A 56,105-nucleotide genomic window follows, 5' to 3' on the forward strand; every position below is an offset into this window, starting at 1 on the left:
AATAAGAGGCAGCGCAAGAGCCAATGAAGCCGCGGGCGCGGATGCCATCCTGATCCATTCCAGGCAGAGCACGCCCGACGAGATCCTGTCGTTCGTGGCCGCATGGCAAGGCCGCGCGCCGCTGGTGTTGGTGCCTACCGCCTATCCCCAGTTGCGCGAATCCGATATCCAGGCGCTGGGCAAGGTGGGCCTGGTGATCTATGGCAACCACGCCATTCGCGCCGCGGTGGGGGCGATGCGGGACGTATTCGCCCGCATCCGCCGCGATGGCGGCATCCACCAGGTGGACGCCAGCCTGCCGACGGTCAAGGAAATCATCGCGTTGCAGGGCGATGCCCGCATGCGGGAACTCGAAAGCCGCTACCTGAGGTAGCCGGGACGCGTTGCGCGCGGGGGGCGCTAGCGTTTACGCTAGACGACCCGCCGCAGGCTCTGTGCGCCGCAGGCGGGCCGATCAGAAAGCAGATGCCAAGGGATAGGAAAGAATGATGCAGGGGGGGATGAGCGTCGCGCGCCGGTTGTTCGGCTCGTGGGTGGACGAGGTCAATGCGCGGACCTTGCGCGCGGATGCGACGGCGGGGCTGCTGGGCGCGTTGCTGGTGCTGCCGCAGGGCGTGGCGTTCGCCATGCTGGCGGGCCTGCCGCCCGAGTACGGCCTGTATTCCGCCATCGTGCCCTGTATCGTCGCGGCGCTTTTCGGGTCCAGCCGCCACGTCATGTCAGGTCCGACCAACGCCAACTCGCTGGCGCTCTATGCGGTGCTGACGCCGCTGGCGGTCGCCGGCAGCCAGGGCTACATCCAGTTGGCGCTGGCCGTGACCGTGCTGGTCGGCTTGATGCAATGGCTGGTGGGCACGCTCAGGCTGGGATCGCTGGCGCATTTCATTTCGCCTTCGGCGCTGTTCGGCTTCACCAGCGGCGCGGCCCTGCTGATTGCCGTGCATGCGCTGAAGGACGCGCTGGGCATGCCCGCGCCGGACGTGCACGGCGCGGGAGCCTTGCTGGCAAGCCTGGCCACGAACATCGCGCAGGTGCACTGGGGCGCCTTGCTGGTGACGCTCACGACGCTGGCGGTGGCATTGCTGCTGCGGCGCTTGGACAAGCGCAAGCCCTATATGCTGGCGGGACTGGCGGCAGGGGCGTTGGCGGCCGCCGGGTTCAATGCGATGACCGCAGGCGCGCCGGTGTCCGTGCTGGGAGCGCTGGCGCAACCCTGGCCGCCTTTCCATATTCCCAGCGTGGACTGGCGCGCGCTGCCCGAATTGCTGAGCGTGGCCTTCGCGCTGACCATCGTGGCGCTGGCGCAGTCCATTTCCATTGCCAAGGCCGTGGCCACGCGTTCAGGCCAGCGCATCGACGCCAACCGCGAATTCGTGGGGCAGGGGCTGTCCAATATCGTGGGCGGCTTTTTCTCCTGCTATCTGTCCTGCGGGTCGCTCAACCGTTCCATTCCCAATTACGAGGCCGGCGCCAAGACGCCGCTGGCGTCCGTGTTTTCGGCTTTGCTGCTGGTGGCACTGGTGGCCCTGTCGGCGCCGCTGCTGGCCATGATTCCGCATGCCGCGATCTCCGGGCTGCTGCTGCTGGTGGCCTGGACCCTGTTCGACATTCCGCGCTGGCGCCAGCTTATCCGCACCCAGCGCGGCGAAGCCATCATCGCCGCCGCCACCCTGGCCGCCACCATCACCATACGCATGGAAGTGGCGATCCTGCTGGGCACGGTGCTATCGCTGATGGTCTATCTGCACCGCACCTCGCGGCCCGCGATGCGCACCATGGGTTTCGATTCGCGTGGACTGGAGCGGCGCTTCGTGGTGCTGGAGCATCAGCCGGACGCCCTGCCTGAATGCCCGCAACTGAAGCTGCTGCGCATGGAAGGTTCGGTCTATTTCGGCGCCGCCACGCACGTGGCGCAGCGGCTGCATGAACTGCGCGCCGGGCCCGGCGCGCCGCGCCACCTGCTGGTCATGGCCAAGAGCATGAATTTCATCGACATGGCCGGCGCGCAGGTCTGGGAAGACGAACTGGCCGCCCGACGGGCCATGGGCGGCGACCTGTATTTCCACCGCCCCCGGCCGGAAGTGCTGGACATGTGGCGCCGCACCGGATTCCTGCAGCGCCTGGGCGAAGATCACATCTTTCCCGACAAGGCGACGGCGCTGCACACGATCTATGCCAAGCTGGACCGCGGTATCTGCGAGGGGTGCCAGGCCAAGATCTTCTGGGAATGCCAGCCCAACGGGCTGAGGGATGACTGAGGCCGGGCGCGCCGGGATTCAGGCCGGCTGTGGCGTTTCCGTGCCCAGGTAGGCGGCGCGGACCCGCTCGTCGGCCGCAATCTGCGCCGGTTCGCCCTCGGCCAGCAGACTGCCGCGCACCAGCACCGCGATGCGGTCGGCGTGTTTGAAGACCACGTCCAGACTGTGCTCGGTGAAGAGGACCGCGATGCGCTGCGTGTCGGCCAGCGTGCGCGTCAACCGCATCAGCGCATGGCGTTCATTGGTGGCCATGCCCGCGGTGGGCTCGTCCATCAGCAATAGCCGCGGCTGGTGCGCCAGCGCCATGGCCAGTTCGACCCGCTTGACGTCGCCATAGGCCAGCGTGCCGCAATGATCCTCCGACTTGTCGGCCATCTGCACCTGCGACAGCAGCGACATGGCTTCCTCTGCCGCGTAGCGGGTGGCCCGGCGCCACGGGTTCAGCAGCAGCCGGTCGCGCGACAGCAGCGCCGTCTGCACGTTCTCGCGCACCGTCATGGAGCGGAAGGTGGCGGCGGTCTGGAAGGTGCGTCCCACGCCCAGCCGGCAGATCTTGCCGGCCGACAGGCCCACCAGCTCGCGGCCGTCCAGCAGGACCGAGCCGGAGTCGGGCCGCAATTGGCCGCCCAGCGCATTGAAGCAGGTGGATTTGCCGGCGCCGTTGGGGCCGATCAGTGCCAGCATCCGGCCCGCTTCCAGCGTGAACGACACGCCGGCCAGCGCGTCGATGCCGCCGAACGATTTGCGCAGTTCGCGGACTTGCAGCAGCGGGGCGGCGGTCATGCGCGCCTCCTGTTCCAGCTTGCGGCGATGCGCGCGGCGGCGCCGGCCAAGCCCTCGGGAAAGGCCATGACCAAGGCCAGGATGGCCAGCCCCAGCACGGCGTGCCAGTACTCGGTGCTGCGCGCGGCCGCATCCTGCAGCCAGGTGTAGGATGCCGCGCCGACCAGCGGGCCGGCCAGGGTCTGCAAACCGCCCAGCAACACCATGACCAGCCCGTCCACGGACCGGCTCACGGCCAGCGTGTCGGGCGCGATGCTGCCTTTGGAGAACGCGTAGAGCGACCCGGCCAGGCCCGCGGCAAAGGAGGCGGCCACGAAGCCCGCCCATTGCACGCGCCGCGTGTCCATGCCCAGGGCTTCGGCGCGCAAGGACGAGTCGCGCACGCCGCGCAGGGCGTAGCCCAGCGGCGAGAACGCCAGGCGGCGCAGCCAGGCGATGCCGGCCACGCACAGCGCCAGCGTGAGGTAATAGAACCAGGGTCCCTGGGTGAGCCAGGCCGACGGCCACAGTCCGATCAGGCCGTTGCTGCCGCCGGTCACGTCGTCCCACTGATAGGCCAGCGCCCAGAGGATCTGCGCCACCGCCAGGGTCAGCATCGCCAGGTACACGCCCGACAAGCGCACGCAGAACCAGCCGAACAGCAGCGCGCCCAGCGCCGCGGCAAAGGGGCCCAGCAACAGCGCCGCTTCCATCGGCACGGCCGCCAGTTTCAAGAGCAGCGCGGCGCCGTAGGCGCCCAGGCCGAACCAGGCGGCGTGGCCGAACGAGGTCATGCCGGCCAGTCCGGTCAGGAAATGCAGGCTGGCGGCAAACAGCGCGGCGATCAGGATTTCAGTCAGCAGGATGCCCAGATAGGGACTGTGCGCGGCTGCCACGGGCGCCAGCGCCAGCAGCGCCAGCAGCAGGCCGTAGGCCAGCCGCAGGCGGCGGCCCGCGGGGGCGATGGGACGCTCGGGTGCGGCGGCGTGGGAGGCGGGCTCTGGCGGCTTGCCCAGCAGGCCCCAGGGCCGCACCACCAGCACCACGGCCATCACGGCGAACTCGGCCAGCAGCGTGAGCTTGGACAGGTTGAAGAGCCAGGGGCCGATCTGCACCTGTCCCAGGAACACGAACAAAGCCTTGACGGAGCAGATCAGCAAGGCGGCCAGGAAGGCGCCGGGAATCGAGCCCAGGCCGCCCACCACCACCACCACGAAGGCGCTGGCGATGATTTCCAGGTCCAGCCCGAGCGTGGCGGGCACGCGCGGCGCCGCCAGCGCGCCGCCCAGGCCGGCCAGGAAGGCGCCCAGGGTGAATGCGGAGGTGAACAGCCAGGCCTGGTTCACGCCCAGCGCGGCCAGCATCTTGCGGTTTTCAGCTGCTGCGCGCAGCAGGCGGCCCCAGCGGGTGCGCATCAGCAGCAGCCACAGCAGGCCCAGTACCACGGGGCCGGCGGCGATCAGCAGCAGGTCGTATTCGGGATAGCGGCGGCCCAGGATCTGCACGGCGCCGGACAGGCCGGGGGCGCGCGCCGCGAACAGGTCTTCCGGCCCCCAGATGGCCAGCGCAGCGTCGCCGATGATGAGCACCAGCGCAAAGGTGGCCAGCAGCTGGAACAGTTCGGGGGCCTGGTACAGGCGTCGCAGCACCAGCCATTCGGCGGCCGCGCCGATGAGGCCGGTGGCCAGCGCCGCCAGCAGCAGCCCGGCCCAATAGCCCGCGCCGTCGCCGAAATAGCCGGTGAAGGTCCAAGCCAGGTAGATGCCCAGCATGTAGAACGAACCGTGCGCGAAGTTGACCACGCGCGTGACGCCGAAGATCAGCGACAGGCCGGCGGCCACCAGGAACAGCGCGCTGGCGTCCGCCAGCCCATTGAGCAGCTGCAGCAGCAGCCCGGACAGGCTCATCAGTGCGCCGGACGCATCTTGCGCACTTGCTCGTCAGGCGGCTGCAGGCGGGCGCCGTCGATGTAGGCGAAATCCTTCATCACGCCCTTGCCGTCTTCCACCGCGGTCACGCCCACGTACACGCCCATGGTCGACTGGTGGTCGATCTTGCGGTACTGGATCGGGCCGTAAGGCGTGTCGACCTTCAGGCCGGCAAAAGCGTCGACCAGTTTTTCGGTGTCCACCTCGCCCGCGGCCTTCAGGCCCTGGGCGATGGACATGAGGGACGCGTAGCCCACGACTGAGCCGACCTTGGGCGTTTCGTTGTAGCGCTTCTTGTAGGCTGCGACGAAGTCGTTGTTGGCCGGCGTGTCGATGGCGTACCAGGGGTAGCCCGTGACGATCCAGCCGGTGGGCGTATCGGCGCCCAGCGGCTCCAGGTATTCGGGTTCGCCGGACAGCACCGACACCACGGCGCGGTTCTCGAACAGGCCGCGGGTATTGCCCTCGCGCACGAAGCGGGTCAGGTCGGCGGCGAACAGCACGTTGAAGATCGCGTCGGGCTTGGCGTCCGCCAGCGCCTGCACCACGGCGCCCGCATCGACCTTGCCCAGCGGCACGGCCTGCTCGGCGACGAATTCCACGTCGGACTGGAACGAGGTCATCATGGCCTTGAAGGTGGCCACGGCGGACTGGCCGTATTCATAGTTGGGGTAGACGATGGCCCAACGCTTCTTGCGCAAGGCCAGCGCCTTGGGGGCCAGCGCCGCCACGTGCATCCAGGTGGACGGGCGCAGGCGGTAGGTATAGCGGTTGCCGTCCTGCCAGGTGATCTTGTCGGTGAGCGGCTCGGCCGCCAGGAAGAACACCTGCTGCTGCTTGGCGAAGTCCGTCAGCGCCAGGCCGGTATTGGACAGGAAGCCGCCGAACAACAGCTCGACCTTTTCGCGGGCCAGCAATTCCTGGGCCGCGCGCACCGAATCGCCGGGGTTGCCGTTGTCGTCGCGCGAAATTACCTCCAGCTTCCTGCCCAGCACGCCGCCGCCGGCGTTGACCTCTTCCAGCGCCAACTGCCAGCCCTTCTTGTACGGGCCGAGGAAGGCGGGGATCGCCTTGTAGCTGTTGATCTCGCCAATGCGGATGGGCGGCTCCTTGTCCTTGGCCGAGGCGGCGGGAGTCAGCGCCAGGGCCAGGAGTGCCGGCGCCACGGCGCGGCGCAACAGGGTAAGGCAGGGACGGAACATGTCAGGTATCGCGTGGAGAGGGAATCTGGCGCCAGCAGGCGCGGTGGATGACAGCGGCCCAATTGGAACATGGGCTTTCGTCCCGGGGCAATAGACAGGCGCTCCACGCGCCGTCCGCGCGGAAATGAAAAAGGCCCTGCGATGCAGGGCCTCTTCGTCTTGCGGGAAAACCGGCTGAATTACTTCAGCTTGGTTTCCTTGTAGTCAACGTGCTTGCGAGCGACCGGATCAAATTTCTTGATCAGCATCTTCTCGGGCATGTTGCGCTTGTTCTTGGTGGTCGTGTAGAAATGACCCGTGCCGGCAGTCGACTCGAGCTTGATCTTTTCGCGGATACCTTTGGCCATGTCGTGCTCCTAGTATGTAGATTGGCGGGGAGGCCGATTAGGCCATTTCGCCGCGGGCACGCATTTCGGCCAGCACGGCGTCGATGCCGTTCTTGTCGATCGTGCGGATGGCCTTGGCCGAAACACGCAGGCGGACCCAGCGGTTTTCGCTTTCAACCCAGAACCGGCGCGATTGCAGGTTGGGCAGGAAGCGACGCTTGGTCTTGTTGTTTGCGTGCGAAACATTGTTGCCCACCATCGGGCCTTTGCCGGTCACTTGGCATACGCGTGCCATGGATGCACCTCTTTAGGTCATTCTTTTGTCGCGCATCGCTTGGGGGGTAGACAGGGTTTCAGCCGCCGGGCTGTACAGGCGCTTGCGCTGCCTTTGCCGGCCACCCAGTCTTAGTGGATGAGGGGGGGTCGGAATGGCCATCAAAGCCCAGTCTGGTCCGCCCCAGTGCTTATACCCGCTGCCTGCCACCCGCAAAATTCTTGGAAGAATCTCTGGGAATTCCTGGGGAATCGCCAGACGTTGCGCGGTTGGGGTCAGAGTGCTGAACTACAAAGCATAGTAGTCCGGCACGGGAAACTTCATGTGAAGACTTAGATTCTAATACGAAAAGCGTAATTAAATCAAGCGACCAGGCTAGCTGGCGTGCGATTGCGCCACGCGGCCCGAGATCCAGGACAGGCAGGCGCACGCCGCCAGCGTGGTCGTCAGGGGCAGGGCGCTGTCGGTTTGCCAGGCGCTGACGGCGAAACCGGCCAGCGCGCCGCAGGACAGTTGAAGCGTCCCCAGAAGCGCGGACGCCGCGCCCAGGCGCTTGCCCTGGTCCGATAGCGCCAGCGCGGCCGAGTTGGGGTTCACGAAGCCCTGGCTGCCCATGTAGCAGATCAGGCACAGCATCAGCAGCGGCAGCGTCATCCAGCCGGCCAGCGTCAGCGCGACCGCGGCCAGGCTGGCGCAGGCCAGCGAAGTCAGGGCGCGGCGCTGCAATTGGCGCGGCGTGTAGGTGCGCAGCAGGCGGGCGCTGATCTGCGAACAGATGATGAGCGACAGCGCGTTGGTGCCGAACAGCAGGCCGTAGTACTGGGGAGCCACGCCGTAGAGTTCGATGAAGACGCGCGGCGAGCCGATGATGTAGGCGAACATGCCAGCCTGGCCGAAGCCGCCGGCCAGGCTGTGCGCCATGAAGCCGCGATGGGCGAACAGGTCGCGGTAATTCCGCAGTATGGTTTCCCAACGCAGCGGCACCACGCGTTCGGGCGCCAGCGATTCCTTCATGATGAGTATGACGGCGGCCATCAGCATCGCGCCGCCGGCCAGCATCACCCAGAACAGGCTGCGCCACGAGGTGATGGTCAGCAATTGGCCGCCTGCCAGGGGCGCGAGAATGGGGGCCAGGCCCATGATGAGCATCAGCAGCGACATGGCGCGCGCGGCTTCGTGGGTTTCGTAGTGGTCGCGGATGACGGCGCGCGGGATCACGATGCCGGCGGCGCCGCCCATGGCCTGCACCACGCGCCAGCCGGTCAGCGCTTCGACCGATCCTGAAAGCGCGCAGCCCAGGGAGGCGATCATGAACAGCGTCAGGCCCACCAGCAGCGGCGGTTTGCGGCCGTAGCGGTCGGCCATCGGGCCGTAGAACACCTGCGCCATCGCCAGCCCGATCAGGTAGGCGGCCAGCGTGCGTTCGACATCGCCGCGGGACACGCCCAGGTTTGCCGCGATCGTGGGGAACGCGGGCAGGTACATGTCGATGGCGAACGGACCGATTGCGGTCAGCGCGCCCATGAGTATCAGCCAGCCGGGCAGGCCGCTGCGAAAAGACTGTGATGGGGGCATGTGGATTGCGGGGTAGCGCAGTGACAGGGCCCGGATGCGGTTTGTTGCACGTTTTGGGCCAAGTGAACGACTGTATCACGGGCAACCTTACAAGCAAATTGCAGGTTTTTTCCGATAAAGTCATTGAGGTCCGTACGTATTCCAGAGGAGTAGCCGTGAATCCTTTGTTGTCTGTTGTGGAACGCAAACTTCAGGCCCTGCCGGTCCCGGTCCAGCTGGTTCTGCCCGACGGCGCCGTGCTGGGGCCGCCCGAGCCCCGCGTCCGTTTCGTCACGCATGACAAGACCGCCTTGGCGCACCTGGCCGAAGGCGCGGTGGGCGTGCTGGGCCAGGATTACGTGGAAGGCCGCATCGACATAGAAGGCAATATGCGCGATGTCATGGCCGCGGCATCGGCGCTGCTGCCCGGTTCGCCGGTGGACGCGGCCCGTGGCGGCTGGCTCACTGAGCTGGTGCGCAAGGTGGTATCGGTCTGGCGCCATTCGGTCGAACGCGACGCCAGGCAGATCGAGTTCCACTACGACCTGTCGGACGATTTCTACGCGCTCTGGCTGGATCCGCGCCGGGTCTATTCCTGCGCCTATTACCGCGAGCCGGGCATGACGCTGGCGCAGGCCCAGGAAGCCAAGCTCGACCACATCTGCCGCAAGCTGCGCCTGCGCGAAGGCGAGCGCTTCCTGGACGTGGGTGCGGGCTGGGGCGGCCTGCTGCTGTGGGCGGCCGAGAACTATGGCGTCGACGCCACCGGCATCACGCTGTCGCGCAACCAGCATGCCCATGTTAGCAAGCTGATCCAGGAGAAGGGGCTGGCCGGTCGGGTCCGCATGGAACTGCTCGATTACCGCAAGCTGGACGAATCCGCGCCCTACGACAAGATTGCGTCGGTCGGCATGTTCGAGCACGTGGGCCGGGCCCAGCTCGAAGGCTATTTCGCCAAGCTGCGCCGCCTGCTCAAGCCGGGCGGACTGATCATGAACCATGGCATTACCGCGGCGGGCGTCTACAACGCTGAACTCGGCAATGGCATGGGCGAATTCATCGAGAAATACATCTTCCCGGGCGGCGAGCTGACCCACGTCAGCGTGGTGCTGGAAACCTTGACCAACGGCGGGCTGGAAGAAGTGGACGTGGAAAACCTGCGGCCGCACTACGCGCGCACCCTGTGGGCCTGGAGCGATGCGCTGGAGGCGCGCCTTTCTGAGGCGGCGCGCATCCTGGGCGGCGAGCAGGGCGAACGTTCATTGCGCGCCTACCGGCTGTACCTGGCCGGCTGCGCCATGGGGTTCGAGCATGGCTGGATCGCGCTGCATCAGATCCTGGGCCAGCATCCGGCGACGGGGCGCGCCGACGAGCTGGACAACCCGGCGGACCAGGCCTATCCGTGGCGCCGGGACTATATGTACGTGAAGAACGGATAGCGGCCAGCAAGTGTCCATTAGGCGGCCGCCGCCAACCCGAATGGCGGCGGAAATTCGCCCGAAACGCGTCCACGCCCTGGCCGGAACGGCCGTTTCCGGGCCGTTTTGATGGCGCTAAAGCGTGTGGATATGAATTTATTATTAACTGAATGTATCTTTGCTTCTGAATCAAAATCCTCTAGGGAAAATCGCGATTCCGCCCCTGGTCGTTGCGGGTAATCCCGGACCATTTTTTCCGGAAATGTATCTGATTCATTCCGGGGTGGGGTTGGGCTGAGCATCAATTTCGTTTAAGATGCTCGCTTCTTCGTTCAGTTTGTTCACTTTCTGTGGGTTTTCAAAAACTGCGTTTTTGAAGCTCCTGTCTTGCAAGACGACGCATCCTCGCGGACCGTCTTGTTGCTAGTGTCGGTTTGTATTGGCGGTTCTGCCCGTCTTCCGCACAACCCCCTTAGCTCCATGGCACCTTCGGGCCCAAGCCTGGCGTGTGTGCCTGAACCTATGGAGGCAAAAGCCAATGCGTTTTACCCCTGTCAAGACCCTGGCCGCCGCGGCCGTGTTGTTCGCCTTTGCCGGCGCGGCCCAAGCCGCCGATGCCGTTCAGTGCGAAATCAAGCGCCCGGTCAATTTCGGCGCGATGAACTGGGAATCCAACCTGGTCCTGGTTGACGTCGAACGTTTCATCATGGAAAAGGGCTACGGTTGCAAGACCGAAACCCTGCCCACCGAGACCCTGCCCGCCCTGGCCGCGCTGGAGCGCGGCGATCTGGATATCAACACCGAGATCTGGCTGAACAGCGTCGCCGATCCCTGGGACCGCGCCGAGAAGACCGGCAAGGTCAAGCGCATCGGCGACCTCTACATGGGCGCCGAAGGCTGGTACATCCCGCGCTACACGGCCGAACGCTTGCCCGAACTCAAGTCCGCGGCCGACCTGCCGAAGTTCAAGGACAAGTTCAAGGATCCGGAAGAGCCCGGCAAAGGCCGCTTCTATGGCTGCCCGGCAGGCTGGGGCTGCGAAATCACCAGCAACAACCTGTTCCATGCCTTGAAGCTGGACGACTCCTACACGCTGTACTCGCCCGGCACGGGCGCGGCGCAGAAGGCGGCCCTGATGTCGGCCTACAAGCGCAAGCAGAACGTGGTTTTCTACTATTGGTCGCCCACGCCGCTGGTCGGCGCGATGGACCTGGTCAAGCTCGACATGCCGCCCTACGACGCCGAAAAGCACAAGTGCCTGACGTCGCCCAAGTGCGCCAATCCCGAGCCCAGCGCCTATCCCGACAACCCCGTCTTCACGGCGGTGAACACCAAGTTCTCCGAGGAAGCCCCCAAGCTCACCGAATTCCTGTCCAAGGTCTCGGTGCCGCTGCCGGTGATCAATGAAACCCTGGCCCACATGGAAGAGTCCGGCGACGAAGCCAGCGCCGTGGCCAAGTGGTTCCTGAAGAACAAACCCGACGTCTGGACCAAGTGGGTCCCCGCCGACGTCGCCGGGCGCGTCCAAGGCGCGCTGTAACCCGCCATGAGCCTGGCGGCGCGCCCCAGCGGCGCGCGCCGGCCCTCCCTAGGGGCCGGATTCCTTCGCCGGGATGACCGCCGGCCGGGCGTTCGCGCCCTGGCCTTGATGCGCTGGCGCAGCCGGGATGGCCGGCCGTTTTCTAGCTGGAAGCCGCAAGCTTGCGCCGCATTCCCGATCCCGGGGCTGGCGCGGGCGGTCCGCGCGGTGAGTGCGCCAGAATGGAGTAGAACGAATGTTTCCTGAAATTATTCCCGCCCGGCAGGTCCGGGGGGCGATCGACGGCTTTGTCGATCACTTGGTCACCAACTATGCCGACACGCTGGAGACCCTGTCCCAGCCCGTGCTGCATGCCCTGGTGTGGCTGGAGCAGCTGCTGCGCAATTCGCCCTGGTGGGCGGTGGTCGCGGTCACGGTCGCGATCGCCTGGGGCGTCAGCCGCCGCATCGGCCTGAGCCTGGCGATGGGCGCGCTGCTGTGCGTGATCGGCGTGCTGGGCCTGTGGGATGCCGGCATGCAGACGCTGGCGCTGATGATCATGGCGGCCGGCCTGTCGGTGATTATCGGCATTCCGCTGGGCGTGCTGATGGCGCGGATCAACTGGCTGCGCTCCATCATGCTGCCGGTGCTGGACGTGATGCAGACCATGCCCAGCTTCGTGTACCTGATCCCCGTGGTCATGCTGTTCGGCCTGGGCAAGATCCCCGCCATCATCGCCACCGTGATCTACGCCGTGCCGCCGCTGATCCGCCTGACCGACCTGGGCATCCGCCTGGTCGACCGCGAAGTGCTGGAAGCCTCGCGCGCCTTCGGCGCCAATCCACGCCAGCAGCTGTTCGGCGTGCAGTTGCCGCTGGCCCTGCCCAACATCATGGCCGGCATCAACCAGACCACGATGATGGCGCTGTCGATGGTGGTGATCGCTTCGATGATCGGCGCGCGCGGCCTGGGCTACGAAGTGCTGCTCGGCATCAACCGCCTGGAAGTGGGCCGCGGCCTGCTGGCGGGCTTGGGTATCGTGGTGCTGGCCGTGCTGTTCGACCGGATCACGCAATCGTATGGACAGCGCATGCGCATGGGAGGCCAGCGATGAGCAAGATCGAGGTCAAGAACATCTACAAGGTCTTCGGGCCGCATCCGAAGAAATGGCTGGAAGCCGCCCAGGGCGGCATGAGCAAGGAACAGCTGCTGGCCGAAAGCGGCCACACGCTGGGCCTGCGCGACATCAGCCTGTCGATCGAAGAAGGCAGCATCTACGTCATCATGGGCCTGTCGGGTTCCGGCAAGTCCACCTTGATCCGCCACTTCAACCGCCTGATCGAACCCAGCGCCGGCCACATCCTGGTCGACGGCGTGGACGTGGTCAGCCTGAACAAGCGCGACCTGGAAATCTTCCGCCAGAAGAAGATGAGCATGGTGTTCCAGCGCTTTGGCCTGTTCCCGCACCGCACGGTGCTGGACAATGCCGCCTACGGTCTCACGGTGCAGGGCGTGGGCCGTGCCGAACGCGAAAAGCGCGCCCGCGAATGGCTGGACCAGGTGGGCCTGTCGGGCTTCGAGAACCAGTATCCGCACCAGCTGTCGGGCGGCATGCAGCAGCGCGTCGGCCTGGCGCGGGCGCTGGCTACCGATGCCGAAATCCTGCTGATGGACGAAGCCTTCTCGGCGCTGGATCCGCTGATCCGCCGCGAGATGCAGGACCAGCTGCTGCAATTGCAGGCCAAGCTCAACAAGACCATCGTCTTCATCACCCATGACCTGGACGAAGCCCTGCGCCTGGGCAACCGCATCGCCATTCTCAAGGACGGCGAACTGGTGCAGGAAGGCACGCCTGAAGACATCCTGTTGAACCCGGCCAACGACTACGTGCAGTCGTTCCTGCAAGACGTGAACCGCACCAAGGTGCTCAACGCCACGCACGCCGTGAACCCGGCGCGCCTGACTTTGACCATGCGTTCGCGTCCCGCCCACGCCATGGACCGCATGCGCGCGCTGAGCTATGAATACGCGCCAGTGCTGGACGGCAAGCGGCTGGCGGGCGTGCTGACCGCGGAGGCCGCCACGCGCGCCATCGAGGAAGGCGCGCGCGACATCTCGCGCTACGTCGAGGACCTGGCTTCGGTGCCGGCCACGGCGGGCTTGGGCGAGGTGCTGGCCCAGCTGGTGCACAGCGACCAGCCGGTCGCGGTGACCGGCGAGGACGACGAGTTCATCGGCATGCTGTCGCGCAAGAAGGTCGTGGAACTGGTGACGCCGGCCCTGGCGGAAACCGCGCCGGCGGAAGCTGCCGCGGCCACCGAGGCGCAAGAGCAGCCCGAGCTCGAGCGCCGCGATCAGGCGGCCTGACAGGGAGAAACCCTAATCCGTATCGAGGCCGCTTGGCCGTTTGCGCGGCTCCGATACGGATATGATGGTTTGCCGGCCGCCTGGGCCGGTTTCTCCTTTTTCGGAACATCGGAATCCGTCATGCCTATTTTGAATGTCCAGATCATGGCAGGCCACACGGCCGCCCAGAAGGCCGCTCTGTTGCAGGCCGCGTCCAACGCCGTCGTCGAAAGCATTGCGGCGCCGCTGCCCAGCGTGCGCATCGTGCTGCAGGAAGTGGCGGCCGAGCACGTGATCGTGGGCGGCGAAATCGGCAAGGCCATGGCTCGCGTCGACGTGGCGCTGATCTCCGGCCGCGACGAGGCCAAGAAGGCCGCACTGATCGCGGCCCTGAACCAGGCCGTGTGCGCCAGCATCGGCATCTCGGGCCAGGACGTGCGCGTGCTGCTGCGCGACGTGCCCAATACCGACATGGGCGCGGCCAACGGCATCACCGCCAAGGCCAACGGCCGCTGAGTTTTTCAGCCGGCTTCGCAGTCCCAGCAAAACGCCCGCAACTTGCGGGCGTTTTGCATCCACCTTCGGCGGCCATTAGTCCAGCTTGACGTTGGCCTCCTTCATCACTTCTCCCCAACGCGCGATTTCGCTCTTGATGTAGGTCGCGTACTCCTGGGGCGTGGAGCCCAGCGCCTGCGCGCCCTGCGCCTTGAGCTGTTTGGTCATTTCGGGCGATTGCAGCGCGCGGCGGATTTCGGCGTTCAGCTTGTCTATGATCGGCGTCGGCGTGCCTGCCGGCACCACCACGCCTTGCCAGGCGCCCATCTCGAATCCAGGCACCACGGTTTCCGCCACCGTCGGCACTTCGGGCAATTGTTCGCTGCGCGTGCCGCTGGTCACGGCCAGCGCGCGCAGCTTGCCTTCGCGGATGAAGCCGAGCGAATCGTTCAGCGTATTGGTCATGAGCTGCACCTGTCCGCCGACCAGATCCGTCATGGCCGGCGCGCTGCCGCGGTACGGCACATGCACCGCGTCGATCTGCAGCGAACGCATTAGTAAAAGGGCGCCCAGGTGCGTGACGTTGCCGGCGCCGGCCGAACCATACGACAGCTTGCCGGGATGCTCGCGCGCGTACTGCACGAACGCGCGGGTGTCTGGCGCCGGCACGGACGGATGCACCAGCAGCACCAGCGGGATCACTGCCGTGGACGATACCGGCGCGAAGTCCTTGACCGGGTCGAAGGCCAGCGACCGGTACAGATTGGGACTGAGCGCGATGGAGGACGTGTTGTACAGCACGGTGTAGCCATCGGGCTTGGCGGCCGCCGCGTACTGCATGCCGATATTGCCGTTGGCGCCGCCCTTGTTCTCGACCACGACGGTCTGGCCCAGCTGGTCCGTCAGCTGCTTGGCCAGCACCCGCGCCACCAGATCGGTCGGCCCGCCCGGCGGGAAGGGCACCACCATGGTGATGGGACGCTCGGGCCAGGCGGCCTGGGCGCTTGCGGCGCCTGCCAGCGCCAGGATGGCGAGGCTGCCCGCCAGCAGTGCTTTCTTCATCATTTGTCTCCTTGTGCTGTTTTAGTGACGCGAACCGCGTCCAGGCGCCAGCTCCCTCTGCGGGGAGGCTTGGCCGTCTGATGAACTTTCAGGGCCTGCCGGCCAGCATGCGCGTGGCCGTGTAGGCCATCACCGGCTTGCCGTGCTGATTGCGGACCTCGATGGCGGACGTGACCACCGCCCGGTTGTGCTGCGAGGTGGGACGTATGCCCGTGACTTCGATCTCCGCCCAGATGGTGTCACCCGCGACCACCGGCGCCAGCATTTTCTTGTGGACCTCCAGCAGCGCCAGCCCGGTGCCTTGCACCATGCCCTGCATGATCAGGCCCTCGATCAGGCCGTAGGTCAGCGCGCCGGGGGCGGGGCGTCCCTGGATGGCGCCGTGCGCATAGGTGGCGTCGATGAAGATCGTTTCCAGCATGCCGGTCACGCTGATGAAGTTCACGATGTCGGTTTCGGTCACTGTGCGGCGGAAGGTGTGGAAGCGCTGGCCCACGGCCAGGTCCTGCCAGTAATAGCCATGGCCAAGCTGCTTGATGTCGGCGGCGTCGCGGTCTGTGGTCATGCGGGATCCTTGCTGTGGGTCTGGGTTGAGGAAAGCGGGTCGCGGGCGGCGCCCGATTCCAGAAGCGTGGAAATCAGGGCTTCGTCCAGGCCGGCCTGGCGCAGCACGTCCAGCGTGTGCTCGCCCAGGCGCGGCGGCATGGCGGCCGGCACGTGGGAATGCTGCAGGCGCACGGGGTTGCGGGGAAAGCGGTAGCGGCTGCCCGAGGCGCTTTCGAGCGGCTCGAAGAAGTCCACGCTTTGCAGGTGCGGATCGGCCTCCAGGTCCTGCAGGCGGTTGACGCGCGCGGCGGGGATTTCCAACCGTTCGCACAGCGCCAGCCAATAGGCGGTATCGCGTGCGGCCACGATGCCGGCCTGCAGTTCGTACAGCGTCTCGATATGCCGCGTGCGCGACGCGATGTCGGCAAAGCGCGCGTCCTCTGCCAGGTCGGGGCGTTCCGCCGCAAGGAAGAAGTCCCGCCAGTGGGCGTCGGTGTAGGGCATCAGGCAGACATGGCCATCGGCGGTCTGGCACGGCCTGCGCCAGGGCGTGAGCACGCGCGGATATCCCGCCTCGCCGGGCTGGTCGGCCAGGTGCCTGCCGTAGTAATGCTCGACCAGCGCGTAGGACGCCATGCTCTCGAACATGGGGACCTCCAGTTGCTGTCCCGCGCCGCTGCGCTCACGCTGGAACAGGGCGGCTAGGATGGCGTGCGCCGCGACCAGGCCGCAAGTCTTGTCGGCCGCCACGGTAGGCAGGTAGCGCGGCGCACCGGTCTGGCGGTCGACCAAGTCGGCCAGGCCCGACAGGCCCTGGATGATGTCGTCATAAGCAGGCCGGCCGTCGTAGGCGCCGCCCGCGCCGAAGCCGTACAGGCCGGCATAGACCAGGCGTGGATTGCGCGCGCAGAGCGTATCCGGGCCCAATCCCAGCGCCGCCATCTTGGCCGGGCGCATGCTGTGCATCAGTACGTCGGCCTGGTCCACCATCGTCAAGAGCGCCTGCCGTGCCGCGGCCTGCTTCAGGTCGAGCACGATGCTGCGCTTGTTGCGGTTCAGGCCCAGGAACATGGCGGCCAGCCCGGGTTCCTGGGCGGGGCCGGTGTGGCGCGTGGAATCGCCCGCGGGCGCTTCCACCTTGATCACGTCGGCGCCATAGTCGGCCAGTATCTGCGACGCATAGGGGCCGAACACCACCGACGTCAGGTCCAGGATGCGCACGCCGCCCAGCGCGCTGGTTCGGGATAGGGGAGAGGCTGTCATGGCAGGAATCCTATCGGCCAGCCGCATACACGTCTAATATGGCGTAGGTATTGGGCGATATGGAATTTGTTATGGCTATCGATTTACGGCAGCTCCGGCAGTTCGTCACCATTGCGGAGCTGGGCAGCTACCGGCGGGCCGCTGACACGCTGCATATCGCGCAACCGGCGCTATCGGTCTCGATCCAGAAACTGGAACATGCGGTGGGCGTGCCGCTGCTGGTGCGCGGCGCCAAGGGCGTGACGACTACGCCTGCGGGGCAGGCGCTGATGGCGGACGCCCGCCGCGCGCTGTTCCACGCCGACCAAGCGCGCCAGGCCGCCCGCCGCGTGGCGCTGGGCGAATGGGGCACGCTGCGGCTGGGCTTCGTCGGCTCGGCCACCTACATGCTGCTGCCGCGTCATTTGCCGGCCTTCCGCGCGCAGTATCCGGATGTGCAGCTGGACCTGCGCGAGGACAGCACGGTCGGCCTGGTGGCGATGCTGCGCGCCAACGATATCGACGCCGGCCTGGTGCGCGGCCCCCTGGCGGAAGACGCGGCGCTGGATTCCTGGGTGGTGGAGCGCGACGACCTCATCCTGGCCGTGCCGGCGGGACATCCGTTGGCCGCGGGCGGGCCGGTCAGCCTGCAGCGGGCCCGCGCCGAAAGCTTCGTGCTGTACTCGCCCCTGAAGGTGCCGGGCCTGCACGGCGTGGCGCAGGCGCTATGCCTGAAGGCGGGCTTCTCGCCGCGCATCAGCCAGGAGGCGATACAGGTGCAGACGCTGATCAGCCTGGTGGCCAGCGGCATGGGGTTGGCGCTGGTACCTGGGGTGACGCGGGCATACTCGACCCCGCACGTGGCCTTCGTGCCGCTGACCGACGCCGATGCGCATGATGCGCTGTCCTTGTCGCTGGTGACGCATCGCGACACTTCCTGCGCATCGGTGCTGCGCTTGCGGGACTGCATGCTGCACCCCGCCGCCTGAGGGCGCCGACGGCAGCGCGCGCTCCAAGCCGTCACTGCATCTTCAGGCCCAGCTCGGCCACGAACTTTTTCTCTTCCGCCACCTGCCGGATCGCAAAGTCGGTATAGGCGGCGCTATCCATCAGCATGTGGGGCTGGTCGGCGGTTTCCAGCGCGCGGTTGTACTCCGGGTCGCTGGACGCGCGATGAAAGGCCTGCTGCAAGACGCGCGTCACCTCGGGATCCATGCCCTTCGGACCGGCGATGCCGACCGGGTTCGCCGTGACGATGGGGTAGCCCAGCTCCGTCAGCGTGGGGACGTCTGGCACGCGCTTGGCGCGGGCCTCGCCCAGCACCGCCAGCAAGCGGGCCTTGCCGGTGTCTATCATGGGGCCCCAGCCGGCGTCCGACACCATCTGGATATGGCCGCCCAGCAGCGCGGTGGTTTCCTCGGCCGCGCCCTTGTATGGGATGAAGTTGAAGCGCGTATTCGTCAGCCGCGACAGGCGTTCGATCGCGATGCGTCCCGAACCGCCCGTGCCGGTGCCGCCGTAGCTGATCTTGTCGGGATGGGCGCGCGCGTCGGCGATCAGTTCGTCCAGCGTGCGCCAGGGCGCGTCCTCGCGCACCACGATGGCATAGGAGTAGGCCGTCATGCAGGCGACGTAGGTGAAGTCCTTGATCGGGTCATAGTTGACCTGCTGTAGGAAGGGATAGCGGAACAGCGTGCCCACCACCACCGACACCGTATAGCCGTCCGGCGCGGCGGTATGCGCCATGGCCGCGGGACCGAGCGTGCCGCCGGCGCCCGGCCGGTTGGCGATGACGACCGTCTGGCCCAGTTCGCGCGAGGCCGCGACCGCCAGCGCGCGCATCTGGGTGTCCGTCGCGCCGCCCGCCGGAAACGGCACGATGAGCGTGACGGGGCGGGCCGGGAAGCCTGCGGCGCGGGCCGGTCGCTGCAGGGCCAGTGCGGCAGGCAGGGCCGCGCTCAGCTTGAGCAGGCTGCGGCGTCGCGGCGAGGGGGGGCTGCGATGAGGATCGTTCATGGATGTCTCCGTCCTGGTTATGGGTACTGCAGGTGTCGGGTGGGCTGGCCGTATGTGCCTACAGCGCAATGCCACGCCCGATCAGGCTGGCGACGTCGGGCTCGCTGTAGCCGGCCTCGCGCAGGATCTGATTGCTGTGTTCGCCCGGCAGCGGGGCCTGGCGGTGGATGGCGAACTGAAAGCCCGACATCTTCACCGGGCTGGCGACCTGGGCATGGCGGCCATAGGCCGGGTGCTCGGTTTGCAGCGGCAGGCCGCGGGCGACGAACTGTGGATGCTCCAGGCTTTCCGCCAGCTTGAGCACGGGCGACACGCAGCAGTCGGCGTCTTCCAGCAACGCCAGCCAGTGCGCCAGCGGCCGCGTGCCGAACAGCTGTTGCAGCTCGCTGCGCACGTGCGCCTGCTGCGTCGCGTCGCCGTTGCGGTGCAGCGGCGCCAGGTCGGGGCGTTCCAGCCGCCGGCACAGCGTTTCCCAGAACTTGGGCTCCAGCGCGGCGACCGCCAGATAGCGCCCGTCCGCGGCGCGGTACTGGCCATAGCAGGCCAGTCCGCCGGACAAGGTATCGGCGCCCGCCGGGCGCGTGTCGCCGCGGGCGTTGAGCGTGGCCAGCGGCACCACGGCGGCGGCCAGCAGGCCGTCGGCGATGGCGATATCGATATAACGTCCGCGCCCGCTGCGCTGGGCGTCGTACAGCGCGGCCAATATGCCCATCACCGCGGTGAGCGAGCCTCCAAGAATGTCGGCCACCGGCAGGTTGGACAACGCCGGCAGATCGGGCCCGCAGCCCATCTGGTCGGCGACGCCGGCGCAGGCGGCATAGTTCAGGTCATGGCCGGCGGCGTCGCGCTGCGGGCCGTCCTGTCCGTAGCCGGTGATGCTGCAGTAGACCAGCCGGGGATTGTGCCGCGCCAGGGTGGGGTAGTCGGCTTGCAGCCGCGCGGTCACGCCGGGCCGGAAGCTCTCGATCACCACGTCCGCGCTACGCACCAGCGCGGCTAGCGCCGCCTGCCCTTCGGGATGCTTGAGATCCAGCCGCAACCCGCGCTTGTTGCGGTTGCAGAGGGCGCGCAGCGGCGCGGGCGCATAGTCGCCCGCCTGCGTGTCTTCGATCTTGATCACATCGGCACCCAGGTCGGCCAGGTACTGCGCGCCCAGCGGACCGGGCAGGAGCCGCGACAGGTCCAGGATCCTGACGCCTGCGAGCGGAGCGGTGTTCGGCGTATCCAAAGAGGGACTCCCGTAAATACGAAGTGGCATGCCCGCCAGGGGCTCGGCCCAGTCTAGGCGCGGCTTTGCGGCCCACCAATGGCGGATTCGCTGATTCCGCTTGGCGGGAATGCTCACGCCGGCCATTCCTGCGCGCGCGGGCTTTGGCTACCATCGATCCATCGGCGTACGCCAGCCGCAGGATTCGCTCATGACCCATCACACCATCGCCGTGGGGCATATCGCCCAGATCCTGCAAGGCGCGCGCAGCCGGGGCGTGGACGTGGAACGGGTGCTGATGCGCGCCGGCGTGCCGCCGGCCCTGCTGCAGGCGCCGATGGCGCGAGTTTCGCAGGCGCAGCTGGCGCAGATAATGCGGGTGTTGCGCCGCGCGACCCGGGACGACTTCCTCGGCATGGGCCAGCATCCCGTTCCCATGGGGGCGTTCGATCATGCCTGCCGGCTCGCGCTGCACGAAGGCACAGTGGGGCAGGCCTTGCGCGTGGCATTCCGCTACTACCACGGCGTGCTGCCCGACTTCACCGCCCGCCTGTGCGTCAGCGGCGAGCGCGCGCGCATCGTGCTCGACTCGCGCGGCCCCAGCAGCTGTACGCGCTGGTACGGCGAGCGCAGCTTTCTGTTTTTCACGCTGGGCGTGGCCAACTGGCTGGCCGCGCGGCGCATTCCCATCCTGGGCGTGGACTATAGCAGCGGCGCCCGCAGCGTCGATGCGCACAGGCTGTTCTATGCGCCCGTGCGCTATGGCCAGCCCGTGACCGGCCTGTGGCTGGAGTCGCGCTGGCTGGCCCTGCCTGTCGTGCAGAACGGACAGACGCTCAAGCCATTCCTGGCTAATGCGCCGTTCGACCTGCTGGTGAAGTACCACGACCGCACCACCCTGACCGACCGCATCCGGCGCCTGCTGCGCAACGACCTTTCCAAGGAATTGCCGTCGTTGGCCCAGGTCAGCGCGCAGCTCGCGATGACGCCGCAGACGCTGCGGCGGCATCTGCGCGAGGAAGGCCAGGGCTTTCAAGCCTTGAAGGACGATCTGCGACGCGATGCCGCCGTCGAATACCTGGCCCGGCACGATCTTTCCCTGATGGAAATCGCCGAGCGCCTGGGCTTTTCCGAACCCAGCACCTTCCACCGCGCCTTCAAGAAATGGACCGGCGTATCGCCGGGCGAGTACCGCCGCAACCGCCTGGTTTGCGGTCCCGCGGGCCGCTGACACTTTTCGCCTATCGGTTTGACGCCTGCGGCCATTGCCGCGATCCGGCCTCAAGGGAGAAGCTAGGGACATCGCGACGAAGGCATGCCGTTCCGGACTGGAATCCGCCCAAGCCTACGCGCGCCGCAGGAGACAAGCACCATGTATCTGACACAAGGTCTGCATCGAGCAGGCCGGCTGCACCCCGCAAAGATCGCGTTGCGCGAAGACGCAAGATGCTGGACCTACGCCGGGTTGATCGATTGGACCGCGCGCAAGGCCGCCGTGCTGCGCGGCCATGGCGTACTGCCGGGCGATCGCGTGGCGTTCTGGAGCGCCAACGGCGCGGATTATGTGTCGTGGATCCTGGCGTGCTGGTGGCTGGGCGCGGTGGTGGTGCCGCTGAATACGCGCTGGAGCGGCGCAGAGCTTGCGCAAGCGCTGGCCGATTGCAGCCCGCGCCTGCTGCTGGTGGACGAGACGATGGCGCCGCGCATGGCTTCCATCGACATTCCCGCCGGCACGGAACCGCTGTCTGCCGAGGTCCTGGAAGCTCACGCCACCACGGCGGTGGCGCAGGAGGATGTCCGCGCGGGTGGCGACACGCTGGCCGCGATTCTATTTACCGGCGGCACGACCGGAGCGCCCAAGGGCGCCATGCTGACGCATGCAAATTTGTGGAGCGCCGCAGTGGCCAGGATGGCCACTGTCCCGACGTCGCCCGACAGTCATACCCTGCTGGTGGCGCCGCTCTTTCACGTAGCCGGATTGGGGCGGCTGATCGGACAATTTGTCGCGGGTGCATCGGTGGCGATACAGCGCGGCTTCCAGCCCCGCGCGGTGCTGCAAGCTCTGCAGGACGATGGCGTAACCGAGGTGTTGCTGGTGCCCAGCATGATCCAGATGCTGCTGGATGAACCCGGGTTCGCGCAATATTGGCTGGGCGGCGTGCAGCGCGTGATCTGGGGCGCGTCGCCGATTTCCCGGGCCTTGCTCGACCGCGCGCTGGCGGCCTTTCCGCAAGCGGAATTCGTGCATGCGTACGGCATGACGGAAACCGCCGCCACCGTGGCCATCAATGCCGAGGTGCGCGAGGGCGGCGCGCGCACCGAATCGGCGGGGCGGCCAGCTATCGGCGTGGAAACGCGCATTCTCGCGCCCGACGGCAGCGAGGCGGCGCCAGGCGTTGTCGGCGAACTGGCGGTGCGTGGACCCATGGTGATGCAGGGCTACTGGAACCGGCCCGAGGAAACTCGCCGCGCGTTCAACCAGGGCTGGCTGCTGACGGGCGACGCCGCCCGTCAGGACGAAGACGGCTATCTGTACATCGTGGACCGGATCAAGGACATGATCGTCAGCGGCGGCGAAAACATCTACGGGGCCGAAGTGGAAGGCGCGCTGGCCCGCCATCCGCTGGTGGCGCGTTGCGCGGTCATCGGCGTGGCGCATGCGCGCTGGGGCGAGGCGGTGCACGCGGTGATCGTGCCGCGTTCCGGCGCGGCGGTGGATGCGGACTCCCTGGACGGGCATTGCCGCCAGCTGCTGGCCGCCTACAAGTGTCCCAAGACCTATGAGTTCCTCAACGAGTTGCCCATGTCGGCCGCGGGCAAAGTGCTGAAGTCCGCGCTGCGACAGAACCATGAATCCAGGAGCGCGGCTGTGGCCGCGCCCGCTCATCAGGAGAATCAGGCATGAATCGGAAAGTATGGGTGGCAGGGGTAGGCATGATCCCGTTCAGCAAGCCCGGCGCCAGCGAGGCATATACCGTCATGGGCGCGCGCGCCGTGCGCGAGGCATTGCGGGATGCCGGACTGCAATACGACGCGGTCCAGCAGGCCTACGCGGGTTACGTCTACGGCGATTCGACTGCCGGACAGGCAGTGGTCTATGGCGTGGGGCTGAGCGGTATTCCGGTATTCAACGTCAATAACAATTGCGCGACAGGTTCCTCGGCGCTGTTCCTGGCGCGCCAGGCCGTGGAAAGCGGCGCGGTGGAGTGCGCGCTGGCAGTGGGCTTCGAGCAGATGGTGCCCGGCGCGCTGAAGAGCGTGTATGAGGATCGTCCTTTGCCCTTGCACGATTTCATCTCGGTGATGACCGAAATGCAAGGTTATGACACGGCCAAGCCGCGCGCGGCCCAGTTCTTCGGCGGCGCGGGCCGCGACTACATGAAGGAACACGGCATCGGCGCCGACATCTTCGCGCGCATCGCGGTCAAGGCGCGCCAGCATGCCGCGCGCAACCCCTACGCGGTGTTCCGCCAGACGGTCACGCTGGACGAGGTGCTGGCCGCGCCCATGATCTTCGATCCCCTGACGCGCCTGCAATGCTGCCCGCCCACTTGCGGCGCGGCGGCCGCCATCCTGTGCTCGGACGAGTTCGCCCGCCGCCACGGCCTCGCACCCGCCGTGAGCATCGCCGCGCAGGCCATGACGACAGACACTCCGTCCACCTTCGGCGCAGGCGACATGCGCAAGGTCGTGGGCTTTGACATGACGCGGGCCGCCGTCGACCAGGTGTATGAAGCTGCGGGCATCGGCCCCGACGATGTGGACGTGGTGGAACTGCACGACTGCTTCACCGCCAACGAGTTGATCACCTACGAGGGCCTGCGCCTGACGCCGGAGGGCACCGCCGAGAAGTTCATCCTGGAGGGCGACAACACCTATGGCGGCAAGGTCGTGACCAATCCGTCCGGCGGCTTGCTGTCCAAGGGCCATCCGCTGGGCGCTACCGGACTGGCGCAATGCACCGAGCTGGTGTGGCAACTGCGCGGCCAGGCGGATCTGCGTCAGGTCGAGGGCGCCAGGCTGGCGCTGCAGCACAACCTGGGACTGGGCGGCGCCTGCGTGGTGACGCTGTACCAGGCAGCTTGAGGAGAACGTCATGCTGGATACCAGTCATATTGGCGCCGTCTTGCCGGCGTTCAACGCGACCGTGGAGACGGGCCGTCTGCGCTTTTTCGCCCAGGCTACCGGACAGGACGACCCGGTCTACATCGACGAGGCCGCCGCGCGTGCGGCCGGACACCCGGGATTGCCGGTGCCGCCGACCTTCCTCTTCTGCCTGGAGATGGCCAGTCCCCGTCCTGCCGCCATGCGTGAACTATTGGGCATCGACATTGCCCGGGTGCTGCATGGCGAGCAGGCTTTCGTTTACCACGCCATGGCGCATGCCGGCGACGAACTGCGCTTCGAACCGCGCATCGCCGACATCTACGCCAAGAAGGGCGGCGCGCTGGAATTCGTCGTGCGCGAAACCCGGGTGACCGACGCCGCCGGGCGCCTGGTCGCCGAACTGCGCGCGACCACGGTCGTGCGCAATGCCTGAGGAGCGCGCGATGAGCACAGCCATGAACCATGACGCCCGGGCCGGCGACGAACTGCCCGGCTTTTCCGCCGGGCCGGTCAGCCGGCTGGGGCTGGCGCTGTACTGCGGCGCCTCGGGCGACCACAACCCGATACACGTGGACCTTGATTTCGCCCGCGCCGCGGGCATGGACGACGTATTCGCCCACGGCATGCTGTCAGCCGCCTATCTGGCCCGCCTGCTGACGAACTGGGCGCCGCAATCGGCGCTGCGCGAGTACGCCGTGCGTTTCGTGGCGATCACGCATGTGGGCGACGAGGTCCGCTGCACCGGTCGCGTGGTCGAACGCTTTGAAGCGCAGGGGGAAGCCCGCCTGCGGGTGGAACTGCATGCGCGCAGCCAGACCGGAGAACTGCGCCTGAGCGGCGTGGCGGTACTGGCGGTCCGGTAAACCAAGAGAAGGAGAGTGCGATGGGTACATTGGAAGGCAAGGTGGCGCTGGTGTCGGGCGCAGGACGCGGCATCGGCCAGGAGATTGCGCTGAAGCTGGCGCTCGAAGGCGCCAGCGTGGTGGTGAATGATCTGGACGCGGGGCCGGCGGAGGAAACCGTCGCGTTGATCCGCAAGCTGGGCGGCCAGGCGCAGGCCTGCGCCGGCAGCGTGATCGAAACAGGCTTCGCCGAGCGTTTCGTCGGCACCGCCGTGGACACCTACGGCGGCCTGGACATCATCGTCAACAACGCTGGCTACACCTGGGACAACGTGATCCAGAAGATGACGGACGAACAATGGGACGCGATCCTGGCCGTGCACCTGTCCGCGCCGTTCCGCATCCTGCGCGCCGCGTCCGGCTTCATCCGCGTGGCTGCCAAGACCGAAGCGGAACAAGGCAAGGAGGTGTTCCGCAAGGTCGTGAACATCTCGTCCACTTCCGGCGTGATGGGTAATGCTGGCCAGGCGAACTATTCCGCCGCCAAGGCCGGCATCAACGGCCTGACGCGCGCGCTGGCCAAGGAATGGGGCCGCTATAAGGTCAACGTCAACAGCGTGGCTTTCGGGCTGATCAAGACGCGCCTGACGGAAGCGTCCGCCGACGGCGACGCCACGCTGGATATCGAAGGCCGGCAGATCAAGGTGGGCGTCAATCCGCAGGTGCTGAAGAACGCCGAGAGTCTGATTCCCATCGGCCGGGCCGGCACGCCGGCGGAAGCCGCGGGGGCGGTGTACCTGTTCTGCCTGCCCGAGTCCAACTACGTCAGCGGCCAGGTCCTGGTCGTGGGCGGTGGCCGTCCTTGAGGACAGGAGGAAAGAGCATGGACACGCCACGGCAAGGCTGGATGGACGCGGACCTGACGCTGTTCCAGGATTCGACGCGGCGCCTCTTCGAAAAGGAGTTCGTGCCCGACGAAGAGCGCTGGCGCAAGCAGCAGCACGCGGACCGCGAGGTCTGGAACAAGGCGGGCCGCCTGGGATTGTTGTGCGTGAGCATGCCCGAGGCCTATGGCGGCGGCGGGGGCAGCTTCGCTCACGAGGCCATCGTGGGGGCGGAGCAGGCGCGCGCCATGGTCCATGGCTTCAGCAACAACGTGCATAGCGCCATCCTGGCGCACTACATCCTGAACTACGGCACCGAAGCGCAAAAGCAACGCTGGCTGCCGCGCATGGCCACGGGTGAACTCGTGGGCGCCATCGCCATGAGCGAACCGGGCGCGGGGTCCGACCTGAAGAGCGTGCGCACTACCGCTACCAAGGACGGCGGCGAGTACGTGCTCAACGGCTCCAAGACTTTCATCACCAATGGCCTGCATGCGGACCTGGTCTGCGTGGTGGCCAAGACCGATGCGCAGGCGGGCGCGCGGGGCGTTTCGCTGATCATGGTGGAAACGCAGGACTTGGCAGGCTTCAGGCGCGGGCGGCTGCTGGAGAAACTGGGCCAGAAAAGCCTGGACACGGCGGAACTGTTCTTCGATGGCGCGCGCGTGGGCGAGGACTGCCTCCTGGGCGGCGTCGAAGGCCGCGGCTTTGCCCAGCTCATGCAGCAGCTGCCGCGCGAACGCCTGCTGATCGCGGTGGGCGCGGTGGCCACCATGCGGCGCGCCATTGAGGAAACCGTGGCCTACGCCAGTACCCGCCAAGTCTTCGGCCAGGCGCTCATCGAGCTGCAGAACACGCGCTTCAAGCTGGCCGAGTGCGAGACGGTCGCCACCATCGCGGCGCGCTTCGTCGACGATTGCATAGAACGCCAGCTGGCTGGCACGCTGGACCTGTCCACGGCGGCCATGGCCAAGTGGTGGACCACGCAGATGAACTGCCAGGTGATCGACGAATGCCTGCAGTTGCACGGCGGATACGGCTACATGCTGGAATACCCGATAGCCAGGATGTACGCGGACGCGCGGGTCGGCAAGATCTACGGCGGTTCCAACGAGATCATGAAGGAAATCATTGCGCGCGCCATGACCGCCTGAGGCGCATGGGAAGGAACCGCAACAAGCACGAGGAGACAAGATGCAGCAAGCGCACTATCGGTTTTGGCCCAAGGGGCTGCCGAAGGAAATCACCCCGCCGCAGTCCAGTCTTTGCTTCAACCTGGAGGCGTCCGCCACGCGCTATCCGGACAAGCCGGCCATCGTGTTCTACGAGACCGTGCTCGACTACGCGCGGCTGAGGCGCGAGGTCGACGCGATGGCCGGATATCTGCAGCATAGCGCGGGCGTGAAGGCGGGAGACCGCGTCCTGCTGCTGAGCCAGAACTGTCCGCAGTTCGTCATCGCGTACTACGCCATCCTCCGCGCCGATGCCGTGGTCGTGCCGGTCAACGCCATGAGCACGCCGGAGGAGTTGGCGCATTACCTGGACGACAGCGGCGCCCGGGTGGCTTTCGCCGCGCAGGAACTGTGCGCGCGGCTGAACGGTTTTGTCGAGGATAAGCGTTTGGATCGTGTCATCGTCCACACCTATTCGGACTATCTGGATGGCCCGGCTCCCGACGCACCGGACTGGGTCGCCGCGCCCAGGCGCGTGCCCGATGTGCGCGGGGGCGTGCCCTGGTACGGTGCGCTGGCGGTCAACGCCCAGCCCTTGCCGCACCGGGCGCGGGCGAAAGATCTTTGCCTGTTGCCCTACACATCCGGCACCACCGGCCGGCCCAAGGGCTGCCGCCATACCCACGGCACCATGGGCGCGTCCCTGGCCGGTTCGCAGCTGTGGCGCGGCCTGACGTCCGAGGCGGTCATCATGGGCGTGGCGCCGATGTTCCACCTGCTGGGCATGCAGAGCTGCATGAACACGCCCATCCTGCTGGGCGCCACGGTGGTGGTGTTGCCGCGCTGGGACCGCCAGGTGGCCGCCCGGTTGATGGCGCGCCATCGCGTCAGCGTCTGGGCCGCGCCGCCCGCGATGATCGTGGACTTCTTCGCGCAGCCGGGCATCGAAGAACTGGACCTGTCCGGCCTGGCGCAGCTGTGCGGAGGCGGCGCGCCCATGCCCGAAGCGGTCTCGGCCATGCTGGCCAAGCGCTATGGCATCACCTACAACGAGGCCTATGGCCTGACGGAAACCGCCTCGTTCTTGCATTGCAATCCACTGGACCGCAACAAGCGCCAATGCATAGGCGTGCCCACTTTCGGCGTGGACACGCGGATCGTGGATCCGGCCACGCTGGCCGAGCTGCCCCAGGGCGAGACCGGTGAACTCGTGACGCGCGGCGCGCAGGTCATGCTGGGCTACTGGAACAACCCGCAGGCCGACGCCGATGCCTTCTTCGTGCTGGATGGTCAACGCTACTTCCGCACCGGCGACCTCGGCCGGGTGGACGAAGACGGCTATTTTTACGTGACCGACCGCCTGAAGCGCATGATCAACGCATCCGGCTACAAGGTCTGGCCGGCGGAAGTGGAGAACGCCCTGTACGAGCACCCGGCAGTGCACGAGGCTTGCGTGATCGGGGTGCCGGACGCCTGCCGCGGTGAAACGGTGAAGGCCCTGCTGGTATTGCGCGACGAGGCGCGCGGCAGTGTGCGCGAAGCAGACGTGATCGCGTGGGCCCGGACCCGCATGGCGGCCTACAAGGCGCCGCGCATCGTGGAGTTCGTGGATGCCTTGCCCAAGTCCAGCACCGGCAAGATCCAGTGGCGGCAGTTGCAGGAGGCGGGCAAGGCGGCAGCCTAGCGCAAGGTCAGGGGCCGGCAGGCGGCTCCTGGTCCTTCCCCGCCAGCCCTTTGAGCAGGCGGCTGAACTCGACCGGAAAGGGAAAGACGATGGTCGAGCTGTTTTGCGCACCGATCATGGCGAGCGTGCTCAGATAGCGCAGCTGCATCGCTTCGGGCTGTTCCGAGAGCGTGCGCGCCGCGTTCAGCAGCATCTGTGCGGCCTGCTCCTCGCCTTCGGCGTGGATGATCTTGGCGCGTCGCTCGCGCTCCGCCTCGGCTTGCCGGGCGATGACGCGGATCATGCCTTCGTTCAGGTCGATGTGCTTGATCTCCACATTCGCCACCTTGATGCCCCAGGCGTCGGTCTGCGCATCCAGAATGCTCTGCACCGCATTGTTCACCTTGTCTCGCTCCGATAGCAGCTCGTCCAGATCATGCTTGCCCAGCACGGAGCGCAGCGTGGTCTGCGCCAGTTCGCTGGTGGCTTGCCGGAAGTTCTCCACCTGGATCACGGAGCGCTCCGGATCGATCACGCGGAAGTAGATGACGGCATTCACCTTGACCGACACGTTGTCGCGCGAGATCGCGTCCTGGCTGGGCACGTCGAACACGGTCATGCGCTGGTCCACGCGCACCATCTGTTGCACCACCGGTATCAGCAGGATCAGCCCCGGACCCTTGACTCCGGTATAGCGGCCCAGCGTAAAGATCACGCCGCGCTCGTACTCGCGCAGGATGCGGACCGACAGGGCGAACAGCGCGACGGCCAGCGCCAGGATGGGGGCATAGAAGGCGAGGTTCATCAACATGGCTGACTCCGCTTGAGTAGGGTATCGGCGTGGCCCGAAGGGAGGGCGTCACCGCTGGGACGGCGGCAGGCCTGTGTCTGGCTGCACATGCAAGGTCACGCCTCGGACGGCGGTGATCACCACGGTGTCGCCAGCCGCGAGCCCGGCCGGACCCACCGCGCGCCAGCGTTCTCCCACCGCCGCCACGTAGCCTTGCCCGTCCGCCCAGCTCAGCACCTTGATCCGCAGTCCGATCAGCGCTTCGGCGCCGCTGACGACCGGCGCGCGGCGCGAGCGCAAGGCCAGTCGGCCGATCAGGAAGGTCATCCCCAGGCTGGCCGCGGCGATTCCCGCCATCAGCGGCACGGACACGCCAAAGGCCGGCGTGTCCGTGTCGATGAGCAGAATGGCGCCGAGCACGAAGGAAACCGCGCCGCCCACGCCCAGCACGCCCAGCGTAGGCGCGAATATCTCCGCCACCATGAGCGACGTGCCTAGCAAGACCAGCGCGATTCCGGCATAAGTCAGCGGCAGCGCAGCCAGGGCGTACAGGCCGACCAGCAGGCAGATGGCGCCGAAGATGCCCGGAAACAGGGCGCCCGGACTCATGAATTCGAAGATCAAACCGTACACGCCCGCCATCAATAGCAGCAGCGCCAGATTGGGATTCGTAATGACGCTGAGCACTTGGGTACGCCAGTCCGGCTCGCGCGCGATCTGGCGCAAGTCGCGGGTGTGCAGGGTGGTCTCGGCGTTGCCGACCCGGACGCGGCGTCCGTCGGCTTTGGCCAGCAAGTCGGGCACGTCGTCCGCGATCAGGTCGATCACGTTCTGCGCGCGTGCTTCGCCGGCCGTGAGGCTGGCGGCGGCGCGCACGGCCTGTTCAGCCCAGTCGGCATTGCGGCCGCGCAGCGCGGCGAGCGACCGGATATAAGCCACGGCGTCGTTGATGGCCTTGGCTTCGCCTGCGTCCTTCGGCGCGGCGGGTGCGGTCTTGTCCGCGGGGGGCTTCTTGTCTGTCGGGTCAGCCGGTCCGGAAGGGCTGTCGGCCGGCCGGGGCGGGCTGCCGCCCAGCGCGATGGGCGTGGCCGCGCCCAGATTCGTGGCCGGGGCCATGGCCGCGACGTGGCTGGCGTAGAGAATGTAAGTGCCGGCGCTGGCGGCGCGCGCGCCGTTGGGCGCCACATAGGAAATCACGGGAACCGGCGACGCGAGAATCGCACGGATGATGTCGCGCATGGAGGCGTCCAGTCCGCCCGGCGTGTCTATGCGCAGCACGACCGCCGCCGCGTTCTGCTGCCGCGCCGCCTCCAGGCCGCGGATGACGTAGTCCGCCGTGGCCGGGCCGACGATGCCGTCCAGGGACAGCACCACAGCGACTTGCGGGCCGCCGGCAGGCTGCGCGCCCGCGCCGCCCGAACAGATTGCCGCCGCCGCCAACAGCACCGCCACGCGGCGCAGCTTGCGTAGCATGGCACAGCTTCGGGACAGCAGGCTCAGGATCGGGGCGGCCATGAGCAGGATTCCTCCGACGCGCGGCGCCGGACGGCAGGGCGGCGCTGCTGCTATGTCCAGAGTACTACTTTCGCCAATTTATTCAGAGCCTTACGGAAGTTGGAGACGGCCGGGATGGCTACCTCAGGGTGATCCCCGTCTGCTGCACGACCCGGGCCCAATACTGGCTGTCGTCCTCCATCCGCGCGGCGAGATCGTCGGACGAGCCGCCTTCGGCGATCAGCCCCAGTTGCGCATAGCGTTCGCGCACCTGGCTCGACGCAAGCACGGTGGCAACATCCTTCGTGATTTGATCGACCACGGGCTGCGGTGTGCCGGGAGGCGCGTAGAGGCCGACCCAGGTGTCCCGGTCCAGGCCGGCGATACCCAGTTGGGCGAAGCTGGGCACGCCGGGCAGCAGCGCGGAACCCCCGGGCGTGGTGACGGCCAGCACGCGGGTCTTGCCGGTCTGGGCCGCCTTGGTGGCGCCGGATGCGCTGAGGAAGGCGCTGCCGACATGCCCCCCTATCAGGCCGCTGAGATTGGGGCCTTCTCCCGCAAAGGGAATGTGGGTGATGTCGATGCTTTTGTCGCGCTTGAGGAGTTCGCCGAAGAAGTGGGTGCTCGTGCCTTCGCCGCTGGAACCGAAGCTTACTGAACCTGGTTTTTCGCGGGCCAGCGCAACGTACTGCGCCAGGTTTTCCGCCGGAACCGCCTGCCGGTTGACCAGCAGCGCGACCGGCGTGGTGAAGAGGGTGGAGACGGGCAGCAGGGTCGCGGCCGCTGGCGCTGCGCCTTCCTGGCCGCGGGTCAGCTGTTCGTTCAGCGTGGAATTGGTGGCCGCGACCAAGGTGTAGCTGGGCGGACTTTTGGCGGCCAAGGCCAGGCCGATGCGGCCGGACGCGCCGGGGCGGTTCTCGACGATCACGGCCTGGCTCCATAGCGAGCTCAAACGCTCGGCCAGGATGCGGGCGGCGCCGTCGACCGCGCCGCCCGCCGGATACGGCACGATCAGCCGCACCGGCTGGTCGGGGTAGGGGGCGGCCGCGGCGGCGGGGCGGGCGCCGGACGCCGCCAGCGCGGCGATCATGAACGCGGTCAGGCGGATGGCATTTTGCATTCTTTGTCTCCCTTGTGCATGTTGAACGCTTAGATCACGCCTGCCGCGCGCAACCGGGCAATGCTGTCTGGCGACAGCCCCAGCAGATCGGCGTAGACAGCCTCGTTGTCCTGTCCCAGCTCCGCGCCGGCGTGCCTGGGCTCCGTCGGATCGCGGGTGAAGCGCGGCACGACGCCGGGCATCTGCAGCATGCCGAAGTCGCGGTCGGGGACGTCGACGATGGAACGGCGCGCCACCACGTGGGGATCCTTGACCACCTGGTCGATGCCATAGATCGGCGCCAGCGTGCCGTTGGCCTGTTCGAAGGCGGCCAGGACCTGCTCCAGGTCGTGCCCGGCGCACCAGTCGATGAAGACGCGGTTCAATTCCTGTTCATGTCGGACCCGGCTGGCGTTGTCGGCGAAACGCGGGTCTTGCGCGAGGTCCGGGCGGCCGATGGCGCGGCAGTTGTTGGCGAACATGGAATCGATCGAGCCCGCCATGGATACCCAGTGGTTGTCGCGCGTCCGGTAGACCGCGGAAGGCGCGGAGTAGGGGCTGCGGTTGCCGTTACGGGCGGGCACCGTGCCGAGCTGCTGGTAGACCCCGGGCATGAAGTCCAGCAACCGGGTGATGCACTCCGTCAGCGCAAGGTCGATCTCCTCGCCGGGCCGGTCGGGGTCGCGCGCCCGCGGCCATAGCGCCGTCAGGATGCCGATGGCGCCGAATAGCCCGCCTATGGAATCACCCAGCGGCATGCCTGCGTGCATGGGCTCGTCATCGGCATGGCCTGTGATGGTGGTCAGCCCGCCCATGGCTTCGAAGATCCGCGCGAAACCCGGCCGCTCCGAGTAGGGGCCGGACTGGCCGAATCCCGTGACCCGCAGGATCACCAGGTTCGGCTTCAGCGACCACAGCACTTCCTTGGTCAGGCCCCAGCGGTCCAGCGTGCCTGGCCGGAAGTTTTCGATCAGCACGTCGAATTGCGGCAGCAGCTGCTTGAAGATGCCGGCGCCCTCGGCCGTGCGCAAGTCCAGCGTGGCGAAGCGCTTGCCGCGCTGGGCAGTCTTCCACCAGATGCTTCTGCCGTCCTTGAACGGCGGAAAGGCGCGCATGCCGTCGCCCTTGCGCGGCAACTCCAGCTTCAGCACGTCGGCGCCGTAGTCGGCGAGCAAGGTGGCGGCGAAGGGGCCGGCCAGCACCGTGGCGATGTCCAGTACCCGGAGCCCGGCCAGGGGGCCTGTCTTGGCGTCGCTTGCGGTCATCATCGCGGCGCCAGTTGACGGGCGATGATCTCCTTCATCACCTCGTTGGCGCCGCCATAGATCTTCTGGCCGCGCGAGTCCAGGTACATGCGCGCTATCGGGTATTCGCGCATGAATCCATATCCGCCGAAGAGCTGCAGGCAGCGGTCGACCGTCTCGCATTCTTTCTGCGTGCCCCACCATTTCGCCATCGCGGCGGTGGCGGCGTCCAGCCGTCCTTGTTGCTGCCAGGCGATGCATTGGTCGATGAAGACCCGCGCCAGCGTGGCCTCGGTCTTCATCTCGGCAAACTCGAAGCGCGTGTTCTGCAGCTTGAACAGCGGCTGGCCGAAGGCCTGGCGCTGGTGCACGTGTTCCAGCGTGAGGCGCAAGGCCCGCTCGATGCTGCCGACGGCGCGTATGCCGATCAGCAGCCGCTCATAGGGCAGTTGCGCCATCATCTGGGAGAATCCCTGGCCCTCCGCGGCGCCCAGCAGGTTGGCGGCGGGCACTCTGGCTTCGTCGAAGAAGAGCTCGACGGTGTCCTGCGCCTTGAGCCCGATCTTGTCCAGCGGCTCGCCGCGCCGAAAACCTGCCAGGTCGCGGGTTTCCACCATCAGCAACGACACGCCCTTGGCGCCGAGGCTGGCGTCCGTCTTCACCGCCAGCATTACCAGGTCGGCGTGGTGGCCGTTGGTGTTGAAGGTCTTGGACCCGGTGATCACATAGCTGTCGCCATCGCGCCGCGCGCGGGTCTTGATGCCTTGCAGGTCGGAACCGGCGCCGGGCTCGGTCATGCCGATGGACGCGACGATTTCGCCGTTGCCCATGCCCGGCAGCCAGCGCCGCTTCTGCTCCTCGCTGCCGTAGTGGTGCAGATAGTGGGCGACGATGTAATGCGGGCCGAAGCCGGGGCCGAAACCGCATTCCGCGCTGACCTCGACCAGCGCCGCCAGATGGGCGTAGTCGCCGTCGCCGCCGCCGTATTCCGACGGCAGGTCCGCCAGCAGGAAGCCCATTGCGCCGAGCTGGTTCCAGACCTCGCGGTCGATGCCGCCTTGCGCTTCCCAGGCCGGCAGGCGCGGCAGCAGTTCGGCGTTCCAGTAGCGGCGGGCGGTTTGCTGGAATTGTTCGATCTCGGGCGTGCGCCAGGGTGATTGGTAGTCGTCCATCAACATGTTGTGTCTCCTTGTCGTCCGTTGCGGCGCTGTTCAGGCGCCGTACTTGCCCAGCACAGAGACGCTGCACACGTTCTGCCAGGGAAAGCCGCCCAGGTTGTGGATCACGCCGATGGCGGGGTCGTCGGCGCGCTGGCGGGCGCCGGCGCGCCCCAGCATCTGCAGGTACATCTCATAGGCCATGCGCAGTCCGGTCGCGCCGATGGGGTGGCCGAAGCACTTGAGACCGCCGTCGATCTGGCAGGGAATGGTGCCGTCGGCGTCGTAGAAGCCGTCCAGCACGTCGTGGGCGCCGCGGCCTTCGGCCGAGATGTGCATGTCCTCCATCGTTACCAGTTCGGTGATGGAGAAGCAGTCGTGCACCTCCAGCAGGTCGATCTGTTCGCGCGGCCGTCCTATCCCGGCCTCCTCATAGGCGCGGGCCGATGCTACCCGCGTGGTCTGGAAGTAGCTGCCGTCCCAGCTGTCGTGGCCGGCTTCGCTGCCGCTGGACACGGCGAGCTGCAGCGCCTTGATCGCCACCAGGTCGCGCTTGCCCAGGCCGCGCGCGATGTCCGGGGTGGTCAGGATGGCGCAGGCGGCGCCGTCGGAAACGCCGCAGCAGTCATACAGGCCCAGCGGCTCGGCGATCATCGGCGCGTTGATCGCGTCTTCCATGCTGATCGGGTTGCGCAGGTGGGCCTTGGGATTGCGGCCGGCGTTGGCGTGGCTTTTCACGGAGATGTGGGCGATGGCGCGCTTCAGGTCCCGCGCATCGACGCCGTGCTTGGCGCGGTAGGCGCTGGCAAGCTGCGCGAACGAGCCGGGCGCGCTGATGTTCGGCCACACGATATCGTTGAGCGGACCGCGCGGACGTTGGGGCAGACCGCCGTAGCCGGTGTCCTTGAGTTTCTCCACGCCGAAGGCCAGCGCGAAGTCGCAGGCGCCGGACGCCACCGCATAGGCGGCGCCGCGCAGCGCCTCCGACCCGGACGCGCAGAAGTTCTCGACCCGCGAGACAGGGATGTTCGGCAGTCTCAGGGCGACGCCCAGCGGCACGCCGCCGCTGCCCAAGTGCTGGGTTTCGATGCCGGTGCCCAGCCAGGCCGCCTGGATCTGCTCCTTGCCTATTCCGGCGTCCCGCAGGCATTCGTCGAAGGCTTCGACCGCCAGGTTCTCCGCGCTGCGGTCCCAGCGCTCGCCGAAGTGCGAGCAGCCCATGCCCAGGATCACCACCTTGTCACGAATGCCTGTTGCCATGCCTGTTCTCCGTAAGGTCGGCGACCATCGCCTTCCAGAAATAGCGGGTGTAGCCGCGCGCGGCGTCTTGCGCCTTGATGCGAAAGCTCAGGCGCAGCGCCAGCCCCACCGCCAGTTCGTCTTCGTCCATGTCGGTGTAGTCCATCATCAGACGGCCTCCGCCTTCGAACTGCACCATGCCGTAGCAAGCCGGCGGATTGGGCGTATAGGCCAGGCGGTCCGCGGTGTAGCTCATGATCCGGGCCGGCGTGTCGGCAAAGGGCAAGTCCTCCTGAGTGCCGATGGCGCCGCATGCGGGGTTGACGCATACGTCGGTGCGCGGCCACTGGGCCGTGCCGCAAGCGCTGCAGCGTCCGCCGAGGAAGCCGTGCACCGCCTTGCGGTTGCGGTACTCGACCGACAGCGGGGTGAGCTTGTCGTTGTCGGCGCGCATGCCGCGCTCCAGAGGAAGTTGGTCGTTGAAAACCAGGAACTTCATGTAGTTGTCCTCGGCCTTGCCGCGCGCCAGCCAGCCTTGCGCGCCCAGGCGGCGGGGCAGGTCGGCCAGGGCCGGGGTGGTGCGCAGCACCAGCACGTCGACCCCCTGGCCGAATGCGACCAGCACCAGTACCTGGCCGGGTTCCGCCGCGCCCAGCGCATGCGCCAGCATCAGCAGCGGATGAGCGCAGCCGGCGTTGCCCACTGTCGCCGCCAGCGTGTCGTGCACGCGTTCGGGTGCGATGCCGGCCAGTTTGGCGATCCGCTGCGCCGCGCCCTTTTGCGGCAGCGCCACGCACAGCGTGTCCACCTGATCGGGCTCCAGGCCGGCCCGGCGCAGCGCCGCCGAAATGGCTTGCGGAATCTGCGCGCTATGGCCTTCCTCGCGTATCCAGCGCTCTTCCCAGTAGGTGTCGGTGGCAGCGTTCGCGCCCCGATAGTGGTCGGCCATGTCGATGGTGCGGCTCTCCAGCGCCAGGGGCTCGGCAATGGCTGCGCCGTCGCCCACCAGTACCGCGCCGGCGGCATCGCCGTACAGGAGCTCCTGCGCGCTGGCCACCTTGGCCTTGCGGCGATCGCTGGCCACGACCAGCGCATTGCGTCCGCTGCCGCCGCGCAGCGCCTGCATCAAGGCAGAGGTGCCGCCGCGCTGCGAGGACGCGACGTCGATGGCGCCGACGTCCTCGGCCAGATTCAAGGCCTGCGCCACGATGCTGGCGTTCAGCCGGCTGGCATACGGCAGAGAGGTCGAGGCCAGCAGCAGGTCGTCGACCTCGCGTGCTTCGGTCCCGCTCAGGCAGTCGCGCGCCGCTTCCACCGCCATGGTGACGGCGTCCTCATCGAAGCCGCACATGGCGCGTTGGCCGGCGCGATGCGCCGCCAGCGACGCGTCGTACCAGGAATGGCTGCGCACGATCGCCTCGCGCTGCAGGCGCAGGCGCGGGATGTAGGCGCCGAAGGAAAGTATGCCCCTCATGCGCGGGCTCCTTGCGGCGGGTCGATGATGGCCAGTCCATTGTTGAGCACCACCTTCTGGCGCTCCAATGCCGTGGCGCGGAAACGCACCTCGCCGCTGGCGCCCCAGGCCTCGACGCGGATGGTCTCGCCCGGATAGACCGGCGCGCTGAAGCGCACGTCGATGCGCTTCAGCCTGGCCGGCTCGTAATCGCACAGCATGCGCAGCAGCCCGTGGCAGGCAATGCCGTAAGAGCAGAGGCCATGCAGGATGGGCCGGTCGAAGCCACCCGCGCGGGCGACTTCGGGATCTGCGTGCAGGGGATTGAAGTCGCCCGACAAGCGGTAGAGCAAGGCCTGGGACGTCAGCGTGGGCAGATCGCAGACATGTTCGGGCGTGTTTTCAGGCAGCTTGACCGCCGCCGGTGACGGGCCGCTGGCGCCGCCGAAGCCGCCATTGCCGCGCGCCATCACCGCCTGTTCCACGGTGGCCAGCAAGGCGCCGTCGCGCGTTTCCAGGGTGCGCTCCACGAAGAACAGCGCGCCCACGTCGGGCCCCTTGTCGAGGATGTCCTTGATCCGGGTGCGGCCGATGACGGTGCCGGCCGGCGCCAGGGGGCGATGCAGCTGCACCGACTGGCTGGCGTGCAGCACGCGGCGCCAGTCTATGCCGGTATCCGGTTCCTTCATCCAGAAGCCGGGGTATCCCAGCACCGCGGCCTGGGTCGGCACGGCCAATTGACGGTCCTCGTAGACGAAGGGCAGTTCGCGCGCGTCCAGCGGGTCGCGGCCCAGGCCCAATCCCAGCGCGTACAGGATGGAGTCCTTGGAGGTATAGGTCTGCTCCACCGGTTCGAAGCGGCGCTGCATCAGCTTGTCGGGGTCGATTCTCATGGCGGGCCTCATACCGGAGTCCAGGCAAAAGCCTCGCGCGCGCTTTCCAGCGGCACCAGGCTGGGCTGCATCGCGGGAATCGCATGTTCGGCGATGGTCTCGACGGTCCAGCCCTCCGAGCGATGCACGCTGCGCACCGGCCGCGGCTGGCTGAACAGCATGATTTCGTTCTTGCGCACGCCGAAGATCTGGCCGCTCACGCCGGCGGCCAGGTCCGACAGCAGGTACACGACCATGGGCGCGATCTTGTCGGCTGTCATCTGCTTGAAGCGTTCCAGCCGGCGCTTCTGCTCTTCGGTCTCATCGGGCAGGGTGCCGATGAGGCGGCTCCAGGCCCACGGCGACACGCAGTTGGAACGTACGTTGCAACGCTCCATTTCCAGCGCAATGGAACGCGAGATGCCGACGATGCCGAGCTTCGCCGCCGAGTAATTGGCCTGGCCGATGTTGCCTACCAGGCCGGCTGCCGAGGTCATGTGCACGTAAGCGCCGGATTGCTGTTCGCGGAACATTGCCGCGGCGGCGCGGCTGACGTTGTAGGCGCCTTGCAGATGCACGTCGATGACCTGCTGCCAGTCCACGCTGCTCATCTTGTGGAACATCCGGTCGCGCAGGATGCCGGCGTTGTTGACCACGCCGTCCAGCCGTCCGAAGTTGTCGACAGCGGCTTGCACCATGCGCGCCGCCGCCTCCGGGTCGGACACGCTGTCGCCGTTGGCGACGGCGCGACCGCCTGCCTGGCGGATTTCCGCGACCACTTCGGAGGCCGGATCCAGCGTTCCCGCGCCTTCGCCGTTCGGACTGCCGCCCAGATCGTTGACCACGACCGCCGCGCCTTCGCGCGCCGCCAGCAAGGCGATCTCGCGGCCGACGCCGCGGCCGGCGCCAGTCACGAGCACGACTTTCCCTTCAAGAACTCCAGCCATTTCATCTCCTCGGCAGGTTGATGCATCCACCCGGAATCGGGATGCGCCAACTGTAGGCATGGCTGGCAAGCCGGGTAAGCACACGCAGCGGATGGCAGGTATGCAGGATCGGCAACGCTGCGGCGCGTCCCTCGCGATCCGGTCCGTGTTGCGCGGCAGCAAGAACGATCCCGGACCTGCTCCGGGTTGATCCTGATCCGTCATGGCTGAGCGCGAGGACGCATCCGCCATGGCGCGGCGCAGCACCCGCGGCCCGGCGCCGTGCCATGGCGAGCGGCCGCGATACGCCCTGATATGATCAAAAAAAGTAAACGCAGGCTGTCCCGTCCTGGCAGGAGACAGAAAGTGAAACTGGTGGTCCGCGCAGCCGATGAGCTGAAGATAGAGAACGTGTCCGCTTTCGTCGCGACTGCGGAGTCGGGCAGTTTTTCGCAGGCGGCGGTACTGCGAGGATGCTCGCAGTCCATGCTGAGCCGGCGCGTATTGGAACTGGAAGAGCTGCTGGGCGGGCGCTTGTTCAACCGCACCGGCCGTGGCGTCCTGTTGACGGAACTGGGCGTGGCGCTGCTGCCCGTGGCACGGGGGCTGCTGGACGGCGCCACCGGCTTCCTGGAACTGGCGTCCTCCACCAACGAGCAGCCCTCGGGCACCGTGGAGATCGCATTGCCGCGCTGGGCCGCGGAAGGTCCCGTGTCGATGCTGGTGAACCGCATCTCGTCGCAGTTTCCCCGGATCCACCTGGTCATCCACGAGAGCTACAGCCGCGACGTAATGGACAGGCTGGCCGCGGGCAAGCTCGATATCGGTGTTTTCAACAGCTATCAAGCCGAGCCGCCCGCCCAGGCGCAACGCCTGTTCTCGTCCGACCTGGTGCTGCTGGGCCGGCGCGACTCGCCGCTGCTGCGCGATCCCACCGTGCCGCTGGCCGCATTGAACGGCCTGTCCATCGTGATGCCGCCTTCGCCCAATCCGGTGGAGGCCGTGGTGCGCGAACGCACCCGCGACATGCAGCTGGAGTTGCGCGCGGAACTGGAGATCAACTCTGGCGCGATGATCCGCGAGGTAGTGCGACGCTGCGGCCGCCATGCCATCACCCAGGTGCATCGCATCGAGGACTACCTGGACGAGGGCGACCTGGCGATTTCCCGCATCGTCGAACCGGCGCTCACGCTGCACACCTTCTGCGCCACCGGCGCCAAGCACCGCATCAACCGCGCCAGCCTCGCGGTCGAGCGCTGCCTGGTTGCGGTGCTGGCAGAGCACTTCGTCCGATTGCAGCAGGCCGCGCAGATGCGCGAAGCGCGCTGGGCCAAGGCATGGCAGACGGCTGTCCAGACCGTGCATAGCTGATCGTCGGTTCCCGCATGGCACGGCGGAGTTCTTGTCGCTATCGTGACAGGCCACAAGAACCCCAGGAGACGAAACCATGTCCGTTGCCAGAACCGCGTGGCGCGCAGCCGTGCTCGCCTGCGTCGCACTGCTTGCTTCGATGTCCGCCGTAGCCGCCGATGCCTATCCTTCGCGTCCCATACGTTTCATCGTGCCCATCGGTCCCGGCAGCAGCGGCGACACGATGACGCGTACCTTCGCCGAGCACCTGCGCAAGGTGGCGGGCCAGTCCACGCTGGTGGAGAACCGGCCCGGCGCCGAGCTCTCGCTAGGTACCCAAGTGGCGCTGAGCGCGCCGGCCGATGGCTATACCGTGGTGTTGATCAGCCCCAGCGCGACGGTGATCAACCCCTTGTTCGTGAAGGACTTGCCGTACCGGCCCGAGGATCTGCTGCCCGTGCTTAACGTGACCCGCCACGTGGCCGTGCTGGTTGCGTCCGAGAGCTCGCCCTACAAGAGCCTGGGCGACGTGGTGGCTGCGGCCCGTCGCGACAAGGGCGGTGTCAGCCTGGCTACCTACGGCAACAGCTATCGCCTAGGCGCGCTCGACCTGGCCAGGCGCGCGGGCGTGGACTTCAACCAGGTGCCGTACAAGGGTGCTGCGCAGGCGGTGGCGGATGTGGTGGGGGGATCGGTGGACCTGGCGCTGATCGACATTGCCGGCGCCGCGCCCTTGGTCGCTTCGGGAAAAATCCGTGCGCTGGCGGTGGCGGGGGACCAGCGTCATCCGCTGTTGCCCGAGGTGGCGACGGTGCAGGAAGCCGGCTATCCGGGCTACTCCCTATACATTTTCATAGGCTTCGCCATTCATGCCAAAACGCCCCCTGCCGTGGCAGGCAAGCTTGAGGACATGATGCGGCAGGTCATGGACGATCCGGCGCTACGCGCGCAGCTCGCCCAGCAGAGCGGCGGCGAGGTGGTGGGCGCCGGGAGCAAGGAGTTTACGCGGACGATACAGGCCGAGGCGGTGCGATATGGGGAACTGGCGCGCCTGGTCGGCGGCGGCTCGCCCTGATGCTTGCGGGCGTCGCGACGCGGCCCGGGGAGGGATCCGCACCAATATTTTCGATGTATCGGCTGACCCAAATATAGTATTTCCGGCGTGCGCGGTTCTTACCTAGGATGTCCGGCAAGGCATTCTGGAATGGGAGCTGTCATGTTTGAAAGTGGTGCTTGCAGGATATCCGGGCCGCGTGTCCTGGCAGGGCGTTCGGGGAGCGGCGCATGAGCGGCCCGTTGGAAGGCGTGCGCATCCTCGATGTCACGACGGTGCTGATGGGGCCCTATGCCACGCAGATACTGGGAGACCTGGGCGCGGATGTGATCAAGGTCGAGCCCCCGGCCGGCGATAACGTGCGCGGCATCGGCCCGGCGCGCCATCCAGGCATGGGCGGCATCTTTCTGCATGCCAACCGCAGCAAGCGCAGCGTGGTGCTGGACCTGAAGCAGCCAGCGGGCCGCGAAGCGCTGCTGAAACTGGCGGCGACCTGCGACGTCCTGATCTACAACGTGCGGCCCCAGGCGATGGCGCGGTTGGGGCTGTCGTACCAGGAACTGGCGCAGGTCAATCCCGCCATCCTGTACGTGGGCGTGTACGGCTACGACCAGCGCGGCCCTTATGCGGCGCGCGCCGCGTACGACGACTTGATCCAGGGCGCGGTGGGCATACCGGCGCTGTCGGTCCAGGCTGGCGGCGAAACGCCGCGCTACGCGCCCAGCGCCATCGCCGACCGCATCGTGGGCATCAGCGCGGCCAATGCGGTCAGCGCCGGCTTGTACCACCGGGCGCGGACGGGCCAGGGCCAGGCCATCGACGTGCCCATGTTCGAGACCATGGCGCAGCTGATACTAGGCGACCACATGGCGGGCCAGTCCTTCGAGCCGCCGCTGGGGCCTGCCGGATATCCGCGGATACTGAACGCGGACCGGCGCCCCTATGCGACGCTGAACGGCCACATCTGCGTGCTGATCTATGCGGACAAGCAATGGGCGGCATTTTTCGAGTTGATCGGGCAGCCTGGGCGCGAGTCCGCCGATCCCAGGTTCCGCGACATCGGCACCCGCACCCAGCACATCCATGCGATCTACCGGCTGGTGTCGGATGAGATCGCCAAGCGCACCACCGAGGAATGGCTGGAAGCGTTCGAGGCGGCGGATATTCCGGCCATGCCCATGCACACCGTGGAGTCGCTGCTGCGCGATCCGCAGCTGGAGGCCATCGGATTCTTCAACACCGTCGAGCATCCCAGCGAGGGCAAGCTGCGCACCATGGCGGTGCCGTCGCGCTGGTCCGGCACGCCGCCCGCGCCGTCGCGGCCCGCGCCGCGGTTGGGCGAGCACAGCGTCGAAGTGCTGAAGGAGGCGGGCTACCCGGATGAAACCATTGCCGCGTTGCTGCGGGATGGCGTGACCTCGATGGCGGCCGACGCTGCCGCAGTGACCGGAGTTGCCCATGACTGATTTCCTGAAACGCGAGCGCCATGGCGCCGTGCTGCTCCTGACCATGGACCGCGCGGCCACGCGCAACGCGTTGTCCGATCCCGACGCGATCGACGCGCTGGTGGATGTCTGCGCGGAGATCAACGCCGACATGTCGGTGCGCGCCGTGGTGCTTACCGGTGCGCACGGTGTGTTCTCTTCCGGGGGCAATCTCAAGACCCTGTCGGCGGCGGTCGGCGCCGGGCTGGGGGAGCCGGTGCGCAGCCGCCAAGCCTACCGCGACGGCATTCAGCGCGTGCCGCTGGCCTTGTGCAATTTGGAGGTGCCGACGATCGCGGCGGTCAATGGACCGGCCATCGGCGCGGGCTGCGATCTGGCGTGCATGTGCGATATGCGCCTGGCCGCTGAAGAAGCGCGTTTTGCAGAGAGCTTCGTCAAGCTGGGCCTGACGCCGGGAGACGGCGGCGCCTGGCTGCTGCCGCGCGTAGTCGGCATGTCGCGCGCCTGCGAACTGGCGTTCACCGGCCGCAGCGTCGGTGCTGCCGAGGCGCTCGATATGGGGCTGGTCTCGCAGGTGCTCAGCCAGGAGGGGCTGCTGCCGGCCGCGATGGCGTTGGCGCAGGAGATTGCCCAGCATTCCGGCCACGCGCTGCGCCTGACCAAGCGGCTGTTGCGCGAGGGTCAGCACACGCGGCTGGACACCTTGCTGGAGCTATCAGCAGGCTTCCAGGCCTTGGCGCACCACACGCAAGAGCACGCCAGCGCACTGGACGCGTATCTGGACAAGACGCGCGGCTGAGCGACTCCGGCCCTGGCCACGGCAGCCTCGCCGGCGCGCAACCTATAACGAGGCGATACAAGGAGGAGACCCATGCAGACAAGGAGAAGAACACTGGTGGCCGCTTTAGGCGCGCTTGCCGGTTTGCCGCTGGCGCGCGCCGCCATCGCGAACACGGCGGCATGGCCGGCGCAGCCCTTGCGCTTGATCCTGCCCTACGCGGCGGGAGGTCCGACGGATGTTTTGGCCCGGGCCGTGGCACAGCATGTGGCGCGCGAACTGGGCCAGCCCGTGATCGTCGAGAACAAGACCGGCGCCAGCGGCAACATCGCTGGTGAAACCGTGGCGCGCGCCCGGCCCGATGGCTACACGCTGCTGTACCACTCGTCCGGCCTGGCGATCAGCCCCGCGCTGTACCGGCAATTGCCCTATGACCCCCTGCGCGATTTCGCGCCGGTGGGGCTGACGGCCTCGATCCCGCTGGTGCTGATGACGACCAAGGCCTTGCCGCCCCAGGACACCAAGGAGTTCATTGCCTACCTCAAGGCGCGTCCCGATGCGCTCAGCTATGGGACCGGCGGCGTCGGCAACATCACGCATCTGAGCGTGGCGCTGTTCCTGCATGCCACCGGCACGCGCGCCGTGGGCATTCCGTTCAAAGGCACCAATCCGGCCATGGTGGCGATGCTGGGCGGCCAGGTGCAATTCATGGTGGACGCGATAAGCTCGGCGCTGCCCTACATCCGCGACGGCAGGGTCAAGGCGCTGGCCGTGACCGGCGCAGAGCGGTCGCCAGCGCTGCCGCAGGTGCCGACGCTGCGCGAAGCGGGCTTGCAGGACCTCACGATGAGCACCTGGCAAGGCGTGCTGGCGCCGGCCACCACGCCGCAGCCGGTGATCCAGCGCCTGAACCAGGCGGTGGCGGCGGCGGTGCGCGATCCGGCCATCGCCGGACCGTTCACGGCGCAGGGCGTGGACCTGCGCAGTTCCTCGCCCGCCGAGTTCCAGGCATACCTGGGGCAGGAGGTCAGGCGCTGGGGCGACGCGGTCAGAATGGCGGGCATACAGCCCGAATGAATACGGCAAACGCCGTGGCTGCAAAGCCACGGCCATGAACGCAACAGCCTTGCGGAGACAAGCATGAACATCAGGACCCTGGCCATGACGGCCATGCTGGGCGCGGCGCTGGCCTTGGGCGGCAACGCCCGCGCGGCAGACAAGTATCCCTCGCATCCCGTGAAGATCATCGTGTCGCTGCCTCCGGGCAGCGGCGCCGACACCACGGCGCGATTCCTGTCCAAGCATCTGGCCGAGCAGTTCGGCCAGCCTTTCATCGTCGAGAACCGGCCGGGCGCCAACAGCTTCATTGCCGCCCAGGCCGTGGCGACCGCGGCGCCGGATGGCTACACCATGTTCGTGGCCAGCAATTCGCCCATGACGACCAACGCCGCCGTCTTCAAGCACCTGCCGTATGACGCGATCAAGGATTTCTCTCCGGTCGCGCCCATTGCGCGCTTTCCCATGGTGCTGGTGGTGCCGGCCAGCTCGCCATACAAAAGCGTGGCGGAGTTGGTGTCGGCCGCCAAGGAAGCTCCCGGCAAACTGAACTTCGCGAGCGGCACCGCCACCTACCAGGTGGTGCTGGAACTGTTCCATGAACAGAACGGGATCAAGGCCACGCACGTGCCGTACAAGGGTACGTCGGCGGCTCTGGCCGATCTGGCTGGCGGGGTGGTGCAGTACAGCCTGGCCGACGTCAGCGCGGCGCTCCCCTTGATCCGCGGCGGCAAGCTGAAGGCGCTGGCCGTGACCAGCGCCCAGCGCATCAAGGACCTGCCAAACGTTCCCACGATGCAGGAGAGCGGCACCAAGGGCTACGAGGCCTATGCCTGGACGGCCGCGTTCTTTCCCGCGAAGGTCGATCCCGCCATCGTGGCGCGGGTGTCGGAGGCGGTGCAGGCCTTGGTGCGCAGCGACGAGGGGCGGGCGTTCATGGCCAATCTGGGCGGCGAGTCGTTCGTGGGCGGTCCCGACACGCTGGCGGCCTTCCAGAAGGAAGAGCTCGAGTCCATGCGGCGTATTGCGAAACTGGCCAACATCCAGCAGGAGTAAGCGCGCGCGGGGCCTGTCATGCGGAGACCGCCGCGGCGGTCTCCGGCCGCATCAGGCGGCAGGCCATCTCGACGAAATTGGCGGTGGTGGGCGTGGCGTTGTCCGGATGCACGGCCAGCGCAATGCCCACCTTGATGGTTTCGGCCAGCTGCGAAACATTCACCAGGCGTACATTGCTGCCGGCTTGCCGGCGGGCCACCGCCGGCACGATGGCTATCCCGAGCCCGCTTTCCACCAGGCTCAGTATGGTCTGCACCTGGATCGCTTCCTGCGCGATGCGCGGCACCACGCCCGCTTGCTGGAAGGCATACATCACCAGCGCATGCATCCCCGGCACATGCGCGCGCGAATAGCCGATGAACGGCTCGTCCGCGAGTTCGCTCAACGCAACGTCCTCACGCTGCGCATGGCGGCTGCCGGCTGGCACCGCCAGCATCAGGTGGTCAGGCTGCAGCAAGGTGACGCGCGCCGCCGTTGGCTCCAACACAGGAAAACGCACCAGCGCCACGTCCAGCGTGTGCGCGTCCAGGCGGCGCAGCAGATCGACGGTGGTGGATTCTTCGATGATCAGGTCGACGCGCGGGTAATCCTTGCGGAACTCCGACAGCAGCCGCGGCATCAGCGAATAGGTGGACGAACCGACGAAGCCCACCTTCAGGACGCCCTGTTCGCCGCTGGCGCCTTCTCTTGCCGCACGGCGGATCTCCTCGGCATAGAACAGGGTGGTGCGCGCATATTGCAGCACGACCTGGCCGGCGGGCGTGGGCCGCAGGCCGGCGGGTAGCCTTTCGAACAACTGCACGCCGAGCTCCTGTTCCAGCTTCTTGATCGCGGTGGACAGGGGCGGCTGAGCCATGTGCAGCCGCTCGGCGGCGCGATGGAAGTTGAGCGTCTCGGACAGGACCAACAGCTGCTTGAGCTGGCGTAGCTCCACGGGTGTCTCCCTTGATGCGCCGGGCTCGCGATATTTGTGATGTATTGCCCGGTCCACATCTAATATTAGACCGGGATGTGACCCCCGTGTAGATTGCCATGAAGCCCGCGCGCATTGCGCCGGGCAGGGTTTTCACGGCACTTTCGGCAGTTCGAATGCATGCGGCGGCGCCGTGCCGCCGCGCCTTCCGGGGACCACATTGGGCGCTATCAACGAGGCACTGCGGCTTGCCGCGATTCCTGCGCAGGACGAGGCGCTGCGCCCGTCCGTGCGCGCCTTCCTGCGCGAGGCGCTGAAGGACATGCCGGCGGACCGCCGTGCGCGTTCCTGGATGGGCTATGACGCGGAGTTCAGCCGCGCGTTGGCGCGGCAGGGATGGCTGGGCCTGACCTTGCCTGCGGCCTACGGTGGCGCGGCGCGCAGCAATTTCGCCCGCTTCGTGTTGAGCGAGGAACTGCTCGCGGCGGGCGCGCCGGTGTCGGCGCATTGGATCGCCGATCGCCAGACCGCGCCGCTGATCCTGCGCTACGGTTCGCCGGCGCAGCGCGATTTCTATCTGCCGCGCATCATACGGGGCGAAGCCTTCTTCGCCATCGGCATGAGCGAACCCGACACCGGTTCCGACCTTGCCAGCGTGCGCACGCGCGCCACCCCCGACGCCGGCGGCTGGCTGCTGAACGGCCGCAAGATATGGACCACCAACGCGCACCGCTCGCACTACATGTGCGCGTTGGTGCGCACCTCCGGCGTGCCGGAAGACCGGCACAAGGGACTGTCGCAGATGATCTTCGACCTGTCCTTGCCCGGCATCGAAATCCGTCCGATCCGCGACATCGCGGGCGACGCGCATTTCTGTGAAGTCCTGTTCGACAACGTCCGCCTGCCGCGCGATGCGCTGGTGGGCGAAGAGGGCAGCGGCTGGCAGCAGGTCACGGCCGAACTGGCGTTGGAGCGCAGCGGCCCGGAGCGGATCTACTCCAGCATGGTGCTGATGGACGGCTGGCTCGCGCATCTGCGCCAGGCGGCGTCGCCGGACCCGGCGCACGTCCGGCTGGCGGGACGTCTGGCCGGCCGGTTGACGGTGCTGCGGGCCATGTCGCTGGCGGTCACGCAGCGGCTCAACGATGGGGCCGACGCCAGCCTCGCGGCCGTGCTGGTGAAAGACCTGGGCACGGAGTTCGAGCAGGCCGTGCCCGAATGGATAGGCCAGGCCCTGCGCGCGGACGCCAGCCCCGCGCCTGACGAGGTGCTTGCCCGCACGCTGGCTTATCTGACGCTGATCAACCCGACCTTTTCGCTGCGCGGCGGCACCCGCCATATCCTGCGCGGCATCATCGCGCGCGAGCTTGGCCTGCGTTAGGGCCTATCGACACCTGAAGGAGGGCCCCATGGCGGCATCCATCCAGCAAGACCTGTACGACGAATTTGCGCGCGCCCTGGCTGGTTTGTGCCCGCTGGAGCGGGTCCGCGAGATCGAGACGCAGGGCGGCGCAACCGACCCGGGCAGCCTCGCTGCCCGCACATGGCGGGAGATCGACGCGCTTGGGTATGTGGACGCATTGACGCCCGCGGAACTGGGTGGCGCCGGATTGCCGCTGGCCGACGCCGAGGGCCTGCTGCGCGCGGCAGGCGCGTTTGCGTTGCCTTACCCGCTGGCCGACACCATGTTGGCGCGCGCCCTGTTGCGGGCCAGCGGCCAGACCGTGCCAGAGGGGCCTATTGCATTGGCCCAGGCGTTGCCGGGACCGCGCGGTCTGCGCTGCGTTCAGACGCCGGGAGCCGGGCTGGCGCGCACGCTGCTGGTTCAGCGCGACGGCTGCCTGTTGTTGCTGGCGGCGCCGGCCGCATCCGATCCGGGCGTGTTCCGGCCGCGCGCCAGCGCCGCCCCCGCATGGACCGACTCGCCGCCTGTCCTCGGCCGTATCGCCTTGCCGGACGAGGCCGTGCAGGCTTGGCGCAACGCCGCCGACGCAGCCGCAATCGCTGGCGCGATGCAAGCCGTGCTCGACCGCTGCATCGCCTTCGTGGGCGAACGCCAGCAGTTCGGCAAAGCGCTGGGCCGTTTCCAGGCGATCCAGCAGGAGATCAGCGTGCTGGCGGAGCAGGTGGCGTCCACCGCCATGGCGGCGCGGCTGGCTTGCTCCAGCGGCTCCCTGTTTCCCGACGCCACGCTTGCGGCTTGCGCGCGGCTGCGGGCATGCGAGGCCATTCCCGTCGTGTGCTCCCTGGCGCACGCGATCCACGGGGCGATCGGGATCACCGAAGAGCTGGCCCTGGGCCTCTACACCACGCGGCTGCATGAGTGGCGCGCCAGCGGCATGAGCGAAGACGCCTGCGCCAACCTGATCGGAACCCAGCTGCTGGCCGGCGACAGCCCGTCGATGCTGGAGTTCGTGCGCGGCGTCATGGCGGCCGTGCCGGCGGATAGCGAGGCCGACGCGGCGCGCGTCCCCGCGTAGCGCGAGACGGGCCGGCGTCTTTCTTTCGAATTCCATGCAACCGAGGTAATCATCCATGCCCTCAAGTTCAGATGCCGTCGTCATCGTCGGCGCGCAGCGCACGCCCATCGGCGCCTTCCAGGGCGCCTTGTCGCACTACACCGCGCCCCAACTGGGCGCCCATGCGCTGGCTGCCGCCATGCGTCAGGCGGGCCTGCCGTCCGATGCGGCCCAGGAGGCCTTGATGGGCTGCTGCCTGTTCGCCGGCCTGGGGCAGGCGCCCGCGCGCCAGGCCGTGCTGGGCGCGGGGCTGCCGACCACGGTGCAGGCGACCACGCTCAGCAAGATGTGCGGCTCGGGCATGAAAGCCGTGACCCTGGCGCACGACATCCTGCGCGCCGGATCGGCGGATGTGGTGCTGGCCGGGGGCATGGAATCGATGAGCAACGCGCCGCATCTGATACCCCGGGCGCGGCAGGGCTACCGGCTGGGCGACGGGCAGTTGCTGGACCACATGTACCGCGATGGCCTGCAAGATGCCTATGAAGGCCACCTGATGGGGCACTACGCCGATCTGGCCGCGCGCGAGCACGGTTTCAGCCGCGCGCAACAGGACGCCTATGCGGAACAGAGCGTGCTGCGCGCTCAGGGCAGCATCGCGGCAGGGACGTTCGCAGCGGAGATCGCCCCCATTGCGGCGCGCGCCCGCCGCGGCGAGCCGGCCGGCGCGCTCGTGGCCGACGACGAGACGCCGGGCCTGTGCGATGCAACGCGGCTGGCCAGCCTGAAACCGGTTTTCACCGCCGATGGCACGGTCACGGCCGGCAACGCTTCGTCGATTTCGGATGGCGCGGCCGCGCTGGCGCTGACGCGGCTGGGCCACGCGGAAACGCTGGGGCTGGCGCCGCGCGCGCGCATCGCCGGGCATGCCGCCGCCGCGCTGGCGCCGGGGCAATTCCCTGTCGCGCCGGTGCACGCCATCGCGCGCCTGCTCGACCGGGTGGGCTGGAGCCGCGATTCGGTGGACCTGTTCGAAATCAACGAGGCCTTCGCGGTAGTCGCCCTGATCGCGCTGCGCGACCTCGGCCTGCCGGCCGAACGGGTCAACGTCGAAGGGGGCGCCTGCGCGCTGGGGCATCCGGTAGGCGCCACCGGCGCGCGCATCATCGTCACGCTGCTGCACTCGCTGGAGCGCCGCGGCCTGCGCCGCGGGGTGGCCTGCCTGTGCCTGGGCGGAGGCGAAGCCACGGCCATCGCCATCGAATTGCTTTGATCCGGCGGCGCGTCCGCCGCCTAGACCTGGGAAGACAAACACATGGGACCACTGGCTGGAATCAGGATCATTGAATTGGCCGGCATCGGTCCGGGGCCGATGGCGGCCATGCTGCTGGCCGACATGGGCGCGACGGTCCTGCGGATCGAACGCAAGGAACCCGCCGACCTGGGCGTCAAGCGCGAGCTGAAGTACAACCTGCTGCTGCGCAACCGGCGCTCGATCGCGTTGGACCTGAAAGACCCGCGCGCCGTGGCGCTGGTGCTGCGGCTGCTGCGCAAGGCCGATGGGCTGATAGAAGGATTCCGTCCCGGCGTGACCGAGAGGCTGGGCCTGGGGCCGCAAGCCTGCCTGGCCGCAAACCCCAGGCTGGTCTATGGCCGCATCACCGGCTGGGGCCAGGACGGGCCGCTGGCGCAAGTGGCCGGGCATGACATCAACTACATCGCCGTCACCGGCGTGCTGGACGCCATCGGCCGGGCCGGCCAGCCGCCCACGCCTCCGCTCGCGCTGGTGGGCGATTTCGGCGGCGGCGGCCCCTTCCTCGCATTGGGCATGCTGGCCGCCATCATCGAAGCGCGCCAGTCGGGCCTAGGCCAGGTGGTGGACGCCGCCGTGATGGACGGCGTGGCCTCCATGGCCACGGCCTTCTACGGCCTGGCCGCGTCGGGGACATGGCAGCCCCAGCGGGGCTGCAACATCCTCGATTCGGGCGCGCCGTTCTATGACGTGTATGCATGCGCGGACGGCCTGTGGCTGTCGGTCGGCCCGATAGAGCGCCGCTTCCACGAACGGCTGCTGCGGCAGCTGGGCCTGGACGACGCTGCCATCCGCGACTTGGGGGACCATCAGGACAGGACCACCTGGCCCCGCCTGCGCACGGTGCTGGCCGCGGCCTTCGCCCAGCGCAATCGCGACGACTGGTGCGAAAGGCTGGCGCACCTGGATGTATGCGTGGCGCCCGTGCAGACGCTGAGGGACGCCGCCATGCATCCGCAGGTCAAGGCACGCGGCACGCTGCTGGAGGTGGACGGCATCACGCAGCCCGCCCCGGCGCCGCGCTTCAGCAGGACGCCCAACGCCAGGCCGACCGCGCCGCAGCCGCCGGATGCTGGAGCGCTGGAGGGTTGGCTGGATCCGGAGGACCTGGAGGCGTACGGCACAGCGCTTTGACGGCGGAGGGCAGCCGGACGCGAGTCGGGCTGTCCCGGATCGGAGCCGGCTACGCTCGACGGGCCGCGCCGGGCTGCAGGCCTGGGATCGGAACCGGCGCATTGCCGGTGCGCGGGTTTATGGCGATAATTGCGACTAATTCCTATTATCGAAATAGCCGCCCCCCTCGCCATGCCGCAACCCGAACCAACCGCCGTCGCCGTGCAGCGCATCTACGACGCGCATCACGGCTGGCTGTTCGGCTGGCTGCGCCGGCGGTTGGGCAATAGCGCCGATGCCGCCGACCTGGCCCAGGACACGTTCGTCGGGCTGTTGAGCAGCTACCGGCGGCGCGCCATGCCGGACTTGCAGGAGCCGCGCGCCTACCTGACCACCATCGCCAAACGTCTCATGGTCGATATGTACCGGCGCCACGCGCTGGAACAGGCCTACCTCGACGCCCTGGCAGCCATGCCGGCGCGGCATGCGCCGTCGGAAGAGCAGCGGCTGATGGTGCTGCAGACGCTGCGGGAGGTGGATGCCTTGCTGGCGGCCTTGCCGGACAAGGCCCGCATCGCATTCCTGCTGTCGCAGCTCGACGGGCTGACGTATGAACAGATCGGCGCGGAGATGGGGGTGAGCGTGCGCACGGTCAAGCGCTACATGGCTGAAGCCTTCAAGCATTGCATCCTGGCGGCGCCATGACCAGGGCAACCGACGCCATCGACCCGAAGATCGCGGGCGAAGCCGCGGATTGGCTGGTGCGGCTGCATTCGGGGCGCTTCTCCGAGGCGGACAAACTGGCTTGCGAGCGCTGGCGCCAGCGCAGCCCCGAGCACGACCGCGCCTGGACCCGGGCTCAGGCGATCCTGGCCAAGTTCGGCGGCTTGCCGCCGGGCCTGGGGCGGGCCGCCTTGAACGCGGACGCCACGCGGCGCGCCGGCCTGCGGACGCTGGCCGGCCTGATCGTGGCGCTGCCCGCCGGCTGGCTGGCATGGCGCACGGCGCCCTGGCAGAGCTGGACGGCGGACTACGCCACGGGCAGCGGCGAACGCCGGCAGTTCGAGTTGCCGGACGGCAGCGTGCTGACGCTCAACACGGCGTCGGCGGTGGACCTGGATTACTCGGCGCAACAGCGTCTCGTGCTGTTGCGCGAAGGCGAAATCCTGCTGCGTTCGGCCCATGCCGTGCCGGCCGATCCCCGGCCGCTGCGGGTCCGCACCGCCGAAGGCAGCGTGCAGGCCCTGGGGACGTACTTCGGCGTGCGCCAGCTGGAGGCGCGCAGCCGGGTCGCGGTGATCGAGGGCCAGGTGCGGCTGCAGCCGCGAGCAGCTGCGGCGGGTGTCGTCCTGACTGCGGGGCAGTGCAGCGAGTTTTCGGAACGCGAGGTCCTGGCGCCCCGCGCCTATGTGCATCCGCCCCAAGCCTGGCTCGATGGGGTGCTCTACGCGGACGACATGAGGCTGGCCGACTTCCTGCAAGAGCTTGCGCGCTATCGCCCCGGCCTGTTGCGCTGCGACCCGGCGGTGGCCGAGCTGCGCATTTCCGGCGGCTTTCAGGTGGACGATACCGACGCGGTGCTGCTGGCGGTGTCGCGCAGCCTGCCGGTGCGGGTGGTTTCGCGCAGCCGCTACTGGGTGAGCGTGGTGCCGGCCTGACCGGGCCGCGCGGACTTTTGGCCCCTTTTCCGGGCTCGTCCGACAAGTCCATATAGCACCTTCGCTAGCACTCAGTCGGGATCAGCATGTTTTCAAGCAAGAACAACGCGGCCAGGCCATCTCGCCGCCCGAGCCGCCGCGCGGCCGCAGGCGCGCTTTGCGCGGCCCTGGGGGCTGTGGCGCCGGCTATCCACGCGCAGCCGGCCGCCGCTGCGTCCGGCGCGGCCACCCAGGCGCGGTTCGACATCCCGGCGGGTCCGCTTGGTCCGGCGCTGTCGGCATTCGCCGGGATGGCGCGCATCAATCTCTCGTTCGATCCGGCGCTGGCCGAAGGCTGGCGCACGGCAGGGCTGCAAGGCGCCTGGACGGTCGAGGCGGGGCTGGCGAAGTTGCTGGCGGGCACGCCGCTGGCGGCGCGGCGCGATGGCGTCAATGTCTACACGCTCAGGCGGATTCCGGCGGAGCCGGCGGCGATGCTGCCGGCGGTGCGGGTCGAGGGGGCGCAGGAGTCGGCTTACGGACCGGTCGTCGGCATCGTGGCGCAGCGCAGCGCCACCGGCACCAAGACCGACACGCCCATCCTGGAAATTCCGCAGACGGTGAACGTGGTCACGCGCGACGAGATCACGATGCGCGGCGCACGCAGCATCGTCGAGGCGCTGGCCTACACGCCGGGCGCCTATTCTCCGGGCGGCAGCGCCGATCTGCGCTACGACAACATCTACCTGCGCGGCGGCCATGCCGCCCGCAACAACCTGGATGGCGCCCGGCTGCCTTTTGGCGCTTACAGCTTCGGCATGCTGCAGATCGAACCCTACGGGCTGGAGCGGGTCGAGGTGCTGAAGGGACCATCCTCGGTGCTGTACGGGCAGAACACGCCCGGCGGACTCATCAATATGGTGAGCAAGCTGCCCACGCAAACGCCCCTGCGCGAGATCGAGCTGCAGACCGGCAGCTACGGCCGGGCGCAGGCCGCCCTGGATCTGAGCGGCCCGATAGACCAGGAAGGGCAGTGGAGCTACCGCCTGGTCGCGTTGCAACGGGACGCGGCCCAGTCCCCCCACTACTCGGAAGAAGACCGGACCTTCGTGGCGCCGGCATTGACGTGGCGGCCGTCGGCAGCCACTTCGCTGACCTTGCTGGGCTTCTACCAGAAGGACCATCAGGTGCCCATCTACGGCAATCTGCCGGCCGCGGGTACGCTCTATTCCAATCCCAACGGCCGCATCCCCCGCGACCGCTATACCGGCGAGCCCGGCTGGGATACCTATGACCGGGAACAGTACTCCGCCGGCTACCTGTTCTCGCACCAGTTCAACGACACCTGGACCGTGCGGCAGCAATTGCGCTACAGCCACATGCGGGGCGAGGCGCGCACCACCGTGGGCTATATGCTCAACCCGGTGGACATGCGCACCTGGTCGCGCTCGATGTCGCGCGGCCAGGGCACCGGCGCGACGCTGAACGTGGATACCCAGGCGGTCGCGCGCTTCAACACCGGCCAGGTCGGGCACGAGTTCCTGGCAGGTTTCGATTATCTGGACATGCGCGACACCTACAAGTTCGCCAACGTCATTGCCGGCGTGCCGCCGCTGGATCTCTACGATCCGGTTTACGGGCGGCCCAGGCCCGGCATCGCGGACCTGATACCCCGCGTCGATTCGCGCCAGCGCACCGAGCAGTCTGGCGTCTATGCACAGGATCAGATCTCGTACGGCAACTGGCTGCTGACGCTGGGCGGCCGCTACGACATGGCGCGCAGCACCACACGCAATCTGCTGACCTCTGGCAAGGTCTCGCAAAACGACTCGGCCTTCACCGGCAGGGCGGGCCTGACCTACATGCTGGAGAGCGGCCTGGCGCCTTACGTGGCGTACTCGACGTCGTTCGCGCCCACGGGCGGCACCGACTACCAGGGCAACCCGTTCCAGCCGACCAAGGGCCGGCAGATCGAGGCGGGACTGAAGTACCAGCCGCCGGGCAGTGACAGCATGGTGACCCTGTCGGCCTATCAACTGACGCAAACCAATGTGCTGACCACCGATACCACTCCGGGGCGTCCGCCGGGCTTCCAGCTCCAGGCGGGGGAGGTCCGCTCGCGCGGGATCGAACTGGAAGGCAAGGCCAGCCTGGCCCGCGGCTGGGACCTGATCGCCTCGTATTCCTACGTCGACGCGGTAGTGACCAAGAGCTCCAACGTCGACATCGTCGATGGCGCGCCGCAATCGCGCGAAGGCAAGAAGCAGTATTACGCGCCGGCGCACCAGGCTGCGGCATGGCTGGCCTACAAGGTGCAGGACGGGCCGCTGCAAGGCCTGGGCCTGGGGGCAGGGGTGCGCTACATCGGCGCGGACTGGGGCGACGCGGCGAACACCTTGCGCATTCCCGCGGTGACGCTGGTCGATGCCGCCCTATCCTACGACCTGGGCCAGATGCAGCCCGCCATGCGCGGCATGACGCTGTCGCTGAACGCCAGCAACCTGTTCGACCGCAGCTACGTGGGCACTTGCGTGACGACGACGTCGTGCACCTACGGCGCCGGGCGCTTGCTGCTGGCCACGCTCAGGTACGCGTGGTGAGGCCCCGCAGCAGCTGGCGCGGCGTGGCGGCGCGCACGGCCGCGGCCACCTTGGGCGCCTACGCGCTGGTGTGGGCAGCGGTTGCGGCGGCGGCCCGCCTGCCGCTGGCGCCTACCGACGCCATACTCTATCCGGCCCTGGCCGCCATACCCGTGCAGGTGGCCCTCACGGTTTGGGCATTCGCGGCGCGCAGCCCGCGCCGGGTGTGGCTGGCCATTGTGGCGGGATGCATGGG

General features: G+C 67.7%; 51 protein-coding genes (1 of these 51 running past the window's edge). 30 read left to right on the forward strand and 21 right to left on the reverse strand.

Annotation, left to right across the window (positions count from 1 at the left end; genetic code table 11):
- Positions 1-373, forward strand: a 373-nt coding sequence (locus tag AC6LKD_RS08625; protein WP_498115907.1) for an isocitrate lyase/phosphoenolpyruvate mutase family protein, incomplete at its 5' end; no start/stop codon positions are given.
- Between the two features lie 127 nt (positions 374-500).
- On the forward strand, positions 501-2,258 hold the full coding sequence (locus tag AC6LKD_RS08630) for a SulP family inorganic anion transporter (RefSeq protein ID WP_498115908.1): 1,758 nt from the start codon (positions 501-503) through the stop codon (positions 2,256-2,258).
- Between the two features lie 18 nt (positions 2,259-2,276).
- Here AC6LKD_RS08630 and AC6LKD_RS08635 read toward each other — a convergent pair whose 3' ends face one another.
- The 6 genes from AC6LKD_RS08635 to AC6LKD_RS08660 all read right to left on the reverse strand — a co-directional run bounded on the left by AC6LKD_RS08635 (position 2,277) and on the right by AC6LKD_RS08660 (position 8,274).
- The gene (locus tag AC6LKD_RS08635; protein ID WP_498115909.1) at positions 2,277-3,041 is read right to left on the reverse strand and encodes an ABC transporter ATP-binding protein; all 765 of its coding nucleotides are present in this window, start codon (positions 3,039-3,041) and stop codon (positions 2,277-2,279) included.
- Positions 3,038-4,927 carry an ABC transporter permease gene (locus AC6LKD_RS08640; protein ID WP_498115910.1) on the reverse strand — a complete coding sequence of 630 codons (1,890 nt, stop codon included), beginning with the start codon at positions 4,925-4,927 and terminating at the stop codon, positions 3,038-3,040. The genes AC6LKD_RS08635 and AC6LKD_RS08640 overlap by 4 nt, the downstream gene beginning before the upstream one ends.
- Entirely contained in the window at positions 4,927-6,150 is a 1,224-nt protein-coding gene (locus AC6LKD_RS08645) for an ABC transporter substrate-binding protein (RefSeq protein ID WP_492277103.1), read from the reverse strand. The genes AC6LKD_RS08640 and AC6LKD_RS08645 overlap by 1 nt, the downstream gene beginning before the upstream one ends.
- Positions 6,151-6,329: 179 nt before the next feature.
- Positions 6,330-6,497 carry a 50S ribosomal protein L33 gene (gene rpmG, locus AC6LKD_RS08650; protein WP_003810296.1) on the reverse strand — a complete coding sequence of 56 codons (168 nt, stop codon included), beginning with the start codon at positions 6,495-6,497 and terminating at the stop codon, positions 6,330-6,332.
- A gap of 37 nt (positions 6,498-6,534) precedes the next feature.
- Entirely contained in the window at positions 6,535-6,771 is a 237-nt protein-coding gene (rpmB, locus tag AC6LKD_RS08655; protein ID WP_013395424.1) for a 50S ribosomal protein L28, read from the reverse strand.
- A 354-nt stretch (positions 6,772-7,125) separates the two neighbouring features.
- Entirely contained in the window at positions 7,126-8,274 is a 1,149-nt protein-coding gene (locus AC6LKD_RS08660; RefSeq protein ID WP_013395423.1) for a Bcr/CflA family multidrug efflux MFS transporter, read from the reverse strand.
- Between the two features lie 206 nt (positions 8,275-8,480).
- On the opposite strand from AC6LKD_RS08660, the gene AC6LKD_RS08665 reads away from it, so the two are divergent.
- The 5 genes from AC6LKD_RS08665 to AC6LKD_RS08685 all read left to right on the forward strand — a co-directional run bounded on the left by AC6LKD_RS08665 (position 8,481) and on the right by AC6LKD_RS08685 (position 14,103).
- Positions 8,481-9,743: a class I SAM-dependent methyltransferase gene (locus tag AC6LKD_RS08665; protein ID WP_013395422.1), complete on the forward strand. Its 1,263-nt coding sequence runs from the start codon at positions 8,481-8,483 to the stop codon at positions 9,741-9,743.
- Between the two features lie 517 nt (positions 9,744-10,260).
- The gene (locus tag AC6LKD_RS08670) at positions 10,261-11,262 is read left to right on the forward strand and encodes an ABC transporter substrate-binding protein (protein ID WP_013395421.1); all 1,002 of its coding nucleotides are present in this window, start codon (positions 10,261-10,263) and stop codon (positions 11,260-11,262) included.
- A 235-nt stretch (positions 11,263-11,497) separates the two neighbouring features.
- Entirely contained in the window at positions 11,498-12,355 is an 858-nt protein-coding gene (locus tag AC6LKD_RS08675; RefSeq protein WP_013395420.1) for an ABC transporter permease, read from the forward strand.
- Positions 12,352-13,608 carry a quaternary amine ABC transporter ATP-binding protein gene (locus AC6LKD_RS08680; RefSeq protein ID WP_013395419.1) on the forward strand — a complete coding sequence of 419 codons (1,257 nt, stop codon included), beginning with the start codon at positions 12,352-12,354 and terminating at the stop codon, positions 13,606-13,608. The genes AC6LKD_RS08675 and AC6LKD_RS08680 overlap by 4 nt, the downstream gene beginning before the upstream one ends.
- Before the next feature lie 120 nt (positions 13,609-13,728).
- Positions 13,729-14,103, forward strand: a complete 375-nt coding sequence (locus AC6LKD_RS08685; RefSeq protein WP_013395418.1) for a tautomerase family protein — start codon at positions 13,729-13,731, stop codon at positions 14,101-14,103.
- A gap of 75 nt (positions 14,104-14,178) precedes the next feature.
- On the opposite strand, the gene AC6LKD_RS08690 is transcribed toward AC6LKD_RS08685, so the two are convergent.
- The 3 genes from AC6LKD_RS08690 to AC6LKD_RS08700 all read right to left on the reverse strand — a co-directional run bounded on the left by AC6LKD_RS08690 (position 14,179) and on the right by AC6LKD_RS08700 (position 16,953).
- Positions 14,179-15,144, reverse strand: a complete 966-nt coding sequence (locus AC6LKD_RS08690; RefSeq protein WP_498115959.1) for a Bug family tripartite tricarboxylate transporter substrate binding protein — start codon at positions 15,142-15,144, stop codon at positions 14,179-14,181.
- An 88-nt stretch (positions 15,145-15,232) separates the two neighbouring features.
- Complete coding sequence (locus AC6LKD_RS08695; RefSeq protein ID WP_498115911.1) at positions 15,233-15,709, reverse strand: MaoC family dehydratase; 477 nt, start codon at positions 15,707-15,709, stop codon at positions 15,233-15,235.
- Positions 15,706-16,953: a CaiB/BaiF CoA transferase family protein gene (locus AC6LKD_RS08700; RefSeq protein ID WP_498115912.1), complete on the reverse strand. Its 1,248-nt coding sequence runs from the start codon at positions 16,951-16,953 to the stop codon at positions 15,706-15,708. The genes AC6LKD_RS08695 and AC6LKD_RS08700 overlap by 4 nt, the downstream gene beginning before the upstream one ends.
- Before the next feature lie 71 nt (positions 16,954-17,024).
- Between AC6LKD_RS08700 and AC6LKD_RS08705 the strand changes: the two genes are divergently transcribed.
- Positions 17,025-17,921, forward strand: coding sequence for a LysR family transcriptional regulator (locus AC6LKD_RS08705; RefSeq protein ID WP_492277100.1), 897 nt, complete (start codon positions 17,025-17,027; stop codon positions 17,919-17,921).
- Positions 17,922-17,952: 31 nt separating this feature from the next.
- On the opposite strand, the gene AC6LKD_RS08710 is transcribed toward AC6LKD_RS08705, so the two are convergent.
- Complete coding sequence (locus AC6LKD_RS08710; RefSeq protein ID WP_013395413.1) at positions 17,953-18,948, reverse strand: tripartite tricarboxylate transporter substrate binding protein; 996 nt, start codon at positions 18,946-18,948, stop codon at positions 17,953-17,955.
- Between the two features lie 58 nt (positions 18,949-19,006).
- The gene (locus AC6LKD_RS08715; protein WP_498115913.1) at positions 19,007-20,176 is read right to left on the reverse strand and encodes a CaiB/BaiF CoA transferase family protein; all 1,170 of its coding nucleotides are present in this window, start codon (positions 20,174-20,176) and stop codon (positions 19,007-19,009) included.
- A gap of 190 nt (positions 20,177-20,366) precedes the next feature.
- Between AC6LKD_RS08715 and AC6LKD_RS08720 the strand changes: the two genes are divergently transcribed.
- The 8 genes from AC6LKD_RS08720 (at position 20,367) to AC6LKD_RS08755 (ending at position 28,844) form a co-directional block, all read left to right on the forward strand.
- Positions 20,367-21,386 carry an AraC family transcriptional regulator gene (locus AC6LKD_RS08720; protein WP_498115914.1) on the forward strand — a complete coding sequence of 340 codons (1,020 nt, stop codon included), beginning with the start codon at positions 20,367-20,369 and terminating at the stop codon, positions 21,384-21,386.
- Positions 21,387-21,527: 141 nt separating this feature from the next.
- On the forward strand, positions 21,528-23,060 hold the full coding sequence (locus AC6LKD_RS08725) for a class I adenylate-forming enzyme family protein (protein WP_498115915.1): 1,533 nt from the start codon (positions 21,528-21,530) through the stop codon (positions 23,058-23,060).
- Positions 23,057-24,241 carry a lipid-transfer protein gene (locus AC6LKD_RS08730; RefSeq protein WP_492277095.1) on the forward strand — a complete coding sequence of 395 codons (1,185 nt, stop codon included), beginning with the start codon at positions 23,057-23,059 and terminating at the stop codon, positions 24,239-24,241. The genes AC6LKD_RS08725 and AC6LKD_RS08730 overlap by 4 nt, the downstream gene beginning before the upstream one ends.
- A 10-nt stretch (positions 24,242-24,251) precedes the next feature.
- Complete coding sequence (locus AC6LKD_RS08735) at positions 24,252-24,695, forward strand: MaoC family dehydratase N-terminal domain-containing protein (RefSeq protein WP_498115916.1); 444 nt, start codon at positions 24,252-24,254, stop codon at positions 24,693-24,695.
- 10 nt (positions 24,696-24,705) lie between these two features.
- Positions 24,706-25,125: a MaoC family dehydratase gene (locus tag AC6LKD_RS08740; RefSeq protein WP_492277093.1), complete on the forward strand. Its 420-nt coding sequence runs from the start codon at positions 24,706-24,708 to the stop codon at positions 25,123-25,125.
- 20 nt (positions 25,126-25,145) lie between these two features.
- Positions 25,146-25,970, forward strand: coding sequence for an SDR family NAD(P)-dependent oxidoreductase (locus AC6LKD_RS08745; protein WP_498115917.1), 825 nt, complete (start codon positions 25,146-25,148; stop codon positions 25,968-25,970).
- A gap of 17 nt (positions 25,971-25,987) precedes the next feature.
- Positions 25,988-27,142 (forward strand): acyl-CoA dehydrogenase family protein, encoded by a 1,155-nt coding sequence (locus tag AC6LKD_RS08750; RefSeq protein ID WP_498115918.1) that lies wholly within the window; start codon positions 25,988-25,990, stop codon positions 27,140-27,142.
- A 40-nt stretch (positions 27,143-27,182) separates the two neighbouring features.
- The gene (locus AC6LKD_RS08755) at positions 27,183-28,844 is read left to right on the forward strand and encodes a long-chain fatty acid--CoA ligase (RefSeq protein WP_498115919.1); all 1,662 of its coding nucleotides are present in this window, start codon (positions 27,183-27,185) and stop codon (positions 28,842-28,844) included.
- Positions 28,845-28,851: 7 nt separating this feature from the next.
- Here the strand turns inward: AC6LKD_RS08755 and AC6LKD_RS08760 are convergent, their stop codons facing one another.
- From AC6LKD_RS08760 to AC6LKD_RS08800, 9 genes are all read right to left on the reverse strand, one after another.
- Positions 28,852-29,634: a slipin family protein gene (locus AC6LKD_RS08760; RefSeq protein WP_013395403.1), complete on the reverse strand. Its 783-nt coding sequence runs from the start codon at positions 29,632-29,634 to the stop codon at positions 28,852-28,854.
- A 48-nt stretch (positions 29,635-29,682) separates the two neighbouring features.
- A complete protein-coding gene (locus AC6LKD_RS08765; protein WP_498115920.1) occupies positions 29,683-31,128 on the reverse strand; it encodes an NfeD family protein in 1,446 nt (481 codons plus the stop codon).
- Positions 31,129-31,246: 118 nt separating this feature from the next.
- Positions 31,247-32,227: a Bug family tripartite tricarboxylate transporter substrate binding protein gene (locus tag AC6LKD_RS08770; protein WP_498115921.1), complete on the reverse strand. Its 981-nt coding sequence runs from the start codon at positions 32,225-32,227 to the stop codon at positions 31,247-31,249.
- 29 nt (positions 32,228-32,256) lie between these two features.
- Positions 32,257-33,474, reverse strand: coding sequence for a CaiB/BaiF CoA transferase family protein (locus tag AC6LKD_RS08775; RefSeq protein WP_498115922.1), 1,218 nt, complete (start codon positions 33,472-33,474; stop codon positions 32,257-32,259).
- Positions 33,471-34,628: an acyl-CoA dehydrogenase family protein gene (locus tag AC6LKD_RS08780; protein ID WP_498115923.1), complete on the reverse strand. Its 1,158-nt coding sequence runs from the start codon at positions 34,626-34,628 to the stop codon at positions 33,471-33,473. Before AC6LKD_RS08780 ends, AC6LKD_RS08775 begins: the two co-directional genes overlap by 4 nt.
- 33 nt (positions 34,629-34,661) lie before the next feature.
- Positions 34,662-35,867, reverse strand: a complete 1,206-nt coding sequence (locus AC6LKD_RS08785) for an acetyl-CoA acetyltransferase (RefSeq protein ID WP_013395398.1) — start codon at positions 35,865-35,867, stop codon at positions 34,662-34,664.
- Positions 35,848-37,320 carry a 3-oxoacyl-[acyl-carrier-protein] synthase III C-terminal domain-containing protein gene (locus tag AC6LKD_RS08790; protein ID WP_498115924.1) on the reverse strand — a complete coding sequence of 491 codons (1,473 nt, stop codon included), beginning with the start codon at positions 37,318-37,320 and terminating at the stop codon, positions 35,848-35,850. The genes AC6LKD_RS08785 and AC6LKD_RS08790 overlap by 20 nt, the downstream gene beginning before the upstream one ends.
- Positions 37,317-38,192 carry a MaoC family dehydratase gene (locus AC6LKD_RS08795; RefSeq protein WP_498115925.1) on the reverse strand — a complete coding sequence of 292 codons (876 nt, stop codon included), beginning with the start codon at positions 38,190-38,192 and terminating at the stop codon, positions 37,317-37,319. Before AC6LKD_RS08795 ends, AC6LKD_RS08790 begins: the two co-directional genes overlap by 4 nt.
- An 8-nt stretch (positions 38,193-38,200) precedes the next feature.
- Positions 38,201-39,118, reverse strand: a complete 918-nt coding sequence (locus AC6LKD_RS08800) for an SDR family NAD(P)-dependent oxidoreductase (RefSeq protein ID WP_013395395.1) — start codon at positions 39,116-39,118, stop codon at positions 38,201-38,203.
- A 345-nt stretch (positions 39,119-39,463) separates the two neighbouring features.
- On the opposite strand from AC6LKD_RS08800, the gene AC6LKD_RS08805 reads away from it, so the two are divergent.
- The 6 genes from AC6LKD_RS08805 (at position 39,464) to AC6LKD_RS08830 (ending at position 45,836) form a co-directional block, all read left to right on the forward strand.
- Complete coding sequence (locus tag AC6LKD_RS08805) at positions 39,464-40,468, forward strand: LysR family transcriptional regulator (protein ID WP_013395394.1); 1,005 nt, start codon at positions 39,464-39,466, stop codon at positions 40,466-40,468.
- A 76-nt stretch (positions 40,469-40,544) separates the two neighbouring features.
- Complete coding sequence (locus AC6LKD_RS08810; RefSeq protein ID WP_013395393.1) at positions 40,545-41,522, forward strand: Bug family tripartite tricarboxylate transporter substrate binding protein; 978 nt, start codon at positions 40,545-40,547, stop codon at positions 41,520-41,522.
- Between the two features lie 209 nt (positions 41,523-41,731).
- A complete protein-coding gene (locus AC6LKD_RS08815; RefSeq protein WP_498115926.1) occupies positions 41,732-42,967 on the forward strand; it encodes a CaiB/BaiF CoA transferase family protein in 1,236 nt (411 codons plus the stop codon).
- The gene (locus AC6LKD_RS08820) at positions 42,960-43,745 is read left to right on the forward strand and encodes a crotonase/enoyl-CoA hydratase family protein (protein WP_013395391.1); all 786 of its coding nucleotides are present in this window, start codon (positions 42,960-42,962) and stop codon (positions 43,743-43,745) included. Before AC6LKD_RS08815 ends, AC6LKD_RS08820 begins: the two co-directional genes overlap by 8 nt.
- 96 nt (positions 43,746-43,841) lie before the next feature.
- Positions 43,842-44,801: a tripartite tricarboxylate transporter substrate binding protein gene (locus AC6LKD_RS08825; protein WP_492277079.1), complete on the forward strand. Its 960-nt coding sequence runs from the start codon at positions 43,842-43,844 to the stop codon at positions 44,799-44,801.
- Between the two features lie 63 nt (positions 44,802-44,864).
- Entirely contained in the window at positions 44,865-45,836 is a 972-nt protein-coding gene (locus AC6LKD_RS08830) for a Bug family tripartite tricarboxylate transporter substrate binding protein (RefSeq protein ID WP_492277078.1), read from the forward strand.
- A 16-nt stretch (positions 45,837-45,852) separates the two neighbouring features.
- Here the strand turns inward: AC6LKD_RS08830 and AC6LKD_RS08835 are convergent, their stop codons facing one another.
- Positions 45,853-46,770, reverse strand: coding sequence for a LysR family transcriptional regulator (locus AC6LKD_RS08835; RefSeq protein WP_492277077.1), 918 nt, complete (start codon positions 46,768-46,770; stop codon positions 45,853-45,855).
- A 199-nt stretch (positions 46,771-46,969) separates the two neighbouring features.
- Between AC6LKD_RS08835 and AC6LKD_RS08840 the strand changes: the two genes are divergently transcribed.
- The 8 genes from AC6LKD_RS08840 to AC6LKD_RS08875 form a co-directional block, all read left to right on the forward strand.
- Positions 46,970-48,130: an acyl-CoA dehydrogenase family protein gene (locus AC6LKD_RS08840; RefSeq protein WP_013395387.1), complete on the forward strand. Its 1,161-nt coding sequence runs from the start codon at positions 46,970-46,972 to the stop codon at positions 48,128-48,130.
- 28 nt (positions 48,131-48,158) lie between these two features.
- Positions 48,159-49,229 (forward strand): acyl-CoA dehydrogenase family protein, encoded by a 1,071-nt coding sequence (locus tag AC6LKD_RS08845; RefSeq protein WP_498115927.1) that lies wholly within the window; start codon positions 48,159-48,161, stop codon positions 49,227-49,229.
- 55 nt (positions 49,230-49,284) lie between these two features.
- A complete protein-coding gene (locus AC6LKD_RS08850) occupies positions 49,285-50,481 on the forward strand; it encodes a thiolase family protein (RefSeq protein WP_498115928.1) in 1,197 nt (398 codons plus the stop codon).
- A 42-nt stretch (positions 50,482-50,523) separates the two neighbouring features.
- Complete coding sequence (locus AC6LKD_RS08855; RefSeq protein WP_498115929.1) at positions 50,524-51,654, forward strand: CaiB/BaiF CoA transferase family protein; 1,131 nt, start codon at positions 50,524-50,526, stop codon at positions 51,652-51,654.
- A 171-nt stretch (positions 51,655-51,825) separates the two neighbouring features.
- Positions 51,826-52,338, forward strand: a complete 513-nt coding sequence (locus tag AC6LKD_RS08860) for a sigma-70 family RNA polymerase sigma factor (RefSeq protein WP_498115930.1) — start codon at positions 51,826-51,828, stop codon at positions 52,336-52,338.
- The gene (locus AC6LKD_RS08865; RefSeq protein WP_498115931.1) at positions 52,335-53,291 is read left to right on the forward strand and encodes a FecR domain-containing protein; all 957 of its coding nucleotides are present in this window, start codon (positions 52,335-52,337) and stop codon (positions 53,289-53,291) included. The genes AC6LKD_RS08860 and AC6LKD_RS08865 overlap by 4 nt, the downstream gene beginning before the upstream one ends.
- Before the next feature lie 86 nt (positions 53,292-53,377).
- On the forward strand, positions 53,378-55,870 hold the full coding sequence (locus AC6LKD_RS08870; protein WP_498115932.1) for a TonB-dependent siderophore receptor: 2,493 nt from the start codon (positions 53,378-53,380) through the stop codon (positions 55,868-55,870).
- A protein-coding gene (locus AC6LKD_RS08875; RefSeq protein ID WP_498115933.1) for a hypothetical protein crosses the window boundary here: on the forward strand, positions 55,867-56,105 show its 5' portion. It continues 34 nt past the right edge of the window; only the first 239 of its 273 coding nucleotides appear in the window; it begins with the start codon at positions 55,867-55,869; the stop codon falls past the right edge of the window. The genes AC6LKD_RS08870 and AC6LKD_RS08875 overlap by 4 nt, the downstream gene beginning before the upstream one ends.

The sequence above is a fragment of the Achromobacter sp. D7-1 genome (genome assembly GCF_059760445.1).

What these genes read in the sequence shown, in the direction of transcription:
- AC6LKD_RS08845 (WP_498115927.1), top strand. Translation starts at nt 48,159, where the DNA reads ATGGCGGCATCCATCCAGCAAGACCTGTACGACGAATTTGCGCGCGCC.
- rpmG (WP_003810296.1), bottom strand. Translation starts at nt 6,497, where the DNA reads ATGGCCAAAGGTATCCGCGAAAAGATCAAGCTCGAGTCGACTGCCGGC.
- AC6LKD_RS08755 (WP_498115919.1), top strand. Translation starts at nt 27,183, where the DNA reads ATGCAGCAAGCGCACTATCGGTTTTGGCCCAAGGGGCTGCCGAAGGAA.
- AC6LKD_RS08780 (WP_498115923.1), bottom strand. Translation starts at nt 34,628, where the DNA reads ATGTTGATGGACGACTACCAATCACCCTGGCGCACGCCCGAGATCGAA.
- AC6LKD_RS08870 (WP_498115932.1), top strand. Translation starts at nt 53,378, where the DNA reads ATGTTTTCAAGCAAGAACAACGCGGCCAGGCCATCTCGCCGCCCGAGC.
- AC6LKD_RS08640 (WP_498115910.1), bottom strand. Translation starts at nt 4,927, where the DNA reads ATGAGCCTGTCCGGGCTGCTGCTGCAGCTGCTCAATGGGCTGGCGGAC.
- AC6LKD_RS08685 (WP_013395418.1), top strand. Translation starts at nt 13,729, where the DNA reads ATGCCTATTTTGAATGTCCAGATCATGGCAGGCCACACGGCCGCCCAG.
- AC6LKD_RS08790 (WP_498115924.1), bottom strand. Translation starts at nt 37,320, where the DNA reads ATGAGGGGCATACTTTCCTTCGGCGCCTACATCCCGCGCCTGCGCCTG.
- AC6LKD_RS08860 (WP_498115930.1), top strand. Translation starts at nt 51,826, where the DNA reads ATGCCGCAACCCGAACCAACCGCCGTCGCCGTGCAGCGCATCTACGAC.
- AC6LKD_RS08720 (WP_498115914.1), top strand. Translation starts at nt 20,367, where the DNA reads ATGACCCATCACACCATCGCCGTGGGGCATATCGCCCAGATCCTGCAA.
- AC6LKD_RS08765 (WP_498115920.1), bottom strand. Translation starts at nt 31,128, where the DNA reads ATGGCCGCCCCGATCCTGAGCCTGCTGTCCCGAAGCTGTGCCATGCTA.
- AC6LKD_RS08800 (WP_013395395.1), bottom strand. Translation starts at nt 39,118, where the DNA reads ATGGCTGGAGTTCTTGAAGGGAAAGTCGTGCTCGTGACTGGCGCCGGC.
- AC6LKD_RS08775 (WP_498115922.1), bottom strand. Translation starts at nt 33,474, where the DNA reads ATGATGACCGCAAGCGACGCCAAGACAGGCCCCCTGGCCGGGCTCCGG.
- AC6LKD_RS08855 (WP_498115929.1), top strand. Translation starts at nt 50,524, where the DNA reads ATGGGACCACTGGCTGGAATCAGGATCATTGAATTGGCCGGCATCGGT.
- AC6LKD_RS08730 (WP_492277095.1), top strand. Translation starts at nt 23,057, where the DNA reads ATGAATCGGAAAGTATGGGTGGCAGGGGTAGGCATGATCCCGTTCAGC.
- AC6LKD_RS08635 (WP_498115909.1), bottom strand. Translation starts at nt 3,041, where the DNA reads ATGACCGCCGCCCCGCTGCTGCAAGTCCGCGAACTGCGCAAATCGTTC.
- AC6LKD_RS08740 (WP_492277093.1), top strand. Translation starts at nt 24,706, where the DNA reads ATGAGCACAGCCATGAACCATGACGCCCGGGCCGGCGACGAACTGCCC.
- AC6LKD_RS08810 (WP_013395393.1), top strand. Translation starts at nt 40,545, where the DNA reads ATGTCCGTTGCCAGAACCGCGTGGCGCGCAGCCGTGCTCGCCTGCGTC.
- AC6LKD_RS08670 (WP_013395421.1), top strand. Translation starts at nt 10,261, where the DNA reads ATGCGTTTTACCCCTGTCAAGACCCTGGCCGCCGCGGCCGTGTTGTTC.
- AC6LKD_RS08815 (WP_498115926.1), top strand. Translation starts at nt 41,732, where the DNA reads ATGAGCGGCCCGTTGGAAGGCGTGCGCATCCTCGATGTCACGACGGTG.
- AC6LKD_RS08735 (WP_498115916.1), top strand. Translation starts at nt 24,252, where the DNA reads ATGCTGGATACCAGTCATATTGGCGCCGTCTTGCCGGCGTTCAACGCG.
- AC6LKD_RS08630 (WP_498115908.1), top strand. Translation starts at nt 501, where the DNA reads ATGAGCGTCGCGCGCCGGTTGTTCGGCTCGTGGGTGGACGAGGTCAAT.
- AC6LKD_RS08795 (WP_498115925.1), bottom strand. Translation starts at nt 38,192, where the DNA reads ATGAGAATCGACCCCGACAAGCTGATGCAGCGCCGCTTCGAACCGGTG.
- rpmB (WP_013395424.1), bottom strand. Translation starts at nt 6,771, where the DNA reads ATGGCACGCGTATGCCAAGTGACCGGCAAAGGCCCGATGGTGGGCAAC.
- AC6LKD_RS08745 (WP_498115917.1), top strand. Translation starts at nt 25,146, where the DNA reads ATGGGTACATTGGAAGGCAAGGTGGCGCTGGTGTCGGGCGCAGGACGC.
- AC6LKD_RS08850 (WP_498115928.1), top strand. Translation starts at nt 49,285, where the DNA reads ATGCCCTCAAGTTCAGATGCCGTCGTCATCGTCGGCGCGCAGCGCACG.
- AC6LKD_RS08675 (WP_013395420.1), top strand. Translation starts at nt 11,498, where the DNA reads ATGTTTCCTGAAATTATTCCCGCCCGGCAGGTCCGGGGGGCGATCGAC.
- AC6LKD_RS08725 (WP_498115915.1), top strand. Translation starts at nt 21,528, where the DNA reads ATGTATCTGACACAAGGTCTGCATCGAGCAGGCCGGCTGCACCCCGCA.
- AC6LKD_RS08770 (WP_498115921.1), bottom strand. Translation starts at nt 32,227, where the DNA reads ATGCAAAATGCCATCCGCCTGACCGCGTTCATGATCGCCGCGCTGGCG.
- AC6LKD_RS08705 (WP_492277100.1), top strand. Translation starts at nt 17,025, where the DNA reads ATGGCTATCGATTTACGGCAGCTCCGGCAGTTCGTCACCATTGCGGAG.
- AC6LKD_RS08680 (WP_013395419.1), top strand. Translation starts at nt 12,352, where the DNA reads ATGAGCAAGATCGAGGTCAAGAACATCTACAAGGTCTTCGGGCCGCAT.
- AC6LKD_RS08830 (WP_492277078.1), top strand. Translation starts at nt 44,865, where the DNA reads ATGAACATCAGGACCCTGGCCATGACGGCCATGCTGGGCGCGGCGCTG.
- AC6LKD_RS08785 (WP_013395398.1), bottom strand. Translation starts at nt 35,867, where the DNA reads ATGGCAACAGGCATTCGTGACAAGGTGGTGATCCTGGGCATGGGCTGC.
- AC6LKD_RS08750 (WP_498115918.1), top strand. Translation starts at nt 25,988, where the DNA reads ATGGACACGCCACGGCAAGGCTGGATGGACGCGGACCTGACGCTGTTC.
- AC6LKD_RS08865 (WP_498115931.1), top strand. Translation starts at nt 52,335, where the DNA reads ATGACCAGGGCAACCGACGCCATCGACCCGAAGATCGCGGGCGAAGCC.
- AC6LKD_RS08710 (WP_013395413.1), bottom strand. Translation starts at nt 18,948, where the DNA reads ATGAACGATCCTCATCGCAGCCCCCCCTCGCCGCGACGCCGCAGCCTG.
- AC6LKD_RS08660 (WP_013395423.1), bottom strand. Translation starts at nt 8,274, where the DNA reads ATGGGCGCGCTGACCGCAATCGGTCCGTTCGCCATCGACATGTACCTG.
- AC6LKD_RS08690 (WP_498115959.1), bottom strand. Translation starts at nt 15,144, where the DNA reads ATGAAGAAAGCACTGCTGGCGGGCAGCCTCGCCATCCTGGCGCTGGCA.
- AC6LKD_RS08695 (WP_498115911.1), bottom strand. Translation starts at nt 15,709, where the DNA reads ATGACCACAGACCGCGACGCCGCCGACATCAAGCAGCTTGGCCATGGC.
- AC6LKD_RS08645 (WP_492277103.1), bottom strand. Translation starts at nt 6,150, where the DNA reads ATGTTCCGTCCCTGCCTTACCCTGTTGCGCCGCGCCGTGGCGCCGGCA.
- AC6LKD_RS08760 (WP_013395403.1), bottom strand. Translation starts at nt 29,634, where the DNA reads ATGTTGATGAACCTCGCCTTCTATGCCCCCATCCTGGCGCTGGCCGTC.
- AC6LKD_RS08820 (WP_013395391.1), top strand. Translation starts at nt 42,960, where the DNA reads ATGACTGATTTCCTGAAACGCGAGCGCCATGGCGCCGTGCTGCTCCTG.
- AC6LKD_RS08700 (WP_498115912.1), bottom strand. Translation starts at nt 16,953, where the DNA reads ATGACAGCCTCTCCCCTATCCCGAACCAGCGCGCTGGGCGGCGTGCGC.